This is a genomic window from Micromonospora sp. CPM1, from assembly GCF_023896895.1.
Lineage (GTDB): Bacteria > Actinomycetota > Actinomycetes > Mycobacteriales > Micromonosporaceae > Micromonospora > Micromonospora tulbaghiae.
In genome coordinates this window covers 171153-227271 of sequence record NZ_JAMHIU010000002.1, presented here as the reverse complement: position 1 = coordinate 227271, position 56119 = coordinate 171153, and the positions used below count along the sequence as shown (strand labels likewise).

The following is a 56119-nucleotide window of genomic DNA, read 5'->3' as shown; positions in this document are numbered from 1 at the left end:
TCGTCGGTGGAGACCACCACGAGCGCCTGGCAGGTGTCCACCGAGGCGGACCGGAGCGTCTCCTCCCGGCCCGCGTCGCCCACGATCAGCGGCACGCCCAGCCGGTGCGCCAGCGCGGCGCCGCGCGCGTCCGGGTTCTTGTCGATCGCCACCACCTCGACGCCGAAGTCGTGCAACTGGGCCATCACCCGGGTGCCGATGTTGCCCAGCCCGACCATCACCACGTGCCCCGAGCGGTCCGGCTGGACCCGGCCCGCGTGCAGGGCCAGCCGGGCGTTGACGATGCCGTCGACCACCGCGGCCGTGATCAGCGGGATCAGCGCCAGCCCGGCCAGGTTGAGCACCACCTGCATCACCTGGGCGGCGACCGGCTTGTTGACGTCCGGGTCCTGGCCGGTCAGCGTGGTGACCAGCGTCAGGTAGACCGCCTCGCTCCAGCTCACGTCGGCGGCCCGGGCGTTGAGCCAGCCCAGCGCCGCGATCACCCCGAGCAACACCAGCACCGCGATGCCGATCTTGCGGGTGGCGAAGTGGCGGACCGCGCGCAGCAGGACGGCGGCCGGCTGCCGGCGCCGCCGCGCCCGTACCAGCCGCCGCGCGGCGACCTCGGTGCCCGCCGGCCGCCCGGTCGCCTCGGCCAGCACCACGTCGGCCGCCGCCTCGTCGGCGGGCAGCACCCGGACCAGGTCCGGATCCGTGGTGACGGCCAGGCCGCAGACCACGTCCTGCGGGCGTACGTCGTCTCGGCGGGCCACGTAGAGCGTGCGCCCGGCGTGCCGGAAGTGGGTCGGCGCCACCTCGCCAAGCGCGGCGGCCACGAAGGCGGGCGCGGCCATCGAGGCGTCGGAGAGCACCGCCGAGTCGGGGAAGAGCTGCCGCAGCCCGTCCGCCAGGTTGGTGTTGAACATCCGCACCACCAGGCGCAGCCGCGACTCGACCTCCTGGGCGCACAGCGCGGCGTGCATGTTGCCCACGTCGTCCTGGTGCAGCAGCGCCAGCCCGGCCGCCCCGGCCAGCCCGGCCCGGCGGAACGCGGCCTCGTCCAGCCGCTCCGCCGTGACCACCCGTACCCCCGGCACGTCCCGCCCGTCGGGGCCCTCGGACCGGCGGCGGCCCGGCACCACGAGCGTGACCCGCACCTGGCCGTCGGCGCTGTCGGTGGCGAGCAGCGACCGGACCACCCAGTAGGCGAGCGGGTCGGAGCCGCAGACCACGTAGTGGGGGCGTTCGTCACCGTTCATCCGGAGCCGCCAGCCGGTCGCGCGGCGCGCGCGGTCGCGCAGTGGCTCGGCCATGTCCGGATCGTAGTCAGCCGCTCGCGATGTGCGCAGCCCCGGCGATCATGAACGCATGGCGGGGCCGGGTCCGGGTAGAGCACCGGCATGCAGACGTTCCTGCCGTATCCGGACTTCCTGGCCAGCGCACGCACGCTGGACCAGAAGCGGCTGGGCAAGCAGCGCGTGGAGGCGATCCAGGTGCTGCGCGGGCTGACCCGGCCGGACTACGGCTGGCGCAACCACCCCGCGGTGAAGATGTGGGCCGGGTACGAGGAGGCGCTGACCCGGTACGGGCTGGACATGTGCGCGGTGTGGTGCGAGCCGGGCCGGGCCGACACCTGCGCCGGCACGCTCGCCACCGATCTCGCGACTGCCTGCGGCATCTCGGTGATCCGCACCCAGGACGAGCTGGCCGCCGCCGGTGAGCTGCCGCCCTGGCTGGGCCGCGACGACCTGCACCGCAGCCACCGGTCGTCGCTGCTGCGCAAGGACCCGGTCCACTATGCGCCGCTGTTCGGCGACGTCTCCCCCGACCTGGAGTACGTCTGGCCGCCGTCGGACCGCCCGCGCCGTTGCCTGCCGTGAACGCCCCGCCGACGCGTACCCAGCGGGTTGCCGCCCCGACCGGCAGACTGTGAGCACCGCCGACTGGAGGATGCCCCGTGGGTCTGTCGCAAGTGGTAGGTCGCCTGATCGGCGTACGCGAGCACGTGGTGGACCCGGGCGGCGGTGGCGCGGACCGTGTGCCGCGACCGGTCGCGGCGCTCGTGGTCGGCGGCGGCATCGCCGGCATGTCGGCGGCTGTGGTGCTGGCCGAGCGCGGGGTGGCCGTGACGGTGCTGGAGGCCGCGCCGCACCTCGGCGGCCGGCTCGGCGCCTGGCCGGAGGAGTTGCCCGACGGCGTCCAGCGCAACGAGCACGGCTTCCACGCGTTCTTCCGGCAGTACTGGAACTGGCGGTCGATCCTGCGCCGGGTCGATCCGGAGCTGGGCTTCCTCAAGCCGATCCCGGGCTATCCGATCCTGTCCGAGCAGTGGCCGACCGAGGAGTTCGGCAAGCTGCCGCCCGCGCCCCCGGCCAACCTGCTGGCGCTGCTGCTGCGCAGCCCCAGCCTGCGCCTGGCGGACCTGCGGTCGATGGACCGGGACGCGGCGCTGCCGCTGCTCACCTACGACCCGGTACGCACCTACGAGGAGTTCGACGAGCGGACCGCCGACGAACTGCTCACCTCGCTACGGCTGCCGGACCGGGCGCGGGCCATGCTGTTCGAGGTCTTCTCGCACTCGTTCTTCAACCACGAGGCGGAGATGTCGGCCGCCGAGATGATCGCGCAGTTCCACTTCTACCTGCTCGGCAACCCGGAGGGGCTGGCCTTCGACTGCCCTGATCGGGACTACGGCACGGCGATCTGGGAGCCGCTGACCCGGTACGTGGAGAAGCACGGCGGCCGGGTGCTGACCGGCGCGGCGGCCGCCCGGCTGGACCGTACCCCGGACGGCTGGCAAGTCACCGGTGCCGACGGCGACGCCTGGGAGGCGCCGCACGTGGTGCTCGCGGTGGACCCGCCCGCGCTGGCCGCGCTCGTCGACGCCTCCCCCGGCCTGGCTGGGGCGGCGCCCGAGCTGGTGGCGCGGATGCCCGCGTTCGGCCGGCCCGGCCCGCCGTACGCGGTGGCGCGCTACTGGATGGACGGGGACGTCCGGGCCGACCGCGCGGTGTTCAGCGGCGTCTCCCGGCAGCCCACGCTGGACTCGGTGACGCTCTACCACCGGCTGGAGGACGAGCCCCGCCGCTGGGCCGAGCGGACCGGCGGCTCGGTGGTGGAGCTGCACGCGTACGCCTGCGAACCGGACGTGCCGGCCGACGAGCTGGCCGCCCGGATGCTGCGGGAGCTGACCGCGCTCTGGCCGGAGGTAGCCGGCCTGCGGGTACGCGAGCTGCGCGCCCGGGTCGAGGCGCAGGCCCCCGCGTTCACGCCCGGCAGCCACGCCTGGCGTCCCGGGGTGGAGACCGACGCGCCCGGCCTCTACCTGGCCGGGGACGGCATCCGCACCGAGTTCCCGAGCGCGCTGATGGAACGGTCGTCGGCCACCGGGATCATCGCCGCGAACCACATCCTGCGGGCCGAGGGGGCGGCGGCCGAGCCGGTCCGCTCGATCCGGCCGCGCGGGCTGCTGGCCGGGCGGGCCGCACCGAAACGGTCATAAGCGGCCAAAAACGCCTCTACGCTCGACTGATCCGGTGACACGGGAGGTCGGGCGGTGAGCACCGCGACGCGGGATCGGCGCGACGAGGAGCACGGGACGCCACGGGACGAACGGACCGCGGTGGTCACCGCGCTGCGGCTCGGCTGGTCGATGGCGGACGCCTACCACCACGCGCAGACCGCCGACCTGACCGGGGACGGGCACCGGCAGACGCCGGCGCCGCCGAAGCTGTCGAACCTGACCGAGCTGGCCGGCCGTCACCGGCTCGGCATGTACCTCGACGGCGTGGACGTCGCGCTGGCCCAGATCGCGCCGCTGACCCCGGCCGGCCGTACGGTGCCGTCCACCGCCGCCGCCCGTGGTGCCACCGGGGCCGACCGGGAACCGTTGCTGCGGGCGCTCGACGACCTCAACATCGACGTGCTGCGGTGGACCATGGCGACGAACCACCGGGTCGGGGTGGCGTACCGGCTCGGGCGCTCGCTCGCCGACACCGTCCGGCGCGGCGACGCCGACCAGCTCGGCGCGCGCTTCGGCGGCCGGCACCTCCAGATCAGCAGGTGGCTGGACGAGCTGGCGAGCGTGCTGCCGCCGTACTCGGCCGCCGTGGTGCGCCGCTCGCTCGCCGCCTGGGCCACCGCTGTCGGCCGGGCCACAGTGGGCGATCCGGGCGAGGCCGGGCTCGCCGAGCTGGCCCGCGAGCTGCGCAACCAGGGCGACCTGTGGCAGGACGTCCTGACCGGCGGCCTGCACCCGCGCGACCTGCTGGACGAGGAGAACTGGGCGGTGATCGCCCGCAACGTCGTCATCCGGGACCGGAAGCTGGTGGCGCAGGCGGCCCGGGGCATCTTCTGGCCGGTGCTGGCGCCCCTGCTCGTGGTGCTGCTCGCGGTCGTCGGGGTCAGTGCCGCCGCCGCGGCCGGCTCCCCCACCACCCGGGCGGCGGTGGCGCTCGTCGGCCTCGGCGCCGGGCTGACCGCGATCTGGCGGTCGATTTCCACACCCACGCTGTCGGTGGCGGCCGAGGTGAACCGCCCGCTGCTGGACAGCGAGCTGGTGGTGCAGATGACCGCCCGGATCGACAGGCCGCTCACCGCCGCCCGGCGGGCCGGGCGGGCCGGACGGCAGCGGCGGCCCGCCGACGACGGATCGAAATACGTTGCCCACGATTCCCGAATCGATCTACCGTGAGCGCGCAAGGTCAGCCACCGTTCCAGGAGCCGTCGATGTCGCTGCGATACGCCACCACGATGACGTCGTGGCTGCTCGGCGACGGCTGCCGGGAACACGGTCCCTGGCCCGGAGGGCACGACTGACGCGTCTCGCGTCCCCGTCGTCGCCGTACCGCCGATCGTGAAGGGAGAGCCCGGTGGACGCCGTCCTCGTCATCAACGCCGACCTCGGCCCGCTGCACCGGGTCACCGTCAAGCACGCGATCCGGATGCTCTGCCGCCGGGTCGCCGAGATCCACGAGGCCGAGCCCGACCGGGTGATCGGCGTCTTCCCGCTGCCGCGGGTGGTCCGCCTCGTCCGGTACGTGGTGACCCGCTGGCGGTTCAGCGCCGGCCCGGCCTGGTCCCGGGCCGGGGTGCTGGCGCGCGACAGGCGGAAGTGCGCGTACTGCGACGGCGCGGCCAGCACCATCGACCACATCCTGCCCCGCTCGCGCGGCGGCCGGAACACCTGGGGGAACACCACCGCCGCCTGCTACGCGTGCAACCAGCGCAAGGGCGACCGGACCCCGGCCGAGGCGGGCATGCCGCTGCGGCGGGAACCGGTGACGCCGAGCTGGGCCGCGCTGGCGCGGTGACCGACGGCCGGCGGGCACAGGGGGCGGTGTCGGGGGTACGCCCGGCGCCGCGCCCGCCGGTCCCACCATGCCCTAGGTGCCGAGACGCCGGACCAGCCCGTCGAGCAGGAGGTCCAGCCCGCCACCGAACTCGTCCTCCGGTGCGACCGCACCGGCCGCCCGTGCGGTCTCGGCGAGCAGGGGGAACTCGTCGCGGGGCAACGCCGCGATGACGGCCGTGCCGGGGCCGGCCAGCGCGCCGAGGTGTTCCATCTGGATCGCGCCGATCACGTAGCCGAGCAGGGCGCGGAACGCGATCACCCGCCCGGTGCCGGTGAAGCCGGCCCGGGTCAGCACCGCGAGCACCGCTTCGCCCCAGCGCAGGATCGCCGGTGAGCGGTGCCGGTGTGCGGGCAGCAGCGGGACGGCGGCCGGATGGGTGCCGACCGCCCGGCGTACCCGGCCGGACAGCTCCCGGATGCCGTCCGGCCACGGGACGTCGAGCGGCGGGCGGGTGTCCACCCGGTCGAGGACCCGCTCGACGACGAGCGCCTCCAGTTCGTCGCGGTCGGCGACGTAGCGGTAGAGGCCCATCGTGCTGGTGCCGAGCTGCGCGCCGACCGCGCGCATGGTGAGGCCGGCGAGGCCGTCCCGGTCGAGCACCGCGAGCGCCGCGTCGGCGAGCTGGGCGTGGGTCAGGGAACGGGGACGGGGCATGGCCTTGACAGCGTACAAGATACGCCTACGGTTGTAGGAGTACGTCGTACGCCTACAACGGGAGCGCGCATGGACGTCGTCACCCCTCGCCACCTCACCAGCGTGACCGGCGCCCAGGTCGCCCTGCCGGACCCGGACCGCCTGGTCCACCTCCAGTTCCGCCGCTTCGCCGGCTGCCCGGTCTGCAACCTCCACCTGCGCTCGATCGTCCGCCGGCACGCCGAGATCGAGGCGGCCGGCGTACGCGAGGTGGTGCTCTTCCACTCCCCCGCCGACGAGTTGCGCGAGCACGTCGCCGACCTGCCGTTCGCCGTGGTGGCCGACCCGGACCGGCGGCTCTACCGGGAGTTCGGGGTGGAGTCGGCGCGACGGTCGCTGCTCGACCCGCGCGCCTGGCTGCCGATCCTGCGTGCCGTGGTGACCGGCACCTGGCACGTCCTGCGCGGCCGGGAGCGACTGCCGTCCCGCACGCCGCACGGCGGCCGGCTCGGGCTGCCGGCCGACTTCCTGATCGCGCCCGACGGGCGGGTGCTCGCCGCGAAGCACGGCGAACACGCCTCCGACCAGTGGTCGGTGGACGAACTGCTGACCCAGGTCAGCGGGAGCCGGTCGGCACGCTGACCGCCGGATCGCCGGGGTGTTCCCGCAGGAACGCCTCGGCCCGGGGCGCGTCCCGGAGGATCTGCCAGCAGGCGAGCGCGAACCCCACCCCGGTGACGCCGAACAGGACGAACCAGATCGGCGCCAGGCTGAGCAGCAACTGGCCGAGGTTCATCGTCACCAGACCGCCGAACAACGGCACGAATCTCCGCTGCCGGATCAACTGCTCGGCGGTGGTGCGCAGCCACGGCAGGTCGTCCGGGGAGTCCACCACGCCGCGCCGGACGGCCCGGACCAGTTCGCGGCGACGGCGGAAGCTCACCGCCCAGAGCCGCGACTCGCGGTCGGCCCGATAGCTACCGCTGCGGACCATGCGGACCAGCGCGACGATTTCCAGCCCCAGACCCAGCACCGCGAGAACCAGGCCGGTCACCTCCACCCAGTCGGGCGGGTCGCCGCGTTCCAGCCAGCTACTCGGGAACGCACCGTCCGCCATCAGCCCGACCAGCAGCGACGCCAGCGCGAACGTCAACACCGTGCCGACCAGCAGCAGCCGGACACGGCGGCGTCCTCGCTTGATCTTCCGACGTTCCGAATCACCGTCCACGATGGCCCCCGTCCGACGGCCGGAACGTACCCATCGGGGGACGCCGGGCAAACGGCGGTCAGCGCGTGGCGGGCGGGATCCAGCCGAAGCGCGGCGGCCGGCGCTCGTTGATCGCCGCCACCCCCTCGCGGGCCTCGCCGCTGTCCCGCACCTGGGCGTGCCACCAGGCCAGCCGGTCGGCGTCGGCACGCCCGTCGACGATCTCCTTGGCGGCCGTCACGGTGAGCCGGGAGCGCTCGGCGACGGTGGCGGTCAGCGCCGCCACCCGCCCGGCCAGCTCCCCGGCCGGCAGCACCTCGTCGACCAGGCCGATCCGCAGCGCCCGGTCGGCGTCCACCAGCTCGCTGGTGAACAGCAGGTGCTTCGCCGCGGACGGGCCGACCAGCGCGGCCAGCCGCCGGGTGGTCGGCGCCGGGTAGACCAGGCCGAGCCGGGCCGGGGGTACGCCGAACCGGGCGTCCGCAGCGGCCAGCCGCAGGTCGCAGGCGACGGCGAGCTGGCAGCCGCCGCCCACGCAGGCGCCCTCGATCGCGGCGACCGTGGGGCGGCCGAACGCGGCCAGCCGCTCCTCGGCGGCCACCGCGATGCTGCCGTCACCGGCCGCCAGCAGCTCGTCCAGGTCGCCCAGGTCCGCGCCGGCGCAGAACGTGCCGCCCGAGCCGGTCAGCACCAGCACACGTACCGCCGGGTCGGCCTCCAGGCCGTCGAGCAGCACCGGGAGCTGCCGCCACATGGCCGGGGTCATGGCGTTGCGCCGGGCCGGGTTGTGGATGACGACAGTGGCCACCGGGCCGTCCAGGGTGACGGTCAGTTCCGCGTCGGACATGGGTCCGACCGTAACGGGCGGGGCCCGGCGACCACCCACGTGGGGTGGCCGCCGGGCCCCGGGGTCGGGCGGTCAGGTCAGGAGACGTTGAGCGCGGTGTCGTCGACCACGAACGAGGTCTGCAGCGAGCTGTCCTCGGTGCCGGTGAACTTCAGCGTGACGGTCTGCCCGGCGTACGCCGCCAGGTTGAACGACTTCTGGCTGTAGCCGCTGGCCTTGTTCAGGTTCGAGTAGGTCGCCAGCGTGGCCAGCACCGAGCCGGACGAGTTGAGCACCTGCACGTTCAGCTTGTCGTACTGGACGCTGGTGGTGCTCTCGGCCGAGTCGATGTGCAGCCAGAACGAGAGGGAGTACGCGGAGCAGCCGCTCGGCAGGCTCACCGACTGCGACAGCGTGTCGGTGCGGGTGCTGCCGTAGCCGTTGAGCCACGCGTTCCACGTACCGGTGCGGGTCGGCTGGCCCTGCGAGCCGTACTGGCCGATGACGCCGGAGGTGGTGGCCCAGACCGTGTTGCCGGACTCGAAGCCGGGGTTGCCGAGCTTCTGGCCGGCGCCGGTGCAGCCGCCGCCGACGCTGCTCACGGTGAGCGAGTACGTGGCGGTCTTCGTGCCCGACGCCGCGCTGCCGGTGACGGTCACCGAGTAGGTGCCGGCCGGGGTGCTGGAGCTGGTGGAGACGGTGAGCGTGGACGAGCCGCCCGAGGTCACCGAGGTGGGGCTGAACGACGCGGTGGCGCCGGTCGGCAGGCCGGACGCGGAGAACGTCACGGTCTGCGCGGTGCCGCTGGTGGTGGACGTGGCGACGGTGGCGGAGGCCGATCCACCCGCGGTGACCGACCCGGAGGTCGGCGAGAGCGAGACGGAGAAGTCGTTGCCGGTCGAGCTGCAGGGCGCGTCGTTGCCGGCCACGTACACCGCGGTCCACGCGGCCTGGACGGTCTTGTACTCGGTGGAGCAGTTGCCGTACAGGTCGGTCGCGGCCCGCAGGGTGTACGCGCGGGCGGTGTTGGCCGGGTTGCTGGTGTTGACGTACGAGGTGTTCGAGGTGAAGTACACGTCGAGCGCCCGGTACCAGATCTTCTCCGCCTTGGCGCGGCCGATGCCGGTCACCGCGGGAGCCGAGCCGCAGACCGGCGAGGTGCCGTACGCGGTGGCGCCGGTGCCCTCGGCGAGGTTGAAGAAGAAGTGGTTGCCGACACCGGAGGAGTAGTGCACGTCCTTGTTCTTCGTGCTGGTGGACCAGCAGGAGTCGGACGAGCCGTCCAGCGACGGGTTGTACATGTAGCGCAGCGGCGTACCGTTGCCGTTGATGTTGATCTTCTCGCCGACCTGGTAGTCGCCCGGGTCGCTCGGCGCGGCGGCGTAGAACTCCACCATGTTGCCGAAGATGTCGCTGGTGGACTCGTTGAGGCCACCGGACTCACCGGAGTAGACCAGCCCGGCCAACGCCTCGGTGACGCCGTGGCTCATCTCGTGCCCGGCCACGTCCAGCGAGACCAGCGGGCGGGAGTTGCCCGAGCCGTCGCCGTAGGTCATCTGGGAGCCGTCCCAGAACGCGTTGACGTAGTTGTTGCCGTAGTGCACCCGGCTCGGCACGCCCTGGCCGTTGCCGAAGATGCCGTTGCGGCCGTGCACGTTCTTGAAGTAGTCGAACGTCTTGGCGGCGCCGAAGTGGGCGTCCACCGCGGCCGACTGCCGGTTCGAGGTGGCGCCGTTGCCCCACGCGTTGTCCGCGTCGGTGAACGTGGTGCAGGTGGAGGTCCCGTTGTTCATGTCGCAGGTACGGCCGTTGCCGCGTACCGGGTCGATCATCTGGTACGTGCTGCCGGAGAGCGTCGTGTCGATGGTGACCGAGCCGGTGTAGATGCCCTGGCCGGTGCCGGCCACCGTCTCGATCTCGTCGTACGAGCCGATCACCTTGCCGGTGGTGGCGTCGGTGATGACGTGCAGCTTCGACGGCGTCTGCTTGTCCGCCTTCCAGCCCGTCGCGACGGTCTCCCAGGCAAGGCGGCCCTTGCCGCTGCTGGCGTCGACGAACAGCTCCGGCGCGCCGACCGAGGTGAGCGAACCGGAGAACGTCTTGCGGGCGCTGGCCTTGGCCGCGTCCGCGCCGACCTTCGCGGTGGTGCTCAGGGTCAGCGGGGCGGAGAGGCTGACCGACGCGCTGGTCAGGGTGCCGTTCGGGGCGGTGTGGATGACGAAGTCACCGCCGTACACGCGGAGACCCTGGTAGGTGCGGCTGTACCGGGTGTGCGCGGCCCCGGAGGGGTCGACCTTGGTGCGGACGGCCTGATAGGCCTCACCGCCGGCGCCCTGGACGACGCCGGGGTTGGCGCGCAGCAGGCTCGCGGCCTTGGCTGCGGCCGAGGTCTCGGGGCTGGGGGCGGTTGGCGCTGCCGCTTGCGCCGAGGTGGTGACGCAGGCCAGCACGCCGCTGGTGAGCAGCGCTGCGCTGACGGCGGCGACGGATCTTTTCACGGGCCCTCCTGGAAGGCGAAGTTGTGACGGGGGTAGTCACTGATGTAGATATAGCGATACATCGAAGAACGTGAAAGAGGCTGGCGAGATCCCGCCGGAGACATTGACCGAACGGATGAGGAGGACCGGTGGGCCGGAACCGGGTGGTCCCGTCGCGCGTCCGATCGGGTATGAGAGCTGCCTCCGCCGCGGCGGCCGTCGCCGCCCTTCTCCTCCCGCTCGCCGGCTGCGCCCGCGCCGACGCGCCACCCGTCATCACGGACGGGCCCTCGCCGCTGCCCGCCACCGAGGTCGTGCTCGTGAAGTCGGGCGGCATCGCCGGGGTGAAGGACACCGTCACCGTGCGGCCGGACGGTCACTGGACGAGGACCGACCGGACCGGCGCCTCCCAGGAGGGCCGGCTCGCCGAGACGGACCTCGCCCGGCTGCGACAGCTCGCCACCGACCCCCGGCTGGCCACCGAGGCCACCGAGACCAAGGGCCCGGACAACTGCGCCGACGGGTTCACCTACCGGCTCACCGTCGGCCCCGCCGAGAGCGGGTACGTGGACTGCGGGCCCGCCGCCCGTCCGCCGGCCGTCACCGCCGAGGTGGTCGAGCTGCTCACCCGCGCCACCGGCTGACCCGGCTTTCAAACCCGCTGCCGCTGTGACATCGGCCTATGGCCGGTGGACGGCGACAGAGCCAGCATGGAAGGCATGACTCGCGCACTCATCGCCCTGACCAGTCACTCCGAGCTGGGCCGTACCGGCCGCTCGACCGGCTACTACGTCGGCGAGGCCGCCGAGCCGTGGGAGGTGTTCCGCGCCGCCGGGTACGACGTCGACCTGGCGTCGGTGGCCGGCGGTGAACCGCCCGTCGACGGGCGGGACGAGAACGACACCACCCAGAACGACTTCCTCGCCACCGCTGGCGTCACCGACACCCCGAAGGCCGCCGACGTCGACCCGGAGCGGTACGACGTGATCCTCTTCGCCGGCGGCCACGGCACCATGTGGGACTTCCCCGACGACCCCGACCTGGCCCGGATCGCCCGCTCGGTCTACGAGCGCGGCGGCGTGGTGGCCGCCGTCTGCCACGGCCCGTCGGCGCTGGTGAACCTCACCCTCACCGACGGCTCCCGGTTGATCGCCGGCAAGCGGGTGGCCGGGTTCACCAACAGCGAGGAGGCGGCCGTCGGCCTCACCGACGAGGTGCCGTTCCTGCTCGCCGACAAGCTCACCGAGGCGGGCGCGCAGCACGTGCCGGCGCCTGACTTCACCGAGCACGTGGTCGTCGACGGGCGCCTGGTCACCGGCCAGAACCCGCAGTCCGCCCGCGCCGTCGCCGACGCCGTGGTGAAGCTGATCCCCTGAGCGCCGGTCAGAACCGGTAGTCGTCGGGCAGGCCGGTGGCCCGCAGCTCGGGCGGCAGGTGGGCGACGTCGTTGAGCGCGACGAGCGTCGGCGGGCCGCCCGAGCTGTAGCGGATCACGGTGAGCCCGCAGTTCTGCTGGTTGAGCCCGATCCACCGGTGCGGCGGCGCCTCCAGCGCGTTCAGCACCAGCCAGGCGACCAGGAAGTTGTGGGTGACGACCAGCTCGCGTACGTCACCCTCCGCGGGGGCGGCGGCGAACCGGGCCACCGCCTCCGCTGTCACGCGCGGCCCGTCGCGCCGCTCCCGCTCGGTGAAGCCGGCCAGGAACGCCGCGTACGACTCCGGCAGGCCGGCCGGGTCGGTGTCGTGCGGCATGTGGTCGCCGGCCCGGTCGTCCTCGCGTACCGGAACACCGGGCAGCGACGCCGCGACCAGGGCGGCGGTCTCCGCGGCCCGGCGGGCCGGCCCATGGTGTACGGCGGTGAGCCCGGCCCCGCGCAGCCGCTCGCCCAGCAGCGTCGCCTGCCGCCGGCCCCGCTCGGACAGGCCGGTGTCCGCCTCCTCCTCCGGCCGGTCCTGCTCGCCGTGACGGACCAGGTAGAGCAGGCGGCTGGGCATCGGCACCTCCACGGTCGGGGACCGCGAGACTAGCCCGCCGCCGCGCGGTTCACCGGCCCTGGTGCATCTGGCCGATCCGGATGCGGTTGCCGAACGGGTCGCGGATGCCGAAGTCGATCCCGTACGGCCGGTCGGTCGGCTCGTCGGTCACCTCGACGCCCTTCGCGACCAGATCCGCGTACGTCTTGTGCGCGTCGTCGGTGGTGAAGAACAGGAAACCGCCGGCAGCGCCCTTGGTGAGCAGCTCCCGGACCTGCTCGGCCGTCTTCGGGTCCAGCGCGGGAGGGCCCGGCTTCTCCAGCAGGATCTCCCGGCCCGGGTCGCCCGGCACGTTCACGGTGAGCCAGCGCATGAAGCCGAGGTCCTGGTCGGTGCTGACCTCCAGGCCGAGCTTGCCCACGTAGAAGTCGAGCGCCTCGTCCTGGTCGAGCACGTAGATCTGGGAGCGGGAAGTCGAAGTCATCGTCATGCCCACGACGCTAGAGCAGCGTCCCGACCTGCTGCTTATCCAAAAGTGCGCAGTCCCGACCGGGTCACCGCGCCGGCGGCGGCCGGCTGAGGGGAAGCGGCCGGCTTGCCGGCGGTGGCGCTCGGGCGCATCCAGGCCTTGGTGAAACAGCTCGGGACGTCGGCTGGCGCGGCCTTGCGGCGCCGGTAGGCCGACGGCGACTCACCGACGATGCCGTGAAACGTCCGGCTGAACGTGCCCAGACTGCCGAAGCCCACCAGATGGCAGATCTCGGTGACCGGTTCGTCGGTGCGCACCAGCAGGTACATGGCGCGTTCCACCCGGCGGCGTTGCAGGTAGCGGTGCGGTGTCTCGCCGAAGGTGGCCCGGAAGGTACGGATGAAGTGCGCCTCCGAGACGTGCGCGATCCGGGCCAGCGCGGGGATGTCCAGCGGCTGCGCGTACGCCCGGTCCATCGCGTCCCGGGCACGCAGCATCGCCCGGTTGGACTCCTCGACCGCGCGACTCATCGCAGGTCAGCCTACTGCGCGGTCCGCACCTCGACCGCCTACGGCTCGTCCACGAGGTTCTTGGTCATGATGTGCTCGCGGCGCACGCCGTCGGGCATCAGGCCGCCGACCTCGCCCGTGTCCCGGAAGCCGGTGCGCAGGTAGAGGGCCCACGCGTTCGGGTTGCCCTCCGCCACGGCGAGCCGCAGCGTCCGCGCGCCCACCAGCCGGGCCCACTGCTCGACCGCCCGGACGAGGTGGTCGCCCACGCCCCGGCCGCGTCCCCCGGGTGCCACGTACATCGAGATCAGCTCGACGACCCCGTCGTGCTCGGTCGGCATCCCGCTCGCCATCCCGACCGGTTGCCCGTCGAGCAGCACCACGACGTTGTACGACCCGGGGACGGCCAGCCGCCCGCGCCAGCGTTCCTCGCGGTCACCGTCGCCCTGCCAGTCCGCCAGGCGGGCGCCGAAGGCGTACCCGGCCTCGGCGAGCGCGGCGAGCCGCAGCTCCCGCCACACCTTCCAGTCGTCCTCGCCGAGGACGCGTGTCTCGATCATGCAGAGAGGGTTCCGCAGGCACCCCGAGCGGACAATCGATATCCGGCGACGGCGAGTCGGTGGCCGGACCTGCACAACCCCCCGGCGGCCCGAACCCGGTGCCTGCTCTCCGGCCCGGCTGCTCGTCAGATCCCGGCGTCCTCTCTAACCTGAAGCCGGCAGGGCTAAGCCACGTCGACGAGGGCACGGACAGCGCCTAGCGGGGAGAAGACATCGTGGAACGCGTGACGGGCATCGGCGGCGTCTTCTTCCGCGCCCACGACCCCGACCGGATCAACCGCTGGTACGCCACCCATCTCGGTGTCGAACTGGCACCGGAGTCCTACGACGTGTCCTCCTGGTGGCAGAAGCCCGGTCCTACCGTCCTGGCGGCCATGCCGGCGGACTCCGAGCACTTCGGCGGTCCCGAGCACTCCTGGTCGCTCAACTTCCGCGTCGTCGACCTGGACGCGATGGTCGACCAACTGCGCGATGCGGGCATCGACGTCGAGGTGGACCCCGAGGAGTATCCGAACGGCAGGTTCGCGAACCTCAGAGATCCAGAGGGCAACATGGCCAGCTCTGGCAGCCCGCGGGGGCCGACGCCAGTGGGCCCGCCTGACCCCTCGCGCGTGCACCGTCAGGTGGCTGCAGACGGAGCCGGGCGTCCCGCGGCATCGGACCGGAACGCCTTGTGGAATTGGAGCCCCCGGCCGGGATCGAACCGGCGACATCTCGCTTACAAGTTCTGGGCGCCGCCGTCCGGCCGCGTTCGTCTCTGACGTCGGGCGCTGATCCGTCGCAAGCCGGCTTCGGCTCCCACTGTTCGGTCCTGTTGCTGTCACCGTTGCTGTCGACAGCAACAGGGCCGACTGCTTCGGTGTGAAGGAATGATCGGTCGCTGATGAGCTGGGTGGGTAGTGGCGTTGGGCTGTCCAAACGATCCACCAGCGTCCGCAAAGGTCCAGCCTTGCTCATACGCGTCGTCACCCAGTTAGTCACTCACGAGCCAGCGATGGTCGTAGCCGATCGCCTCCCAGCACTGCCGGACCCACCGCCGTTTGTTCGGCGAGGCTGTGCGCCACATGTAGGCAATGCCCTCGTGGATGCGCTCGCGGCGCGTCGGATCGAGCCAGGCAGGAAGGTTGTGGCAAAGATCGGCGAGCGTATGCACCTGTTCTTGACGGCGGCTGTCCAGCACGGCCGGATCCCCATCCGATGCTGCCAGGTAGCGAATCATCAGCAGGGATTCCGTCAGCAGGTGCGCGACGGCGGCTTCGGCCGCCTCCTGGTCGTCGTGCGGCGCAAGCGTCAACTCGTCCTCCTTCGTCCGGCGTCAGCAGTAGAGCGACCTCTGCCATCCTGATGCCGTCGACGCGCCCACCGGGGATGGGGCTGCCGCCCGGCTTGCCACGTCAAGCGGCCCTTGACGCACGTACGGACGCTGCCGGAACGGGCTGAGTCGGCTTTCGTGTCACGGACCTTGCCCCGGGCGGACACCGCCACAGCGGCGCAGTTGGCCTGACCTCGACCGGTACGGACCTGGCTCCTGGGATCGGAGCTGGCCACCGGCGGGCACCCCTCCCCCTCCCAGGTGAGCAGTTGACCTGACCGTGAGCGGCTGCGGAGCCGGCTCCTGAGCGACCGGGCATGCCCTCGGCGGACACCGCCCCCATGCTTGGGGCTTGCCGCGCGGACCCGGAGCTACCCGTCTGCGGCGGCCCATGGGCCCCCCGCTCTCCGCGCCAGCCGCCGGGCTTGTTGCGTGGCCGGAGTCGGAGCGCCAGCGGAGCGACGGACGCGCGCCCAGGCGGCGGCGCGTGCGGCCCGTTCAGGGCCGCCAACCTCGACGCGATGCGTCAGGCGCTCGGCAAGCTCGACGGGCGGCTGTCGTGACCGCCGTTGCTGTCAGCGTTGCTGTCATCCGGCCAGATCGCAGCGGCTGCCGCCGCGAAATGCCTTGTGGAATTGGAGCCCCCGGCCGGGATCGAACCGGCGACATCTCGCTTACAAGGCGAGTGCTCTGGCCAGCTGAGCTACAGGGGCGCGTGCGTCGGGCTCAGCATAGCGACTGGGCCCCGGAAATCCCGCCTCGCAGGGCTCCCGAGCACGGAAAACGTCGGTATCCCGACCGGTGCGGCCGATGGATCATCGCCCGGCCGCGCTCACGGGTGGGGAGATTGATGCCTCGCAGTGCCTTCCTGACCGTTATGCGTATGCCGTCCGTCCCATCCGACGCGCCACGTCTTGGCACGATCGCGAAAGCCGTTTACCGTGCAGTGACGCGGACGACACTCCGGCCGGCCTCGGCTGCCTGAGCGACGACCCCGTTGGCCGGTGCCTTGGGCACCGGTCGCTCCTTCACTCGGATCGTCCGGCACGTTCCTGCCGGTGAAAGGAAGCGCTCCATCATGGCTACGGTCACCTACTCGAAGGCGTCCCGGATCTATCCGGGCACCGAGCGCCCCGCCGTCAACCAGCTCGACCTCCAGATCGGTGACGGGGAGTTCCTCGTCCTGGTCGGCCCGTCCGGCTGCGGCAAGTCCACCAGCCTCCGGATGCTCGCCGGCCTGGAGGACGTCGACGACGGCGCCATCTACATCGACGACCGGGACGTCACCCACCTCCCGCCGAAGGCCCGCGACATCGCGATGGTCTTCCAGAACTACGCCCTCTACCCGCACATGACGGTGTACGAGAACATGGCGTTCGCGCTCAAGCTGCGCAAGACCTCGAAGTCGGAGATCGACCGGCGGGTCAAGGAGGCGGCCGGGCTGCTCCAGCTGGAGGAGTTCCTCAGCCGCAAGCCGAAGGCGCTCTCCGGCGGTCAGCGCCAGCGTGTCGCCATGGGCCGCGCGATCGTCCGCGAGCCGCAGGTCTTCCTCATGGACGAGCCGCTGTCGAACCTCGACGCCAAGCTGCGCGTCCAGACCCGTACCCAGATCGCCTCGCTGCAGGCGAAGCTGGGCGTCACCACCGTCTACGTCACCCACGACCAGGTCGAGGCCATGACCATGGGTCACCGGGTGGCGGTCATGCTCGACGGCGTGCTCCAGCAGGTGGACACCCCGCGGGCGCTCTACGACACCCCTTCCAACGTCTTCGTCGCCGGCTTCATGGGCTCCCCCGCCATGAACATCAAGACGGTGAAGCTGACCGAGCAGGGCGGCGCGTTCGCCGAGATGATCGTGCCGCTGACCCGCGAGCAGGTCCAGGCGGCCAGCGCCGAGGGCGGCGACGGCAAGGTCACCGTCGGCTTCCGGCCGGAGGACTGCGACCTGGTCAGCCCGTCCGAGGGCGGCATGCCGGTCGTGGTCGAGCTGGTCGAGGACCTCGGCTCCGACGCCAACGTCTACGGCCACGCCGCGCTGGAGGGCCACAACGAGCGGTTCGTGGTCCGCACCGACCGCCGCAGCATGCCGAACATGGGTGACACCGTGTTCGTCAAGCCGCGTACCGGCCGCAGCCACGTCTTCCACGCCACCACCGGCCAGCGGATCTGACGTACGTACGCGAGAAGGGGCGGCCCGCCACGGCGGACCGCCCCTTCTTCGTACTCTCGATCAGACCTCGACGGACCGGCGGCGGGCGACCTCGGCCAGCGTGACCGCGGCGGCGACGCTGGCGTTGAGCGACTCCACGTCGGAGACCATCGGGATGCTGACGGTCAGGTCGCAGGTCTCCCCCACCAGGCGGGACAGCCCGCGCCCCTCGGAGCCGACCACCACGACGAGCGGGCCGACGGCGGCCTCCAGGTCGTACAGGTCGGTCTGCCCGTCGGCGTCGAGGCCGACCACGACGAAGCCGGCGTCCTTGCAGGCCTTGAGCGACCGGGTCAGGTTGGTGACCTGGGCGACGGGCACGCGCGCGGCCGCGCCGGCGCTGGTCCGCCAGGCGGTCGCGGTGATCCCGGCGGCACGCCGTTCGGGTACGAAGACACCCTGCGCGCCGAACGCGGCGGCCGACCGGATGACCGCGCCGAGGTTACGCGGGTCGGTGACGCCGTCCAGCGCGACGAGCAGCGGGGCGGCCTGCTCCAGCGCGGCGGCGACCAGGTCGTCGAACGGCTCGTAGGCGAACGGCGGCACCTGGAGGCCGACGCCCTGGTGCAGCACGCCGCCGGTCATCCGGTCCAGCTCGGCGCGGCTGACCTCCAGGATCGCGATGCCGCGGTCGGCGGCGGTGCGGACGATCTCCTTGACCCGGTCGTCGATGTCGATGCCCTGCGCGGTGTAGAGCGCGGTCGCGGGCACCTGGGTGCGCAACGACTCCAGCACCGGGTTGCGCCCGACCAGCAGTTCCGGGCTGTCCTTCGCCGGGTTGGCCTTGCGGCCCGGCGCGACCCGGGGACCGCCCCGGCCGCCGGCCGGCTTGCCGCCCCGGCCCTTGGTCGTGGGCGTGCCTCGGCCACCGCCCTTGCCCCAGGTGGTGTCCTTGGTGCCGGGCTGGCCGATCTTGGGCGCGCGGCCCTCCTCGGCGGCGGCGCGGCGCTCCTTGTCCTGCTTCCAGGCGGTGCGCTGGGGCAGCTTCTCGGTGCCCGAGTACGCCTTGTGCCACGGCCGCTCGTCGGCGGGCAGCGTGCGGCCCCGCCCGGCGAGCGAGTCCTTGTTCTTGCCACCGGTGCCCTTGGGGGCGCCCGCCTTCGGCGTCAGTCGCCGGCCACGGCGCTGCGAGTTGCCGGCCATCAGTCCTGCTCTCCAATAGTCCAACGCGGGCCCTGGGGGGTGTCCTCGACGACCACGCCTGCCTGCTTGAGCTGGTCGCGTACGGCGTCGGCGGCAGCCCAGTCCTTGCGGCCGCGGGCCTGCGCGCGCTGCTCCAGGGCCAGCGCGATCAGGGAGTCCACCACGCCGCGCAGGTCGTCCGTGCGGCCGCCGCCGGTCCACGCCGGGTCCAGGGGGTCGACGCCGAGGATATCCAGCATCGCCCGGGTGGCGGCCAGCGTCGTGCGGACGGTCACATCGTCGCCGGCGGTGAGCGCGGTGTTGCCGTCGCGGACCACCTCGTGCAGCGCCGCCAGCGCCGCCGACGTGTTGAGGTCGTCGTCCATCGCGGCCACGAAACCGGCCGGCAGGTCGCCGGGCCGGCCCGGGCCGACCCGCTCGGTCGCCCGCTGCACGAAGCCCTCGATCCGCCGGTACGCCACGGCGGCCTCGCGCAACGCGTCCTCGGAGTAGTCGATGCGGGACCGGTAGTGCGCGGCCACGTAGTAGTAACGCAGCTCCACCGGGCGGACCCCGAGCGAGGCCACGTAGTCGAGGTCGAGCGTGTTGCCGAGCGACTTGCCCATCTTCGTGCCGCCGATGCCGAGCAGACCGTGGTGCACCCAGTAGCGGGCGAACGGCAGGTCGGCGGCCTGCGACTGGGCGATCTCGTTCTCGTGGTGCGGGAACGTCAGGTCGAGCCCGCCGCCGTGGATGTCGAACTCGGGGCCCAGGTAGCGCCAGCACATGGCCGAGCACTCGATGTGCCAGCCGGGCCGGCCGCGGCCCCACGGCGACGGCCAGTAGGCGTCGGCCGGCTCGCCCGGCTTGGCGCCCTTCCAGAGCGCGAAGTCACGCGGGTCACGCTTGCCGCGGTCGGGGGCGTCGCCGGCGGGTTGCATGTCCGCCGGGGACTGGCCGGACAGCGAACCGTACGCGGGCCAGGAGGCCACGTCGAAGTAGACGTCGCCGGAGCCGTCGGTGGCCGGGTAGGCGTGGCCGGTCTCGATCAGCCGGGCGATCAGCTCGTGCATCTCCGGGATGTGCCCGGTGGCCCGCGGCTCGTACGTGGGCGGGAGCACGTTGAGCGCCCGGTAGGAGGCGGTGAGGATCTGCTCGTTCGCGTACGCGATCGACCAGAACGGCCGGTCCTGCTCCATCGCCTTGGCCAGGACCTTGTCGTCGATGTCGGTCAGGTTGCGGATGAACGTGACCTCGAAGCCCTTGCTCACCAGCCAGCGGCGCAGCACGTCGTAGTTGACGCCGGAGCGAAGGTGGCCGATGTGCGGCGGGGCCTGGAGCGTGAGACCACACAGGTAGACCCCCACCTTGCCGGCTTCCCGCGGGACGAAGTCCCGCACCGATCGGGTGGCGGTGTCATACAGGCGTAGCGTCACCTCACAAGGGTAGCCGTCCGCACATTTCCGGGTTGGCCGGAGCCGGGTCGTACGCTGCGTGCTGTGGACACGGCGGCGCGCACGGGAGAGACGGCACAGACCCTGGACCGGGGTCTGCGGCTGCTGCACCTGGTCGCGGACGCGCCGGGCGGGCTGACGGTCACCGAGGCGGCGCACCGGCTGGGCATCGGCCGGGCGGCCGTCTACCGGCTGGTCGGCGCGCTGACCGGCCACGGGATGCTCCGGCGCGACGGCGAGGGCCGCCTGCGGATCGGCGTGGGCGTGCTGCACCTGGCCCGCCGTGCCCAGCCGCTGCTGGCCGAGGGGGCGCTGCCCGCGCTGCGCCGGCTCGCCGAGGGCACCGGGGCGACCGCCCACCTGACAGTGGTCGAGGGCGGTGAGGGGGTCGCGCTCGCGGTGGTCGAGCCGAGCTGGACGTCGTTCCACGTGGCGTACCGGACCGGCACCCGGCATCCGCTGGAGCGGGGCGCCGCCGGCCGGGCGGTGCTGGCCGGGCGGGCCGGTGATCCGGGGCCGGTGAGCACCAGCGGCGAGCTTCAGTCAGGCGCGTACGGGGTGGCCGCGCCGGTGCTCGGTGTGCCCGGCCTGGAGGGCAGCGTCGGGGTGGTGTCGCTGACCCCGCTCGACGTGGCCGACGTCGGCGCCCAGGTCACCGCCGCCGCCGAGGCGGTCGCCGCCGCGCTCTCCTGATCCCCCGCATGCCCTCACGCCAGCTCGGCGAAGTGGCCACATCAGCGCACCCAGGCCAATCCCTCCACACTCCCTCACGCCAGCTCGCCGGAACGGCTGTATCAAGGCGGACGGATGCCGCCACCTCCCCGAGGTGGAGTGGATCATGCAAAGGCCGATGGCCTTAGCACATGGACAGGGCCGGGTGGGGGTTGTCCACAGGGTGCGGTGGGCGGCGCGGCTGCGGCTGTCCACAGGGGTACCGATCTCGACCCGCACGCCGCCACGCTCGTCACATGCCACCTCATCCTCATCGACCACCGGAGTTGGCCTGGCAGGTCTTCCGGGGCTCGGAAGCGATCCGGCGCGGGCTGTTGTCCCGGCATCACCTGCGCGGCTCGTCCTGGATCCGGCTCCGGCAGGACGTCTACGCCGACGCGCGGCTCGACCGCGACCACGCGCTGGCCTGCCGCGCGGCGCTGCTACGCATGCCACCCGGCGCGGCGATCGCCGGTCCTTCGGCCGCCTACCTGCACGGGGTCGAGCACGCCGCCGACTTCACCGACGACGTGCACGTCCTGCTTCCGGCCACGGTCCGGGCCGACTCCCAGCCGGGGGTCCGGGTGCACCACGCCCCGATGTCGAGCACCCGCAGCGGCCTCCTGGTCCCCGTGGGCAGCGCCGCACCCGCGCGAACCAGCTCACCCGTCGGCACGAGGTCGCCCGTCGGCACGAGCCCATCCGCAGGCGCCAGGTCGACCGGCGCGGCGCCGCCGTCGGCGGACCGCCGTCCGGGCACACCGGGCCGGACCAGGTCACCGAATCCGGCCGACTCCCGCAGCCGGCCCGGCCCGCCCGGCCCGGCCGACCCGCAGGACGCAGCCGCCGCATCGAACCCGTTCGCAGAGTCGTCCCCCGGCGCGGTGATGATCCTGGCCGGGCCTCCGCCCCGCACCGAGCCGGCCGCCTGCGCCTGGGAGACGGCGGTCTGGGCCGATCCGGTGGAGGCGGTCGGCATCATCGACGGGCTGCTGCGTACCGGTTCGGTGAAGCGGTCGGCGCTGGCGAGCGAGGCCGCCCGGAACGCCTGTCGCCCTGGCGGTCGGCGGGCGGCGTGGGTGTTCGGCCTGACCGACGGGCTGGCCCAGTCCCCGCCCGAGTCCCACCTGCGGGTCCGTCTCGTCCTCGCCGGCCTGCCCCGCCCGGTGGCCCAATATCCGGTGCGGGTGTCGACCGGCCTGATCCTGCACCCCGACCTGGCCTGGCCGGAGTTCCGGGTCGCCGTCGAGTACGACGGTCAGTGGCACTCCGACGCGGACCGGATGCATCTCGACCGGCGGCGGCTCAACCAGCTCGTCGCGGCCGGCTGGCTGGTGCTGCACGTGACCGGCCGCCGTCTGCGCAAGGAGTTCCCGGTCCTGGTCCGGGAGATCCGCGCCGCACTGGTGGCCCGGGGATGGCGGCCGTGACACGGGCCGGAACGCCGAGGTGGCGGCGTCCGGGAACTCCGGACACCGCCACCTCGGGGAAACAGTCGTTACGGTCGCACGTTCGGCTTGACCGGGGTCTTCACGGCGGCGTAGGCGTCGACGATGCCGTAGCCGTAGAAGCCGTTGAAGTTCAGCGAGCCCGCGCAGTACGCGTCGAACTCGGCGTCCCGGCCCTCGTTGGTGTAGCTCTGCAGCCGCGGCTCCGGGCAGGCGTGCTCGGCCGCCGTCCGGTAGAGGTGCTGCTCGACCAGGTTCGGCGCCATGCCGTAGCCGTTGCGGCCCTCCTTCTTGCCGTGCTTGCTGACGATCAGCGCCGCCACGCCCGAGACGTGCGGGGACGCCATCGAGGTGCCCTGGAGGTAGGTGTAGTAGCCACACTCACCCTTGGCGGTGCACTGCTTGAACACCGAGTTCTCGAAGCCGGCGACGATGTCGCCGTTCTCGTCGACCGACCCCTCCTCCTGGAGCACCTTCTTCGGGTACGTGGAGAGGATCATGTTGGCGTCGGTGCGGTACGTGTCGGTGCCGAAGCCGTCCCGGAACCAGCCACCCGGCGCCGCCACCGAGATCTGCTCGGTGCCGTAGTTCGAGTAGTCCGACTTCTTGCCGGACGGGCCGACCGCCGACACGCCGATCACGTGCGGCCCTTCGACCGGCAGGTCCCAGCAGGTCGCGTTGTCGATCGGCCGCGGGTACGGGTCCGCGCCGTAGTCCGGGCTGCTCACGTCGGTGCGCGGCGCGCCCAGGTCCTCGTGGTTGTTGCCGAGCGAGCCGACGAGCGTGACGCCCTTGCGGTGGGCGAAGTTCAGCGCCCGCTTCATCGCCTCGATGACGGTGCGCTGCTCGGCCTGCGCCTCCGGCGAGTCGGCCGGGTTGGCGGTGCAGTTGTAGAGCCACGGGTCGACGTAGAAGGACATGTTGACCACGTCCAGCCCGGAGCGGCCCGCGTGCACCAGGGCGTTCACCACCGGGTTGAGGAAGAAGTAGCCGCTGTCCTGGCCACCCTTCAGCTCGACCAGGGATACGTTCGGGGCCACGCCGGAGAGGCCGAAGCCGTTCGCGGCGGCGCCGATGGTGCCGGCCACGTGCGTGCCGTGCCCGCCGTCGTCGGTGCCGACCGGGTCGAGGCAGCTCGCCACCTCGCACGGGCCGTCGACCTCGGGGATGTCCGGGGCGAAGTTGCGCGACAGCGCCCAGTTGAAGTTCGGCGCCAGGTCGGGCTGGCTGGCGTCGACACCGGTGTCCAGGATGCCGACCGTGACCCGGCGGTCGCCCGGCTCGATCTTGCGGGCCTTGTCGGCCCGGATCATGTCCAGACCCCAGAGCTTGTCGTCCAGCGGGTCCATCTTCTTGCCGTTGTTCCTGGCGGCCTTGCCCTTGGTCGCCGCGGCGGCCAGCAGGTGCTCCTGCTCGACCCGGTCCAGCTTCGGCTTGCGGCCGATCGCCTTCTCCTCGGCGGCGCCGACCAGCGCGCCGGCCGCGGTGGCCCGGCTGGCGAAGTCCGCCCGGTCGCTGGTGACCTGGAACAGGCCGACGTCGTCGGTGCGGGCGACGACCTTGCCACCGGCGGCGGTGATCGCGGCGACCGCCGCGTCGCCGGAGACACCGCTCTCGGCCAGCACGGTGAAGGTCCGGAACTCCGACGGCGCAGCGTTCGCCGGGATGCTCAGGCCGGTCACCGTGAGTGCCAGCGAGGCCGCAGCCGCGACCGCGCCGGCGGTGAAGCGCTTGCTCACCACATCAGATCCTCTCGTTGAGGGACGTGGTGTCATCCCACATCACGGGAGCGGGTTCCGCCAGATCGACGTCCGTTATCGGCGGCAACTAGGCATTCGCGTTCGTCAAGGTGGTGAGCACCGTGGACAGTCCGGCGAGGGTGGACACCTCGGCGTCCGGTTCGAGGCCCCGCGGGCGGGGCAGCCCGGCCCGGTTGAGCCAGACCGCGCGCAGTCCGGCCCGCTGGGCGGCGACCACGTCGTGCTCCGGCGAGTCACCCACGTGCACGATGCGCGCGGCGGGCAGCCCGGTCGCCGCCACCACCGCCGCATAGAACTCCGGCGCCGGCTTCTTGGGCAGGCCGCCCTCGTGCGCGTACAGCTCGAAGGCGAACTGCCCGGCGAGGCCGCAGCGTTCGGCACGGCTGTTGCCGTTCGTGGCGAAGCCCAGCACGTGGTGCGGGCGCAGCGCCGCCAGCGCGGGCAGCACGTCCGGGAAAGGGCGGCTCAGCGCGTACCGGCGGGCGAAGAACAGCGCCGCGAACTCGTCCAGGTCCGCCTCCAGCCCGGCCCGGGCCAGCGAACGGGTCAGTGCGGCCCGCCGGATCTCCTGCACCGGGGCGGCGCTGAGCGCGCCGAAGACCGCACCCCAGTCCCCCTCCAGGTCCGCGAGCACCACTCCGGCCGCCGCCGGGGTCCGCCGCCGCATCTCGTCGAGTACGGCGACGAGCGCGCCGGTGACCGCCGGGCGCAGGTCGACGAGTGTCTCGTCGGCGTCGAAGACGACGGCGCCGAGCGGCCCGCTCATCGGTCGCCGGCCAACACCGGTTCGGCCGGCGCAGACGCCGACGGTGTGCCCCGCAGTTCGTCCGCCCGGACCAGGGCGACACCGCCGAGGATGAGCACGCCGCCGGCCAACTGGATCAGGCTGGGCAGTTCGTCGAGGACCAGCCAGGCGATCAGCACCGCGAACATCACCTCGGTCAGCCCCACGAAGGAGGACAGCCGCGCCCCGAGCAGCCGGGTGCCCGCGACACCAGCCAGGTACGCGACCACGGCGGCGATCAGCGACAGCCCGGCGATCGGCACCAGCCAGCTCACCCGGTGCCCGCCGAAGGTGACGTCGGCGGTGCCGGCGGCGAGCGGCAGCGCTCCGATGCCGCCGAGCAGCAGCAGCGCCAGCGCGCCGACGGCCATGCCGCCGCTGGCCATCACCACCGAGGGCAGGCCCGCGTCGATCCGGCCGGCGATGACGAAGTATCCGGCCAGCCCGACGCCCGCGCCGAGCCCCCAGAGCACGCCCACCGGGTCGAGCCGCCCGGCGCCGGTGAGGTCGAGGACGAGCACCAGCCCGCACAGGGCGGTGACCGAACCGGCCACTGTGAGCAGCCGGGGGCGCTGCCCGTGGACCAGCCACATCCATCCGACCACGAGCACGATGCCGAGGTATTCCAGCAGGAGCGCCACGCCGACCGGGAGGTAGCGGACCGCGTTGAAGAAGCAGGCCTGCGCGGTGGCCACGCCGAGCAGCCCGAACAGCACGACGCTCACCGCGTTGCGGCGCAGCACCGCCCACCGGCCGCGTAGCGCCAGCACGGCGGGGACGGCGAGCACCAGCGCGGCGATGCCGACCCGGGCGATCACCACGGCGACAGCCGACCACTCGCCGGTGATCAGCGGCCGGGCGAAGGTGCCCGAGGTGGCGAACGTGATCGCGGAGAGCAGTGCCAGACCGAGCCCGGCGCCGGACCGTTCACGCATCGGGATCTCCTGGTCATGAGTGAAGGGAGGTTATGCTGATGACGCTAGGCGCAGCCTCGGACAGGAGTCAAGTTGCTTTTCGCTCATGACACCGAATGCGCGCTGGTCGCCGCCGCCGCGCTGGTGAACACCGCCGGCGACCCGGACGGGCTGCCCGACGTGGCCGCTCTGGACGCCTTCTTCACCACCCACGGGTGGAGCGGCCGGCACGAGCACACCGACGCCGAACTGCGCCAGGTCCGCGCGCTGCGGCCCCGGCTGCGCCGCATCTGGTACGCCGACACCGACGAGGTGGTGGCGATCGTCAACGGACTGCTGCGCGAGTCGCACGCCCTGCCGCAGCTCGTCCGGCACGACGACGAGCCGTACCACGTGCACGCCGTACCACGGGACGCACCGCTGGCGACCCGGATGGCGGTCGAGGCCGCGATGGCGATGGCCGACCTGGTCCGGATGGGCGAGCTGAGCCGGCTGCGGCACTGCGACCACCCCGACTGCGACAACGTGCTGGTCGACCTGTCCCGGAACCGGTCCCGCCGGTTCTGTGACGCCGGCTGCGGCAACCGGGCCGCGGTGAGCGCCTACCGTGCCCGCAGGGCCGCGGCGTCCCACTCCTGACGGGTCGCGGGCCAGGCGTCGCGGGTCAGCTCGTACTCGACCTCGCCGTGCTCCGTACCCGGGATCGGGTCGTCGAAGGCCAGGTGGAACGTGCGGACGTAGCGCAACCCCGCGCGGGCCATGACCGCGCGGGAGCGGTCGTTGACCGCCATCGTCTGGGCCCACACCCGGCGGACGCCGGCCGTGTCGAACGCGTGCCGCACCAGCGCCCGCGCGCCCTCGGTGGCCAGCCCGTGCCCCCAGGTCGCGCGGCGCAGCCGGTAGCCCAGCTCCGCCTCGGCGCCGTCGTCGGACGGGTCGAGCGAGTGCCAGCCGAGGAACTCGCCGGTGAACCGGTCGAGCGTCGCCCAGCGGCCGAGCCCGGGGTGCCGGGCGTACTGCGCGAGCACCCGGGGCAGCACCTCGTCCCGGTACGTCCCGGCCGGGGTCGGCACGCCGCCCGTCAGGAAGCGCATGACCTCCGGGTCGGCGTCCAGCGCCACCAGCCGGTCCACGTCGTCCGTCGTGAACCGGCGCAGCGTCAGCCGCGCGGTCTCCAGCAACACACCGCCGTCGTCACGCACGGTCGGATCATGCCGCGCCCACCGTGACGGGTCGAGGCAATTACCGGCGCCCGGTCAGGGGTGGGTCATCCGCAGCAGGTCCAGCGCCTCGTCCAGCTGGGTCTCGGTGAGCTTGCCCGAGTCGACGTGACCCCGCGAGATCACCACCTCGCGGATGGACACCTGCCTGGCCAGCGCCTCCTTGGCGATCGAGGCGGCCTCGTCGTACCCGAGGTGGCGGTTGAGCGGGGTGACGATCGACGGCGAGCCCTCCGCGTACGCCAGGCAGACCTCGGCGTCCGCGACCAGGCCGGCCACCAGCCGCTCGGCGAACAGCCGGCTGGACGCGGCGATCAGCTTGATCGACTCCAGCAGGTTGCGGCCCATCACCGGGAGCATCACGTTCAGCTCGAAGTCGCCCTGCGACCCGGCGAACGCCACCGCCGCGTCGTTGCCGATCACCTGGGCGCAGACCTGCCGCATCGCCTCGGCCACCACCGGGTTCACCTTGCCCGGCATGATCGACGACCCCGGCTGGAGGTCGGGGATGCGCAGCTCACGCAGCCCGGCACGCGGGCCGGAGCCCATCCAGCGCACGTCGTTGGCGATCTTGTAGAGACCGACCGCGACGGTACGGAGCTGCCCGGACGTCTCCACCAGCGCGTCCCGGGCGCCCTGCGCCTCGAAGTGGTTGCGTGCCTCGGTCAGCGGCAGGCCGGTCGACTCCCGCAGCTTCCCGATCACCCGGTCGGCGAAGCCCAGCGGCGTGTTGATGCCGGTGCCCACAGCGGTGCCGCCCAGCGGCAGCTCGGCCAGCCGGGGCAGCACCGACTCCAGCCGCTCGACGCCGTAACGCACCTGCGCGGCGTAGCCGCCGAACTCCTGCCCGAGCGTGACCGGCGTGGCGTCCATCAGGTGGGTACGCCCCGCCTTGACCACCGTCTCGAACTCGGCCGCCTTCTCCTCCAGTGCGCCCGCGAGCTGCTTCAGCGACGGGATCAGATCCTCCACCACGAACTGGGTGGCGGCCAGGTGGATCGAGGTGGGGAACACGTCGTTGCTGGACTGCGACGCGTTGACGTGGTCGTTCGGGTGCACGTCGCGGCCCAGCTCCCGGCCGGCCAGCGTCGCGATCACCTCGTTGGTGTTCATGTTGGACGACGTGCCGGAGCCGGTCTGGAACACGTCCACCGGGAACTGGTCGTCGTAGCCGCCCTCGGCCACGTGGGCGGCGGCGGTGGCGATCGCCTGCGCCACGTCCGCGTCGATCACCCCGAGCTCACCGTTGACCAGGGCCGCCGCCCCCTTGATCTGCGCCAGGGCCTTGATCTGGGCCGGTTCCAGCCCGCGCCCGGAGATCGGGAAGTTCTGCACCGCGCGCTGGGTCTGCGCCCGCCACAGTGCCTCGGCGGGCACCTCCACCTCGCCCATCGAGTCGCGTTCGATCCGGTAGCCGGTCGCCTCTGGAGTCGTCACGCGTTCCATCCTGCCGCGCATCCGGGCGGTGTGCAGGGAAAGTGGCGTGGCCCTCAGCCCAGCTCGGCGAGCAGCCTCTCGGTCTCCCGCCGGTCCGGCGACTCGACCTGGCGGAACAGCGCCAGCGCCCGCGCGGCGTACCGGCGGGCCTGGTCGAGGTCGGTGTGCCGCAGGCACCGGGCCAGGCCGTCCAGGGCCCGGGCCTGCTCGTAGCGCAGGCTCAGTCGCGTGGCGTCGTCCAGCACCCGGCGGTGCAGGTCGATCGCGGCGTCGACGTCGCCCAGATCGTGCAGGGCGCGGGCGAGGAGGTTACGGGAGGCGCACTGCCCGATCCGGTCCCCCGCGTCGGTCATCGCGAGCAGAGCGGCCCGGTGCTGGTCGGCGGCCTCGGCCGGGCCGCCCGCCTCACGCTCCATCATGCCGATCTCGTTGAGGATCTCCCCCTCCCCGAACCGGTTCGCGGTGCTCCGCTTCAGGTGCAGCGCCGCCCGGAGCAGCCGGCGGGCCGGCCCGGTGTGGCCCAGGCGGTGCCGGATCATGCCGAGGTGGCCGACCGCGTTCGAGGTGTGCCGCGGATCCCCGGCCTCCCGCCCCAGGACGATGTGCCGGCGGGCCGCCCGGAGGGCCAGGTCGTACCGGCCACGGAACAGCTCGGCGACGGACAGCATGTTGAACAGGCTGGATATGGTGGCCGCGTCGTCCGGGTAGCGGCTGATCCGTAGCGCCTCGTCGACGTACCTGACGCAGCGCTCCGCGTCGTCGGTCCCGAAGCACACCGCGGCGAGGTTGGAGAGCGCCTGGACCTGCTCCCGGCGCAGGCCGAGCCGGCGGTACCTGTCGACGCCCGCCTCCAGGAACCGGATCGCCTCCGGAAAGTCCCCCAGCCGGAACTTCGCCGAGGCGAGGTAGTTCATGGTGATGGCCACTGCTTCCTCGTCCCCCGACCCCGTGGCGGCGCGCAGCGCCACCTCATGCGTCTCGACCAGTTCGTCGAGGTGGCCACCGACGAAATTGGACCACCAGCACGCCCGGGTCAGCTGCCAGCAGTACGCCGGGAGGCCCTCCGACTCGGCCAGGTGCACCAGTCCGACGAGAGCCGCCCGGTTCTCGTCGAACCAGGACTGACCCGGCCCGTCCTGGACCGGCAGCAGGTCGGGACGCCGCGGCGGCGGGAAGGCGACCTGGCTCAGCGCGCCCTGCTTCGTCTCGGCGACGATCGCCAGGCCGACCGCCACCTGAAGGTGATGGTCGAGCAGGTGGGCCACCGCCGTCCGGCGCTCGTCCGGACGGTCGGTCTCGGCCAGCAACCGGCGGGCGTACTCCCGGAGCAGGTCGTGGAGGCGGTACCGGCCCGGCGCGGTCTCCTCGGCCAGGTGCACGTCCACCAGTTCGTCCAGCAGGTCCTGGGCCTCGGGCAGTGGCACGTCGGCGAGCGCCGCCGCCACCCGGTTGTCGAACCGTACGCCGGGGTGGAGCCCGAGCAGCCGGAACAGCCGCCGGGCCGGCGCCGAGACCTGCGCGTACGAGAGCGTGAAGGCGTGCCCGACGGAGCGTTCGCCGACCGCCAGCTCGGCCAGTGAGTCCTGCGCCTCGGCCAGCCGCCGCGCCAGGTCGGCGACCCGCCAGTGCGGGCGGTGCGCGAGCCGGGAACCGGCCAGCCGGATGGCGAGCGGCAGGTGACCGCACCGCCGGGCCACCTCGGCGGCGGCCGCCGGCTCGGCGCCGACCCGGTCGGCGCCGACGATCCGGCCGAGCAGTTCGACGGCCTCGTCCGGGTCCAGGACGGGCAGCGAGTGTGGACGCCCCTCGTCGAGGCCGGCCAGCCGGCGACGGCTGGTCACCAGCACGAGATTGTCCGGACCGCTGGGCAGCAGCGCCGCGGCCTGGGCGGCGCTCGCCGCGTTGTCGAGCACCACCACGGCCCGCCGGTCGGCCAGCTCGGAGCGCCACATCGCCAGCCGGTCCTCGGCGTCGACCGGCACCCGCTCGGCGGGCACGCCGAGCTGTCGCAGCAGGGTGGCCGCGGCCGCCGCGGGGGTCAGTGGGCTGCGCTCGCTGTAGCCGTGCAGGTCGATGAAGAGTTCCGCGTCGGGGAACCGCTCGCGCAACGCGGTCGCGACCTGAACGGCGAGGGTGGTCTTGCCGCTGCCGGCCATGCCGTCGATCAGGTACAGCCGCGTCCCCTCCTCGACGATGTCCTTGACCAGCCGCGCCATGGTCTGCTGACGACCGGTGAAGTCCCGGATGGCCCGGGGCAGCGTGCGTACGGGCGCCGCGGGGCGCGGACCGGCCGCCTCGTCACCGGCCAGTACGCGCTGGTGCAGTTCCTGCAACGCCGTGCCGGGCTCGATGCCCAGTTCCTCGGCGTAGATCCGGCGGCCGTCCCGGTAGACGGCCAGTGCGTCCGCCTGCCGGCCGACCGCCGCGAGGGCCAGCATCAGCTGCCCCCGCAGCCGTTCCCGCAGCGGGTTGTTCTCGACCGCCTCGGTGAGCTCGTCGACCAGTTCGGTCCCCCGGCTCAGCCGCAGCTCGACGTCGACGCAGTCCTCCAGTACCGCGAGCCGTTGCTCGTCGAGCGCCTGGGCCCGCAGCCGCACCAGCCGGGCCGGGATGCCGGCGAGCGCCGGACCGCGCCACAGCGCCAGGGCGGACCGGTAGTGGCGGCGGGCCTCGGCCGGCCGGCCGGCGGCCGCCTCGGCGCGGGCCGTCTCCACGGCACGGGCGAACATGTCGGCGTCGAGGTCGTCCGGCTCGATCCGGATGCCGTAGCCCGCCGGGTCGGTGACGATCGTGTCGGCCGGCAGCCCGAGCGCCGCGAACCGCTGCCGCAGTCGCGAGACGCAGATCTGGAGCTGGGTCCGCGCGGTCGCCGGGGGACGGTCCTCCCAGACGGCGTCGACCAGATCCTCCACCGGCACCACGCGGCCGGGGCGCAGCAACAGCATGGCGAGTACGGTGCGATCCCGGCCCGCGGTGACGGTGGCTTCGCCGCCACCGACCCGCAAGGGCCCCAAGATCCCGAATCGCATCCGCGCCCCCGCCTGCCGCCATGCAACTTCCAGCAGCGTAGCCCGGCGGTCACCGAGCGGCGCGACGAGGCGATAGCGATCCGATAGCGACGGCACCCAGACTCGACACGGGTTGTCGGTGACGGCATCCGACGGGGGCGGTGCGCCTGCCCGGCCACTCGGCCGGGCAGGCGCACCGATGTCGATGCACGACGGACACACCGAGGGGCGCCCGGGACATTCCCGGGCGCCCCTCGCGTACGTCTGACGTCAGCGCCGGCCGACGGTGAGCACCGGCTTGGTGACCTCGGCGAAGAAGTCGTTGCCCTTGTCGTCGACGACGATGAAGGCCGGGAAGTCCTCCACCTCGATCTTCCAGACCGCCTCCATGCCCAGCTCGGCGTATTCGAGCACCTCGACGTGCTTGATGCAGTCCTGCGCCAGGCGGGCGGCCGGGCCGCCGATCGAGCCGAGGTAGAAGCCGCCGTGCGCCTGGCAGGAGCGGGTGACCTGGGCGGACCGGTTGCCCTTGGCCAGCATCACCATCGAGCCGCCGGCCGCCTGGAACTTCTCCACGTACGCGTCCATCCGGCCGGCGGTGGTGGGGCCGAACGAGCCGGAGGCGTAGCCCTCGGGGGTCTTGGCCGGGCCGGCGTAGTAGACCGCGTGGTCACGCAGGTATTGCGGCATCGGCTCGCCCGCGTCCAGCCGCTCGGCGATCTTCGCGTGCGCGATGTCCCGGGCGACGACGAGCGGGCCGGTCAGGGACAGCCGGGTCTTCACCGGGTACTTCGACAGCTCGGCCCGGATCTCGTCCATCGGCCGGTTCAGGTCGACCCGGACGACCTCCTCGGTCTCCAGCGTCTCGTCGGTCACGTCGGGCAGGAACCGCGCCGGGTCGGTTTCGAGTCGCTCCAGCCAGACGCCCGACGGGGTGATCTTCGCCACCGCCTGCCGGTCGGCCGAGCAGGAGACCGCGATCGCCACCGGGCAGGAGGCGCCGTGCCGGGGCAGCCGGACCACCCGTACGTCGTGGCAGAAGTAGCGCCCGCCGAACTGCGCGCCGATGCCGAAGTTGCGGGTCAGCTCCAGCACCTCGGCCTCCAGCTCCAGGTCACGGAAGCCGTGCGCGCTCATCGAGCCCTCGGTGGGCAGCGCGTCAAGGTACTTCGCGGAGGCGTACTTCGCGGTCTTGAGCGCGTACTCGGCGGAGGTGCCGCCGATGACGATCGCCAGGTGGTAGGGCGGGCAGGCCGCGGTGCCGATGAGCCGCAGCTTCTCCTCCAGGAACTGCATCATCCGCGTGGGGTTCAGCAGCGCCTTGGTCTCCTGGTAGAGGTAGGACTTGTTGGCCGAGCCGCCGCCCTTGGCCATGAACAGGAACTTGTACGCGTCGGCGTGGCCGTCCGGGTCCTCGGCGTACAGCTCCACCTGGGCGGGCAGGTTGCTGCCGGTGTTCCGCTCGTCCCACATGGTCAGCGGGGCGAGCTGGGAGTAGCGCAGGTTGAGCCGGGTGTACGCCTGGTAGACGCCGCGCGAGATCGCCTCGGCGTCGGTGCCGTCGGTGAGCACGTGCCGGCCGCGCTTGCCCATCACGATCGCGGTGCCGGTGTCCTGGCACATCGGCAGCACGCCGCCGGCCGCGATGTTGGCGTTGCGCAGCAGGTCGAGCGCGACGAAGCGGTCGTTCGGCGAGGCCGCCGGGTCGTCGATGATCGAGCGGAGCTGAGCCAGGTGGGCCGGGCGCAGGAAGTGGGCGATGTCGTGCATCGCCTCGGCCGTCAGCGCGGTCAGCGCGCCCGGATCCACGGTGAGGAACCGGCGGCCTCCGGGGCCGTTGACGACGTCCACGCCCTCGTCGGTGACCAGGCGGTATTCGGTCTGGTCGGGACCGGTCGGCAGCAGGGGTGCGTACGAGAAGGCGGCGGCACTGCTCATGACCGAAAAGCCTAGGGCAGAGCTGTCGATCGGTGGCACCCGCAGGTGGGTCGTGGGACGACGCTCTCACCCGCTGTCACTTGCCGCCCGCGCAGAGTTCGTTCTTCGGCCCGCAACTTCCCTGGTCGCTCGGCGGGCGCCAGCTGCCTCCCGGGTCCGGCGCCACCGGCGCGCCGTCCTGGTCCGGCCCCGGCGCCTCGCCCGCGCCGGCGCCCCAGCGGACGTACCCGATCTCCCGCCCCTCGCCGATGATCATGCCGTTCGGGCCGACCGCCAGCGCGTTCGCCGAGGTGCGCAGCTCGACCAGCACCCGGCCCTCCCGCGGCTCGACAGCGATCAGCCGGGACGGCTTCTCCTCGCTGATCACCGCCGCGTACGGGGTGAGCGCCGCACCGCTCCTGCCGCCCGCCGGCCGGGTCCAGCGGGTCCGGTCGGCCGACAGCTCCCGACCGAGCAGCGAGCCCTTGTCGGCGCTGCGCACCACTGTGTAGCGGTCGTCCACGGCGAGCAGCTTCTCGCCGTCCGCGCCGACCTGGAGCAGCCGGCCGTCGTACCCGTCGAGCACCGTCTCCCGGCCGTCCGGGGCGACCCCGATGATCACGTTGCGTCCGCCCTGCGGATCCTCCCGTTGCACGCAACCGGCGTAGTCGGCGGTGCGCAGGTTGATCCCGGTACGCCGCCACACCTGCTGACCGGTGGCCGGGTCCACGGCGGTCACCGCGTAGTAGCAGCTCCCGTCGCGGGAGGTGGCCGCGATCCGCAGCAGCCGGCCGCCGACCACTGCGAGCCGCTCCTCCCGGCCGGGCTGGACGTTCTGGAGCACCCGGCCGGTGGCGGTGTCCACCACGTGCACCCGGCCGTCGACCGGGAAGCCGAGCAGCGGCGGTACGGACTCCGGCCCGGCCACCCCGCCGTCGATCCGGGTGGCGCCGAGCCGCCGGGTGCCGAGCAGTTCCGGGTTGTCGGCGAGCACGCCGCTGTGCACGCCGGGCAGGAACGCGCTCCACAGCGGAGCGGTGCCGCGCGGCTCCCAGGCGCGCAGCGTGCAGTCGGTGGCCTGCACGCAGTACGCGTCCAGCAGCAGGTTCCGGTACGTCCAGACGGCGATCGCGCGGTCGTCGCGACGGCGGGTCACGCCGCTGACCGGGTCGAGCACCTCGTACCCCTTGTCGAGCAGCCGGCCCACGGCGACGACCGACTCCCGGCCGCTGCCCGCGACCGCCGACCAGTCGGCCTTGCGCTCCCACAGCCGGCCGCCGTCGGCCAGGTTGCGCGCCTCGATACGGGTGCGCTGCTCCACGATCACGGTGTCGCCGGCGATGGTGACGCTGCGCGGCGTGCCGCCGACACGCTGCTGCCAGACCACGTCCGGCTCGGAGATCGGCTTGCTGCGGTCGACCCAGTCCCAGAGCGCCGGGAACGGGTTCCAGACGCCGGTCGCGGCGAGGACGACCACGGTGACGAGCCCGAGCAGCAACCAGCCGCGTACCCCTAGGCCCTTCACACCGCACACGGTAGCGACGATCACCGGTCCCCCGGGCCGCGTGCGGGGCGTGTCGCGGCCCTTCTTGGGTGGCCCGGGGTGTTAAGAGCCGCCGCGGGCGGCGGAGCGGACGAGCGGCAGCGTCCGGTACGGGATCTGCTCGGCCAGCGCGATGATGGTGGAGGCGCGCCGGATGCCCTCCGAGGCGACGATCTGGTCGATGACCCGCTGGAGGTCGGTGTTGGACCGGGCGACGATCCGGCAGAGCAGGTCGCTGGACCCGGTGATGGTGTGCGCCTCCAGCACCTCGGGGATCGCGGCGAGGTGCGCGGTGACCTGGTCGTGGCCGTGCCGCTGGCTGATCTCCAGGGTGACGAAGCTGGTCACCCCGAAGCCGATCGCGGCGGGGGTGATGTCCGGCCCGAAGCCGGTGACGACGCCCCGGCCGACGAGCTTGTCGAGCCGGGCCTGGACCGTGCCGCGGGCGACGCCGAGCCGCCGGGAGCACTCCAGCACACCGATCCGGGGCTCTTCGGCGAGCAGTTCGATCAAGCGGGCGTCCAGCTCGTCGAGCTGTACATCCTGACCAGTGTTCATGGTGTCCAACCGTACCGAATGCACAACCTGACCAGGAATAACCTCAACTGTTGCCCAACTCACCGTGGCCCGTAGATCCTCGCCGGAAGAGCACATCCACGGCGGCCCGCGAGGCCGGCCGGTACGCGAGGGAGGCCACCATGACCCAGGCGATCGACCGACCCCAGTCGACCGAGGAGGTCGACGTCGACGCTCTCGTCGGCGCAGTCGACCACGACATCACCCGCGACCCGTTCCCGGTCAAGGGCATGGACCACGTCCACTTCCTGGTGGGCAACGCCAAGCAGGCCGCGCACTACTACTCCACCGCGTTCGGCATGACCTGCGTGGCGTACCGGGGGCCGGAGCAGGGCTACCGGGACCACGCGCAGTACGTGCTGACCAGCGGTTCGGCCCGCTTCGTGCTGACCGGCGCGGTACGCCCGGACGCCGACGGCGCCGAGCACGTGGCGAAGCACAGCGACGGCGTCTCCGACATCGCGCTGGAGGTGCCGGACGTGGACGCCGCGTACGCGCACGCCGTGGCGCAGGGCGCGACCGGCCTGGTCGAGCCGCACGACGTCAGCGACGAGCACGGCACCGTCCGGATGGCGTCCATCGCCGCGTACGGCGACACCCGGCACAGCCTGGTCGACCGGTCCCGCTACACCGGCCCGTTCCTGCCCGGGTTCGTGGCCCGCGGCCCGATCGTGGACCGGCAGCCGATGATCGACGCCGGCATCCAGCCGAAGCGGTTCTTCCAGGCGGTCGACCACGTGGTCGGCAACGTGGAGCTGGGCCGGATGGACGAGTGGGTCGAGTTCTACAAGCGCGTCATGGGCTTCTCGAACATGGCGGAGTTCATCGGCGACGACATCGCCACCGACTACTCGGCGCTGATGAGCAAGGTCGTCGCGAACGGCACCCGCAAGGTGAAGTTCCCGCTCAACGAGCCGGCCGTGGCCCGCAAGAAGTCGCAGATCGACGAGTACCTGGAGTTCTACCAGGGCCCCGGCGCCCAGCACATCGCCGTGGCCACGAACGACATCCTGGCCAGCGTGGACGCCATGCGCGCCGCGGGCGTCGAGTTCCTGGACACCCCGGACTCGTACTACGAGGACCCGGAGCTGCGCGCCCGCATCGGCAACGTCCGGGTGCCGATCGAGGAGCTTCAGTCCCGCAAGATCCTGGTCGACCGGGACGAGGACGGCTACCTGCTCCAGATCTTCACCAAGCCGGTGCAGGACCGCCCCACCGTCTTCTTCGAGCTGATCGAGCGGCACGGCTCGCTCGGCTTCGGCAAGGGCAACTTCAAGGCCCTGTTCGAGGCGATCGAGCGCGAGCAGGAGAAGCGCGGGAACCTGTAACACTGTCCGCGTGACCCAGCCTCCTCCGAACCCGACGCCGCCGCCCGCCGGACATCCACCCGCGGGCGGCGGCTTCGCGCCGCCCGGCGGACCGGCGGTGCCCGCACAACACGTGCCTCCGGGGTACGCCGGCCCGCCCGGCTACCCGCCGCCCGGTTACCCCCCACCCGGGTACGCCCCGGCGCCCGTCCCGCCCCCGGTGGCGCCGAACGGGCAGCCGCTGGCGGGCTTCGGCGACCGGCTGCTCGCCTACCTGATCGACACCGCCGTCGCCATGGCGGTGATGATGGCCCTGTTCGTGCCGGTCTTCTTCCTCGTCTTCTTCCGCATGATCGACGAGATGGAGCAGGCCGGCCCGAACGGCCCCGACCCGGTCGACGTCTGGACCAGCGTGTTCCTGCCGCTGCTCGCCGCCGAGCTCGGGGTCCTGCTGCTGATGCTCGCCTTCTACTGGGTCTACCACGTCGAGTACGCCCGCCGGACCGGGCAGACGCTCGGCAAGAAGGTGATGAAGCTGCGGATCGTCCCGATGCAGCCGGACGCCGCGCTGACCCGGGGCATGCTCGGCAAGCGCTGGCTCGTCGAGTTCGCCGGCGGCATGTTCGTGCCGTTCCTCAACTACCTCGACGGTTTCTGGCAACTGTGGGACAAGCCCTGGCAGCAGTGCCTCCACGACAAGTTCGCCGGAACCGTCGTCGTTAAGGTTGGCCCGTGAGCGCGAGGAGTGAGCCGGGCCTGCGAGCCCCGCAGTCGGGAACTAGGACGGCATCGTGAGTTTGGAACCCGGCTGGTACGTCGACCCCGCCGACACGGAGACCCGCAGGTGGTGGGACGGCGAGGGCTGGATCGGCGCGCCGATCCCGGTCGACGTCACCCCGCCCGACGGCCCGCCGCCCCCCGAGCCCGAGCCCGCGCCGGCCACCCCGACGCCCGCCGCCGACAGGCCGGCCTCCGGTCCGGGCGGCCGCCCCGACGCGCCCCCGACGCCCGGCACCCCCGGCCGGCCGGGCCCGTGGCCGGGCCAGCCGGGTCAGTCCGGCCAGGCCGGGCCGTGGCCGGGGCAGCCGGGACAGCCGAACCCCTGGCCGGGCCAGCCCGGCCAGCCCGGCCAGCCGGGCATGCAGGGGCCGCCGCCGGGCTGGCCGTACCCGCACTGGCCCGGCGCGCAGCCGGTCCCGCGCCCGCACGGACTGCCGCTGGCCTCGTACGGGGCCCGGCTGGTCGCGCGCCTGATCGACCTGGGCATCGTGTTCCTGCTCAACGCCGTGGTCAACGGCTGGTTCGTCTGGCGTTACGTCGAGGCGGTCTCCCCGTACCTGCGTGAATCGGTGCGCCGGGCGCTCAACGGCGACACGTCCACCGAGGGGCTGCCCCAGATCGACGACCAGGCCGGCGGCCTTCAGATCGCCATCCTCGTGATCGCCACCGCGCTCTGGTACGCGTACGAGGTGCCGTCGATGGCGGCGCGCGGTCAGACCTTCGGCAAGCGGCTGATGGGCGTACGCGCGCTGCCGATCGAGGCGGACCAGCCGCTCGGCTTCGGCCGGGCCACCCGGCGCTGGAGCACGCTCGGCCTGCCGACGCTGCTCTGGTACTGCTGCGGGCTGGGCCTGCTGCTCCAGCTCATCGACGCGGTATCGCCCCTGTTCGACCACCCGCTGCGCCAGGCCCTGCACGACAAGCGGGCGCAGACGGTGGTGGTCCAGCTCCCCCGCAAGCGTGACACCAGTACCGCCCCGCCCGAGAGCGCCGACACCCCGGGAGACACCCCATGACCGAGACCGGACGCCACCAGCCCGCGCTGCGGCTCACCCGCGCCGACCTGGACGCGCTGCCGAACTACGTGCCCGGCCGCAGCCCGGCCGACCTGGCCCGCGAGCTGGGCCTGGCCGAGGCGATCAAGCTGGCCAGCAACGAGGTGCCGTACGGCCCGCTGCCGGGCGTGGTGGAGGCGGTCGCCGAGGCGGTGGCCGGTTCGCACCGCTACCCGGACATGGGCGTGGTGGCGCTGCGCCAGACGCTCGCCGAGCGGTACGGCGTGGACGCCGACCGGATCGCCACCGGCTGCGGTTCGGTGGCGCTGGCCGAGCACCTGGTGCGCGCCACCTGCCTGCCCGGTGACGAGCTGCTCTACTCGTGGCGCTCCTTCGAGGCGTACCCGATCATCGCGGCGACCAGCGGCGCGACGAGCGTGCGGGTGCCGAACGACGCCGGCCACGGCCACGACCTCGACGCGATGGCGGCGGCGGTGACCGACCGGACCCGGATGGTCCTGGTCTGCAACCCGAACAACCCCACCGGTACGGCGGTGCGCCGGGCCGAGCTGGACCGCTTCCTCGACGCGGTGCCGGACGACGTGCTCGTGGTGATCGACGAGGCGTACCGGGAGTTCGTCACCGACCCCGACGTGCCGGACGGCCTGACCTACCTGGACCGGCCGAACGTGGCGGTGCTGCGCACGCTGTCCAAGGCGTGGGGCCTGGCCGGCCTGCGGATCGGCTGGCTGGTCGCGGCGCCGGAGGTGGCCGCCGCCGTCCGCAAGGTGGTCACGCCGTTCTCCACCAGCATGGCCGCCCAGGCCGGCGCGCTGGCCGCGCTGGCGCAGGCCGACGAGGTGGAGCGGCGGTGCGCGCTGGTCGTGGCCGAGCGGGACCGGGTCACCGAGGCGCTGCGCAAGTTCGTGCCGGACGTGCCGGACAGCCAGGCCAACTTCGTCTGGCTGCCGCTGGGCGAGCGGGCGGTGGAGTTCGGCCGGGCGTGCGAGGCGCGCGGCGTGATCGTCCGGCCGTTCCCGGGCGACGGGGTACGGGTCACCATCGGCACCCCGGCCGAGAACGACGCGTTCCTGGCCGCCGCCGAGGCCGCGCTGGCCTGACCGGGCACGCCCGGCACCGGTCCGTCAACCCCCTACGGACCGGCGCCGGGCGTCTTCGTCCGACCGATCAGACAAGAGAACTATAGGGACTTTTGTCCGTTTTGTGGCTTGACCCGCCGGATCAGGTCACGGCGAGCAGCACCGGCTCGGCCATCAGGAAGTAGCCCTGGTCGTCGTCCTCCGGAACGGCACTCTCCCGCAGCCGCTCCACCGCGACGTAGCCGTCCACCGCGTACGCCCGGCCCGGCCGCCAGCCGATCCCGTCCCGCCCCAGGTCGAGCACGAAACTGGACCGGGTCGCACCGGTGAGCGGGTCGACGGTGACCAGTTCCCGCCGGTCGGTCAGCAGGTGCACCCGCCCCGGCTCGGTCGCGAGCACCAGGGCCGGATGGATGTCCGCCCGGCGCCACAGCTCCTCGCCGGTACGCGCCGAGCGCCCGACCACCACCGGACCGGACGTGTCCACCGCCCGCTCCCCGTCCAGCACCGTGTCCGGGTGGTCCAGGCCCGGCGCGGCGGCCGGCTCGCCCGGGTCGGTCACCAGCCAGCCCCGGCTGCCCGCGCCGTCCGGCCCGGCGGTACGCAGCCCGCGGCAACCGGAGTGCCCGTGCGGGCAGCCCACCGGCGTGACGACGAGTTGCTCCGGCGCGTCCGGCGGCCGCCAGCGGGTCCGCACCGTGCCGGTCGCCGCGTCCCGCAGCTCGACCGCGGCCGGGCCGTCGCAGCGGTCCACGCCGACCAGCTCACCGCTGGCGGTCGTGCCCACGTCGGACCGGCAGTCCCGGGCCACGTCGGCGCGCCAGAGCCGGCGGCCGTCGGCGAGGTCGTACCCGCCGAGCCAACCCGGACCGGTCGCGAGCAGCACGGTCCGCCCCTCGGCCGTCCGCGCCACGTGCAGGCCGGCCGGATCCCAGACGGTGGCGGCGAAGGTGCGTCGCGGCTCCGGCACCGACCCCGGATGCGGGCCGTCGGCCCGCCAGGCCACCCGGCCGGTACGCGCGTCGAGCGCCACCAGCCTCCCGTCGGACCAGCGGCTGACCACCGTGGTCCCCTCGGCGAGCACTCCGACCAGCGTCGCCGGCCAGCGACGGAAGGACCAGAACGGGGTGACCCGGTGCCGCCCGGTGACCGGCTGGTCCGCGTACACCTGACGGGTGCCCGCGTAGACGCGGAGCCGGCCGTCCACGACGAGCGGCGCCACCGGCAGCCGCGCGAGCACCCCGGCGGTCGGCGCGGGCGCCGCCGGGTAGGGCTTCCGGGCTGCGGTGTCGACCTCGGCGGGCGCCAGCACCCGGACGACCACGGCGACCGACGCCGCGACGGCGAGCACCGCCACCAGCGCCACCACGACCCGCCGCCTCGGGGCCTTCGCCATCCGTCACCTCCGCCCCGGCACCCTACCGGCCGGGTGCGTGCCGGGTACGGGGAGCGGCCGGGTCGGCTCAGGCGGCCTCGGTGGATCGGGCGGGACCGGCGGCCAGGGCCAGGTCGGCCAGGTCACGCCGGAGCGCGCTCTCGACCGCGCGGGCGGCCAGACCGCCGAGGATCAGGGCCAGCACCCGCCCGTACGCCCGGGTCGGCACCGCCTCCTGCTCGACGGTGACCTCGGTGCAGCCGCGCCGCCGGCGCTCGACGGTGCGCAGCGTCCAGGTGATCCGGTAATCCGCGCCCGCGCCGCGCGAGCCGAGCACGAGGCGGCCGGGCGCGACCGCCTCGATCACCTCGAACTCCTCCGGTTCGGTGCCGCCGTCCGGCCGGGCACGGGTCTCCCGCCACACGGTGCCCGGTCCGAACAACCCGCCGGCGCCGAGGACCTCGACCGCGTCCACCGCCGAGAGCCAGTCGGCACGGGCCGGGAGGTCGGTGAGCAGCCGCCAGAGGTCGGCGTCCTGCGCTTCGATGAATGCGGAAACCGTCACCGTCGACATGGCACCTCCCGTGTCGTACACGGTACGGGCCGTGACCGGAAACGGGGAGCCTCCCGGTGACATTTCCATCACCGGTGCCCCGGCCGGGGCACCGGTGTGGTTCGCGAGCGGTCAGCCGCCGAACGAGCCGCCCCGCAGCGCGGTGACGAACGCGGCCCAGCCCGGCGGGCTCACCGCGAGCGCCGGACCGTCCGGGTCCTTAGAGTCGCGTACGCCCACCACGCCGTGCGCGGCGACCACGTTCGTCGCCACCTCGACGCAGAGGCCCTGATCGTTCGAGCGGCTGCTGGTGCGCCAGACGGCACCGGTCAACTCGGTCATGCTCGGTCCTTCCTGTTTCGGCTTCCGCGGGTACGCCCCCCGACCCGGCACCACCCGCGGCTCCGGTTCGACCGGGAGCCGCCGTCCGGGGCGTACGTGATCCGAGCGATCAACGCCGAAGGAACCGGCCCCGGTCGCACATCGGGTGCGACCGGGGCCGGTTCGGAAGGTCGGAATTCAGCGGGCCGGGAGGATCGTCCCGGTGACCTCGCCCAGCGCGACAGTGGTGCCGTCCGGTCCGGGCGCGGTGGCGGTGATCGTCACCGTGTCGCCGTCCTCCAGGAACGTCCGCTCGCTGCCGTCGGCGAACTTGACCGGCTCGGACCCGCCCCAGGTCAGCTCCAGGAACGATCCGACCTGACCGCGCTCCGGACCGGAGACGGTGCCGGAGGCGTAGAGGTCGCCGGTACGCAGCGACGCGCCGTTGACGGTGAGGTGCGCGAGCTGCTGGGCCGGGGTCCAGTACATGCCGGCGAACGGCGGCTCGGCCACCCGCTCGCCGTTCCACTCGACCGACAGCGTCAGGTCCAGCCCGACGTGCGGGGTGTCGCGCAGGTAGTCCTGCACCGGCGGGTCCTGGTCCGGTGCGGGCACGAACGCGTCGGCCAGCGCCTCCAGCGGGGTCACCCAGGCCGAGACGGAGGTGGCGAACGACTTGCCGAGGAACGGTCCGAGCGGCTGGTACTCCCACGCCTGGATGTCCCGGGCCGACCAGTCGTTGACGAGCACCACGCCGAAGACGTGGTCGGCGAAGTCGGCCACCGGCACCCGCTCGCCGAGCCGGCTCGGCACGCCCACCACGAAGCCCACCTCGGCCTCGATGTCCAGCCGGACCGAGGCGCCGGTGGTGGGGCCCTGCGCGCTGGCCCGCTGGCCGGTCGGGCGGATCACCGGGGTGCCGGAGACGACCACCGTGCCGGCCCGGCCGTGGTAGCCGATCGGCACGTGCTTCCAGTTCGGCAGCAGCGGCGGCTGCCCGGGCCGGAAGATCTGCCCGACGTTCGAGGCGTGGTGCTCGGAGGAGTAGAAGTCGACGTAGTCGGCCACCTCGAACGGCAGCGCCATCTCGACCTCACGCAGCGGCACGAGCAGCGGTTCGACAGCCGCCCGGTGCTCCGGCTCGGTGAGCAGCTCGACGACCCGCTGCCGGACCGCCGTCCACTGCGGGCGGCCGAGCGCCATGAAGGCGTTGAGCGCCGGCTCACCGAGCGCGCCGCCGGCCAGCACCAGACCGGCCGCCTCCGCACCCGCGAGGTCCAGCGCGAAGTCACCGATGCGGACGCCGACGCGCGGCTCGCCCTCGCCGTGCCGGAACACGCCGTACGGCAGGTTCGTCACCCCGTACGGCGACCCCGCCGCCCCTGGTACCCAGGTCATGCCGTGCCGGCCGGGCATGCCCTCACGGCCCTCGCTCCGCTCGGTGCGTTCGCTCATGCCGTACCCGCCGGGCATGCCCTCACGGCCCTCGCTCCGCTCGGTGCGTTCGCTCATGCCTCGTAGCCTCCGTTCACCAGCCCCAGCCGGATCAGATCGGTCAGTGGTTCGGCGATGCTGCACGAGCCGTACCCGACCCAGAGCGGGCGCTCGGCGTCGCGGTGTGCCCGGGCCGGCTCGACCACGCGTACCGGGTCGGTGGCGGCGAGCAGCTCGGCCACGCCGTCCACCTCGGTGCCCCCGACGGCGGCCAGCGTGGCGCCCAGCACGTTGACGAAACCGTGGTGGTTGAAGCCGGTCTCCGGGTCGCGGTGCCGGATCGCGTGGTGCAGCCCGGCGGTGAGCTTGAACGGCAGCTTACGGTCCCGGCACGCGCAGATCACCGCGGCCAGCTCGGCCGGGGTGGGGAACAGCTCGGCGGCGAGCCCGCCGGTACGGAACTTGGCCGCCACCGGCAGCCCGCCGGCGCGCGCCTCGGCGAGCGTGTCGAGCGCGCCCATCAGCCCGAAGGTCAGCGGGATCTCCGCGTACACGGCCGCGCCGTCGAGCCGGTCGGCGAGCGTGAGCAGCTCGGACAGCCCGGGTTGCGGGTCCTCGCCGCGCTTGGCCACCGGCGCCTCGATCTGCCGGGCGGTCACCCCGTCGGGCGCGAGCGCTTCCAGCGCCTGCGGGAGCTGGTCCAGGCCGGTGTCGCCGATCAGCCCGATCACCAGGCCCTCAGCCGGGTCCACCAGGCCGTTCAGCGACCCGCGCTGGATCTCCGAGGCGGGCAGCAGCAGTGGGCCGACCATGTCGGCGTACCAGGCCGTGCGGTGGGTGCGGTGCGCGGTCACCGCGTCGGGCAGCGCGGCGTTGCCGGGCGGGAAGACCGCGGCGTCGTCCACCAGGCCGGAGAGGAGGCGGGGCACCTGCGTTGACACGAGACAAGAATGTACGGGACGCTACGAGGAACGGACAACAGCGTCCGATTATCGGACGCCACCGGCCGGAGAACGGGACATATCGGGAGGCGAGATGCCGTACTACCGCAGCGTCGGCGACGTGCCGCGCAAGCGCCACACCCAGTTCCGCCAGCCCGACGGCACGCTCTACGCGGAGGAACTGGTCGGCCAGGAGGGCTTCTCCTCCGACTCGTCGCTGCTCTACCACCGGCACGCGCCGACCGCGATCCTCGCCGCCGAGGAGTACGCCCCGCCCACCGTCACCCGCGTGCCGAACCTGCCGCTCAAGCCGCGCCACCTGCGCACGCACAAGCTCGACGGCACCGGCGCCGACCCGGTGCTCGGCCGGCAGTACCTGCTCGCCAACGACGACGTACGCATCGCGTACGTGCTCGCCGACCGGCCGTCGCCGCTGTTCCGCGACGCCACCGGCGACCACTGCCTCTACCTGGAGGCCGGGTCGATGCGGGTCGAGTCGCCATTCGGCGTGCTCGACGCGGTGGCCGGCGACTACGTCGTCATCCCCACCTCGACCATCCACCGCCTGGTGCCCACCGGCGACGAGCCGACCCGGCTGCTCGCCGTCGAGGCGTCCGGCCACATCGGGCCGCCCAAGCGCTACCTCTCCGTACGCGGGCAGTTCCTGGAGCACGCGCCCTACTGCGAGCGCGACGTCCGGGGACCGGACACCCCGCTGCTGGTCGACGGCGAAGAGGTCGAGGTCCTGGTGCGGCACCGTCGCGGTTGGACGAGGTACGTCTACGCGAACCACCCGTTCGACGTGGTCGGCTGGGACGGGCACATGTACCCGTGGGCGTTCTCCATCCACGACTTCGAGCCGATCACCGGGCGGATCCACCAGCCGCCGCCGGTCCACCAGACGTTCCAGGGCCCGAACTTCGTGATCTGCTCGTTCGTGCCGCGCAAGGTGGACTACCACCCGGCCGCCATCCCGGTGCCGTACAACCACCACAACGTCGACTCCGACGAGATGCTGTTCTACACCGGCGGCAACTACGAGGCGCGGCGTGGCTCCGGGATCGAGCAGGGCTCGATCTCGCTGCACCCGTCCGGCTTCACCCACGGCCCGCAGCCGGGCGCGGCCGAGCGGTCGATCGGTGCGGAGTTCTTCGACGAGCTGGCGGTCATGGTGGACACGTTCCGCCCGCTCGACCTCTGCGACGCGGCCGCCGCCTGCGAGGACGACGGCTACGCCTGGACCTGGGCGCGCAAGCCCTGACGTACGCGAAAGGGGCCGCGCCCGGCACGGACGCGGCCCCTTCGCACGCGGTCGTCAGAACGTGGACGCGTCGATGACGAAGCGGTAGCGCACGTCGGAGGCGAGCACCCGCTCGTACGCCTCGTTGATCTTCTCGGCCGGGATCACCTCGATCTCGGCGCCCAGCCCGTGCTCGGCGCAGAAGTCGAGCATCTCCTGGGTCTCCGCGATGCCGCCGATGTTCGAGCCGGCGAACGACCGCCGGGCCGGGATCAGCGAGAACGCGTGCACCGACAGCGGCTTCTCCGGCGCGCCCACGTTGACGAGCGTCCCGTCCACCGCCAGCAGCCGCAGGTACGCGTCCATGTCGAGCGTCGCGCTGACCGTGTTGATGATCAGGTCGAACGAGCCGGCCAGCGTGGTGAACGTGTCCTCGTCGGAGGTCGCGTAGTAGTGGTCGGCGCCGAGCCGCAGCCCGTCCTCCCGCTTCTTCAGCGACTGGGACAGCACAGTCACCTCGGCGCCCATCGCGTGGGCCAGCTTTACCGCCATGTGGCCGAGACCGCCCATGCCGATCACCGCGACCCGGCGGCCCGGCCCGGCGTTCCAGTGCCGCAGCGGTGAGTACGTGGTGATGCCGGCGCAGAGCAGCGGCGCGGCGGCGTCCAGCTCGATGCCGTCCGGGATGCGCAGCACGAAGTCCTCGCTGACCACGATGGCCTGCGAGTAGCCGCCCTGGGTCGGCTCGCCGTCCCGCCCCACCCCGCCGTACGTGCCGGTGCTGCCCTTCAGGCAGTACTGCTCCAGCCCCTTGCGGCAGTTGTCGCACTCCCGGCAGGAGTCGACCAGGCAGCCGACGCCGACCCGGTCGCCGACGGCGAACTTCGTGACCGCGGAGCCGACCTCGCGCACCACGCCCGCGATCTCGTGACCCACCACGATCGGGTAGCGCGCCGGGCCCCACTCGCTGCGCGCGGTGTGGATGTCGGAGTGGCAGATGCCGGAGAACCTGATGTCGATGAGAACGTCGTCCGGCCCGAGATCGCGCCGCTCGATGGTGGTCGGAGCGAGCGGTTCGGTCGCGGACGTCGCCGCGTAGGCGTTGACGGTGAGCACTGATTCCCGCTTCCTTCAGCCGGTGTTTCCGGTCCTCCTACCCTCTCACCGGCGAGCGAACGCGGTGAATCCGGCCACCACCGACGCGGTGATCGCCCCGACCAGCGGCCACGGGCCGCCGACCAGCGCGTACGCCAGCAGCAGCACCACAGCGGCGGCGGCCGCGTAGACCGGCACGACCAGGCCCCGCGACATCGCCTCCCGCAGGCCCGGCCGCCACGTCGCCGGGCGCCGCAGCAGCACCGCCACCCCGGCCACCGCCAGCACCGCGAACAGCCGGGACGCGCCCGGCGAGGCCGGGGCCAGCGCGGCTACCAGCACGCTCCCGAACAGGGACAGCCCGGCCACCGACAGCAGGAGGCGCCGGATGCCGTCGTCCACGGTCCGGACCGGGTCGGGACGGGCCACCGGCAGGTCGGCCATCGCGGTCAGGTGTTCCAGCGTCTCGGCGTACCGGCGCCGTTCCAGCCGGGCCACGCCCACGTCCTGCCCCGCCTCGCCCAGCTCCGGGTCCAGCCGCAGCGCCTCCCGGTAGGCCCGCTCGGCCAGGTCGAACAGTTGCAGCCGCACCGCGACCAGGCCGAGCACCAGGTGCGCCTCCGGCTCGTCCGGCGACAGCTCCACCCCGCGCCACGCCGCGTCCAGCGCCGCCTGCCCGTTGCGCGACGCGGAGAGCAGGGCGGCGGCACTGCGTTGCGCGTACGCGTCGCCCGGCGCGCGCGCCAGGATCTCGTCGGCGGTCGCGGCGGCGGGCTTCCAGCGTTCGAGGTCGAGCAGCGCGAACCCGCGCGCCACGAGCGCCGGCACGACCTCCCCGGCGGTGGGCGTCTCCGCGCCGGCCGCCTCCTGGGCGGGCGTCTCGTCGGCAGCGGCAGCAGGCGGCACGGCGCCGGGCACGTCGCGGGTGGACGTCTCCGCGGCGAGCGTCCCGAAGGCGGGCGGCTCAGAGGCGGGCGACTCACGCTCGGACGTGCCACCGGCGGCGACCACGGCGGTCTCGGCGGCGGCGAGCGCCTCGGCCGGCCGGTCGGCGGCCAGGTGCATCCGGGCCAGCATGGTCAACGCGGGCAGGTGCGCCGGCTCGGCCGCGATCAGCGCGGTGAGTTCGCCGATCCCCTCGTCGTAGCGCCCCAGCTCGGCGAGCAGGTGGGCGCGTTGCAGGTAGCCGTCGGCGGCGGACTGGTCGGGAGCGGCGTCACTCGGCATCCCGGCGAGCGTATCCGCCCGGCCCCACCGCTCGCCGAGGGTGCCCGGCGTCAGGCACTCCGGCAGGACGCGCCCGCCCGGCCGCCGCACGTCCCCAGGCTGCACCACCGGCGCAGTCCGCTCTCGTCCAGGAACAGCCACCCGCACCGCCGGTCCGGGCAGACCCGCACCGTGAACCGGGCCGGATCGGCGAGCAGCTGCGCGCCGCTGAACGCGGCGGCGTGCACCGGCAGCCGCAAGCCGGCCGCCAGGTCCGGCCACCAGCGGCCGCGTCCGTCGGCCTCACGCCGGAAGACGAGCGTACGGGCGGCGGCCTCGGCGGCCCGCGCGACAGTCTCGAAGGCCGGGCCGTCGTCCGGGTCGACCAGACCGGCGTAGAGCGCGGCGCGGAGCGTACGGGCCTCGCCGAGCACCGCCTCCGCCGCTTTCGGGTCACGGCGGGCGAGGTGCAGCAGGCGGTTCGTCGAGACCTCGTCCACCAGCCCGACGTGACCGGCCCAGACGGCGAGGGTCCGGTAGCCGCGCAGCCACTCGGCGCCGGGCAACGGAGGCTCGTGCCCCCAGCCGGCGAACGTGTTGCAGAAGTCCAGGGCCGGGTGGCCGCCCACGCTCCACGGCAGGCTCTCCTCGCCGACCCGGATCTCGTGCATCGGCCGGCCGGCCCGGTCCAGCCGGTCGTCGCCCGCGAGCACCCGCCGCTGCACCTCCCGGAGCCGGGGCCCCGGCTCGACACCGAAGTCGGCCACGAGCAGGTCCCGGGTGGTGCGGTAGAGGCGCAGCGCGTCGGCCCGCCGGTCACCCCGGTACAGCGCGGTCATCAGGACCGCCACGAGGTGTTCCCGGGTCGGGTGCCGGGCGGCCAGCGGCATCAGGTCGGTGATCGCCCGCGCGTGCTGCCCCAGCGCGAGCTGCGCCTCGGCCCGCAGTTCCACGGCGACCAGGCGCAGCTCCTCGACCGTGCCGTGCAGCCGGTCCCGCAACTCGTCGTCCGCCGCGTCGGCGAGCAACGGCCCGCGCCAGAGGGCGAGCCCTCGGTCGAGCGAGCGCACCCGCTCGGCGGGATCGGCGGCTCTCCCGGCCGCCCGGACCAGGTCGGCGAACTCGTCGACGTCGACCCGGTGCCCGTCCTCCTCGACCACGTAGCCCTCGCCCCGGGTGCTGATCCGCACCCCGTACGGGTTGAGCGAGCCCCGCAGCCGCCCGATGTACGTCTGCACCGCGCTCCGGGCCGTGGCCGGCGGCCGGCCGTTCCAGAGCAGGTCGATGAGGCGGTCGGTCGGCACCACCCGGCCCACGTCGAGCAGCAGCACCCCGAGCAGGCAACGCTCCTGGCGCCGGCTGCCGACCTCGACCGGCCGGCCGTCGTGGCGGGCCTCGAACGGCCCGAGCAGGCGGAACTCCATACCGAACAGGACGATCCGGCCCGGGCCGGGGGTTGTCGCCCCGCGGTGATCGCGTGGTGAGGACCCCGCCCGGCCGGGTCCACCCACTCGACGGCGGCCGCCCGGCGCGGTGAGCCGGTGGTGATCCGCCCCGGTGATGCTCGCGGTCCGGACCAGCGACGGATGGAGTGGAACATGCGGTTCAGGATGAGTATCGCGGTGGCGAGCGTCGTGGCGGCGGTGGTCGCGGCCCTGCCCGGCTCGGCGTCCGCCGCGCCGGAGCGGCATCTCGCCCCGGGTGCCTGGGAGCCGGCGCCCCAGGCCGCGTTCGAGATGCCCGCCGGCGCGCGATGCGAGTTCGCGGTACGGGTCGAGCCGATCGTGGACGAGGTGCGGAAGCTGACGATCGAGACCTACCCGGACGGCACGCCGAAGCGGGAGCTGTTCACCGGCGCACTGATCAACCGGGTGACGAACCTGGAGACCGGCGCCACGTCCACGGCGGACGCGAGCGGCACCTCCCTCGTCGTCTACCGCACCGACGGCTCGATGACCTGGTACGTGACGGGGCCGGTGCTGCTCGGCTTCCGGGAGAACGCCGGCACGCTGCCGAAGGGGCTGTGGATCGTCGACGGCCAGTTCCGGGTGGAGTTCTCCCCCACGTACGACAAGACCATCACGATGCTCCACGGCACGACCCATGACGTCTGCACCGACGTCGACTGATCCGCCGGACGCGGTGGCCGGCGTCGCCGGCCACCGCGTCAGCCGGCCGGCGCCTCGTAGACCAGGGCCACCGCGATCCCGGCCAGTCCCTCTCCGCGCCCGGTGAAGCCCAGGCCGTCGGTGGTGGCCGCGGAGACGGTCACCGGCGCGCCGACCGCCTCGGAGAGCACCCGCTGCGCCTCCTCGCGGCGCGGCCCGATCTTGGGGCGGTTGCCGACCACCTGCACCGACACGTTGCCGATCTGGAAGCCGGCCGCCCGTACCCGGCGCGCGCTCTCGGTCAGCAGCGCCACCCCGGACGCGCCCGCCCACTCCGGCTGGTCCACCCCGAAGTTCGCGCCCAGGTCACCGAGACCGGCGGCGGAGAGCAGGGCGTTGCAGGCGGCGTGCGCCGCCACGTCGGCGTCGGAGTGACCGGCCAGGCCGTCCTGGTCCGGCCAGTGCAGGCCCGCGACCCAGCAGGGCCGCCCGGCCGCGAACGCGTGCACGTCGGTGCCGACAGCCACCCGAGGAACGATCATGACCAGAGGGTACGCATACGCCGGGAGAGATCTTGGTAGCAAGGGGCCCCTATGGGGGCCGTTTCGTACCAAGATCTCGAAGCCGCCGAGCGGCGCGCGTCAGGCGCCTGTGGCCAGCAGGTGTTCGGCCAGGGCCAGGTCGAACGGGCGGGTGATCTTCAGGGCCATCTCGGAGCCGGGTACGCAGGTCACCGCGCCCCCCTGCTTCTCGACCAGCCCGGCGTCGTCGGTCAGCGCGTCACCCGCCGACCGGTGGGCGGCGACCAGCACCGACCGGCGGAAGCCCTGCGGCGTCTGCACCGCGCGCAGCGCTGACCTGTCGACGGTGCCGAGCACCCGCTCGGTCGCGTCGACCTCCTTGATCGTGTCGACCACCGGCAGCACCGGGATCACCGCGTCGTGCCCGTCGCGGACCGCCGCGGCCACCGACTCGACCAGGTGGGGCGGGGTGAGCGCGCGGGCCGCGTCGTGCACCAGGACGATCTCCGGACCGGCTGGTACGGCTGCGAGGGCCGCCGCCACCGACTCCTGGCGTTCGGCGCCACCGGGCACCACTGTCACCGGAGCGACGGGGGCGAGCAGCGCGCGTACCGCCTCGACCTCGGTCGCCGGCGCGGCCACCACGATCGTGTGCACGGAGGGGGCGGCGGCGATCCGGCGGACCGCGTGCACCAGCAGCGGCTCGCCGGCGAGCAACCGGAGTGCCTTCGGGGCGCCGGGTCCGAGGCGTACCCCGGCACCGGCCGCAGGAACGAGGACCGCGACGTCACCGCGCGGATTGAGCTGCGCGGTCACGTCGCGGTCCTCGGATTCGTTCGCTGCGGGGTGGGTAGAGGCAGAGGCGTGGATCAGGCCTCGGTCAGCACCTTGTCGAGCAGCGTCTCGGCCTCGTCCTTGGTGCTCTTCTCCGCCAGCGCGACCTCGCCGACGAGGATGTCACGAGCCTTGGCGAGCATCCGCTTCTCGCCCGCCGACAGGCCCCGCTCCCGCTCCCGGCGCCACAGGTCGCGGACGACCTCGGCCACCTTCAGCGGGTTACCGGAGGCCAGCTTCTCCAGATTCGCCTTGTAACGCCGCGACCAGTTGGTCGGCTCCTCGGTGTGCGGTGCACGGAGCACGTCGAAGACCTTGCCCAGGCCCTCTTCGCCAACCACTTCGCGCACACCCACGATCTCGGCGTTCTCGGCGGGCACCCGGACCGTCAGGTCACCCTGTGCGACCCTCAGGACGAGGTATTCCCTGGGCTCGCCCTTGATGACCCGAGTCTCGATTGCCTCGATGAGTGCGGCCCCGTGGTGGGGGTAAACAACGGTCTCGCCGACACTGAAAACCATAGGTTCGAAACCCCTTTCGCTGTGTCTAGGGTAACACGCTCAGGCACCGATGTCTCACCGCTGTCCTGACCGTTGGCGCAGCTCAGGGGCCCTGTGAGAGGTATTTCTTCAGCTTGACAGGCGGTCAAACCGATGCTTTCGACACGCTCCGTGAGGAACACGTGACAACCCGGTAACGGGTGACGGGAGCGTCCAGATCTAGGGCAATGCGCTCCTTCCATGGTAGCTCCGCAACTCGGTCCGCGCCCAGGTGTGGCGTTACGGCGGCCGGTGCGGGACGCTGGTGAGGGACGTGACGTCCGCTCACCGAGACGTTCCTGGGGGTCCGATGGGCGTGCCTGACGCTGACGGCCAGGGGCCGCCGGACGGGCTGCCCGGCCTGCCCCCGGAGTGGGGCCGGGTGGTCGTACCGGACGACGCCTCGGCGCTCGCCGAGGAGGCCCGGCAGGTCCGCCGGGAGCTGCGCCGCGCGCGGCAGGGCCCCGGCCGGCGTACCGGGCCGGCCCGACTCGGGCTGCCCGCGCTGATCCTGCTCGTGTCGGTGCTGGTCACGCTCGCCGGGCTGGCCGCCGTCACCTGGCCACGTGCCGGCACGCGGTCCGGCGCGCCGACGGTGCTCCCCCGCTCCACCACCGCGCCGCAACCGGTCGGCCCGCTGCCCGCGCTGGACCTGGTCGGCGCGGACGACACGCCGGTACCGCTGCGCAGCCTGCTGCCCTCCATGATCATCCTGGTCGACGCCTGCGTCTGCGCCGAGCAGGTCGGCACCGCGGCACGCGCCGCCCCGCCCGGCGTCACGGTGGTCACCGTGACCGAGGGCCGCAGCGCCGGACCGGCGAGCGCCCCCGGGGTACGCCCGCTCGGCGACCCGGCCGGCGGGCTGCGCTCCTACCTGCACCTGTCGCCCCACCCCGGCACCGCCGCCGCGCTGCTCGTGGACCGGCAGGGCTCACTGGTCCGGGTGGTGCCGGAACTGGGCCCGCTGTCGGACTACGGCGCCGACCTGGCCCGGCTGGGCGGCTGAGCCGCCGAGGGCGAGGACGCGAGCGGGCGGCCGAGCCGCCGACGCGGGGCGCGCCACAGCGGTCAGTAGAGCGCTTCGAGCCGGGCGTCCAGTTCGGCCCGGCCGCGTACAGCGGTGAACCGCACCAGCACCGGTGCGCCCGTGCCACCCAGCAAGGGCAGCTCCAGTCGCCCGCCGCACCGGAGGAACCGACGCGCGTCGCCGGACCCGGCACCGGAGAGCTGCACGGCGACCGCCCCGTCCCCGGAGCAGCTCACCGTCAGCCGGTAGTCATCGCCCCGCGAGGGATTCACCTGGCGTACGACGGGCGGCCCGTCCGGCGTCAACGCGGACGTCTCCCGCCACACCACGTGCGACACCTGGAGCACATGCGAGGTGCCGTCGTCCTCGACCCGGATCACCACCGACCGGTCCGGTGCCGTGGCCGGCGCACGGAGTGCCCGGGCCGTCGGGTCGCGCCCCGGTCGTGCCGGCCAGGCGTCGCCTGTCGACGGGTCGACCCGCCAGGTGCGGGCGATCGGTTCCGCACTCGGGGGCGGCACCGGCACTGCCGTGACCGCACCCGGCTCCGGTGCCGCCGACCGCCACCAGGCCGCGCCGGCCGCCAGCGCCAGAACGGTCAGGACGGCCAGCAGCACCCGCCCGTCCCGCTCCTCGGAGGCCATGACGGCAGCGTATCCGCGCGGCCCGGGCGGGGGCGAGCCGTCAACCCACCCGTTCCAGCAGCACCGCGTAGAGCGTCAGGCCCGGGCCGAACGCGAGCATCACCACCCAGCGCGGCGGTGACGGCTCCGTACGCCACAGCCGGTCCAGGATCAGCAGCACCGTCGGCGACGAGCAGTTTCCGTGCTCGGCGAGCGTCCCCCGGGACGCGGCGAGCCCGTCCGGCGGCAGCGCCAGCTCACGCTCAACCACGTTGAGGATCCGCGGCCCGCCCGGGTGCACCGCCCAGCCGTCCACGTCGGAGCGCTCACACCCGTGCCGGGCCAGCAGGTCGTCGACCAGATCCTGCACGTGCCGGGAGAGGACCTGCGGCACCTTCGGCGACAGCCCCATCCGGAACCCGGTGTCGGTGACGTCCCAGGTCATGTGGTCGGCGGTGGACGTGTCGGTGACCGAGGTGACCTCGCGCAGCGCGTACCCCCGGCCGCCGGGGACGACCACGGCGGCGACCGCGGCGTCCGAGAACAGCGCGTGGGAGACGATCTGCTGGGTGTCCACCCGGGCACCCGGCGGCTGGATGTGCAGGCTGGTCAGCTCCGCGCAGAGCAGCAGCGCGGGCCGACCCCGGGCGGTGACGAAGTCGCTCGCCGCGCCCAGCCCGGGCAGAGCCGCGTAGCAGCCCATGTGCCCGACGAACATGCGCTGGGTGCTCGGGGACATCCCGAGATCCCGGGCGAGCAGGATGTCCAGCCCCGGGGTGGCGTACCCGGTGCACGAGCAGACGATGAACAGCCCGACGTCGGCGGCGTCCAGGCCGGCGGCGGTGAGTGCCCGGCTGACCGCCTCCTTGCCCAGCGGCAGCGCCTCGACCTGGTAGCGGCGCATGCGGCGCTCGGTCGGCCACTCCGAGACGTCCTCCAGCAGCGGATTCACCGCCGCCTGCCGCCGGGTCACGCCCGAGTTCGCGAAGATCCGCTCGGCCAGCGCCCGGGTGTTCCCCTGGAAGTGCCCCGCGAAGAAGCCCGTCCACAGCTCGTCCTGCATCGCGGCCGGCGGTTGCGCCGTACCCAGACCCGCGATCACCGGTATGCCCACGTCCCCCACCCCTCGCCCTTCACTCACTCCTCGCGCCCACCCTGGTCACAGCGCCGCCTTCCGTTCGCGACTGCGGGGCTCGCAGACCCGGCTCACTCCTCGCGCTCACCGTGCCGCCTTTCGTTCGCGACTGCGGGGCTCGCAAACCCGGCTCACTCCTCGCGCTCACCGTGCCGCCTTTCGTTCGCGACTGCGGGGCTCGCAGACCCGGCTCACTCCTCGCGCTCACCAACGAGGGAGCGCGCTGTCCCGGTCCGGGTCGCCGCCGAGTGCGGCGATGCCGAGCCAGTCGGCGCACACGTCGGACGTGGCCGGATGCAGCGAGCCGCAGCGGGCGTCCCGGTAGAGCCGCTCCAGCGGATGCCCACGCCGGGTCGCCGACGTGCCCGCCGCCTCCAGCATCGAGGCCGCCACCTCCGCGGCGGTGGTGCCCGCCAGCAGCTTGGCCCGCCACACCCAGCGGTTCGTCTCCGCGTCGCCGGGCGCCTCGTCGACCCGGCGGGCCGCCTCGGCGACCACCAGTTCGGCGGCGGCGGTGGCCGCGTCGGCCCGGCCCAGGCGCGCCCGTACGGCGGGCAGGCCAGCGAGGTTGCGCGCGTTGAGGTGCTCGGCCGCGGCGTCGATGGCGGCCCGGGCCACGCCGACGTAGACCGCCGCGTAGCTCGCCACCAGCCAGTGCGGCATGAGCTGGGCGACGACCAGGGCCAGCCCTTCGACGCCGCCGAGCAGCCGGTCGGCCGGGACCGTCACGTCCAGGTGCACGTCGTGCGAGGAGGTGGCCCGCATGCCGAGCGAGTCCCAGGTGGGCTCGACCGTGATCCCGTCCCCGGCCGGCACCAGGAACTGCGACACCACCGACTGGTCGGCGGCGCTGCGGGCGGCCACCAGGTAGCCGTCCGGGTGGCCGGCGCCGGAGCAGAACGTCTTGCTGCCCTTGATGTGCCAGCCGCCCTCGACCGGCTCGTAGACGGTGCTGAGCTGGGACAGCCGGGCGCCGGCGCCGCGTTCGCTCATCGCGACCGCGTACCAGGCGCCGTCGGCCGCCGCGCGCAGCAGCCGGTCCCGCGCCGCGAGCGCCTCGTCCGGTACGCCGAGCGCCTCGGCCAGTTCCTCGGTGACCGCGCCCAGCGCGCCGGTGACCGAGGCGTGCATGTTGAACACCAGCGCGGTCGCGCCGTTGCCCCGGGCCAGTTCGGTGGCGACCGCGGCGTACTCCGCGAAGCTCGCACCCGTACCGCCCAGCTCGGGCGGCACCATCAGGCCGAACAGCCCGGCCGCCCGCAGATCCGCGAAGTCGTCCACAGGGAACGAGCCGTCCCGGTCGTGCTCGGCCGCGCGGGCGGCCAGTCGCGGCGCCAACCGGCGGGCCGCCTCCAGCGCGTGCACAGTCATGTCGCCCCCTCCTCGCGTCCTTTACCCCGGGCGGCCCCGGCTACCCGCCCCGGCGCCCCCAGCCCTGGTACAGCACCGCAGTCGACCGGGTCGGCACGATGCGGGGTTCGGTCCGGTCCGGACGGTCGGCGCCGCCGCGCACGCGGCGCAGCAGCCAGGCCAGCGTGCCGCCCAGCTGCGGGCGAACCCCGCGCACCGTCAGCGACAC

The 56119-nt window shown here is 73.3% G+C and carries 55 protein-coding genes and 1 tRNA gene (2 of these 56 only partly in view); 19 read left to right on the top strand and 37 right to left on the bottom strand.

The window, feature by feature from the left end; genetic code table 11:
• Positions 1 to 1295 carry the 5' portion of a TrkA family potassium uptake protein gene (locus M8C11_RS03585; protein WP_374666945.1) on the bottom strand. The gene continues 490 nt to the left of window position 1, outside the view, so only the first 1295 of its 1785 coding nucleotides appear in the window; it begins with the start codon at positions 1293 to 1295; the stop codon falls past the left edge of the window.
• Positions 1296 to 1382: 87 nt separating this feature from the next.
• On the opposite strand from M8C11_RS03585, the gene M8C11_RS03580 reads away from it, so the two are divergent.
• From M8C11_RS03580 to M8C11_RS03565, 4 genes are all read left to right on the top strand, one after another.
• Positions 1383 to 1862: an MSMEG_6728 family protein gene (locus tag M8C11_RS03580; RefSeq protein ID WP_121683858.1), complete on the top strand. Its 480-nt coding sequence runs from the start codon at positions 1383 to 1385 to the stop codon at positions 1860 to 1862.
• Positions 1863 to 1939: 77 nt separating this feature from the next.
• Positions 1940 to 3484: an FAD-dependent oxidoreductase gene (locus tag M8C11_RS03575; RefSeq protein WP_252448303.1), complete on the top strand. Its 1545-nt coding sequence runs from the start codon at positions 1940 to 1942 to the stop codon at positions 3482 to 3484.
• A 54-nt stretch (positions 3485 to 3538) separates the two neighbouring features.
• Positions 3539 to 4675: a hypothetical protein gene (locus M8C11_RS03570; RefSeq protein ID WP_252448302.1), complete on the top strand. Its 1137-nt coding sequence runs from the start codon at positions 3539 to 3541 to the stop codon at positions 4673 to 4675.
• Positions 4676 to 4853: 178 nt separating this feature from the next.
• The gene (locus tag M8C11_RS03565) at positions 4854 to 5294 is read left to right on the top strand and encodes an HNH endonuclease (RefSeq protein WP_120572855.1); all 441 of its coding nucleotides are present in this window, start codon (positions 4854 to 4856) and stop codon (positions 5292 to 5294) included.
• A 72-nt stretch (positions 5295 to 5366) separates the two neighbouring features.
• Here the strand turns inward: M8C11_RS03565 and M8C11_RS03560 are convergent, their stop codons facing one another.
• Positions 5367 to 5990 (bottom strand): TetR/AcrR family transcriptional regulator, encoded by a 624-nt coding sequence (locus M8C11_RS03560; protein WP_252448301.1) that lies wholly within the window; start codon positions 5988 to 5990, stop codon positions 5367 to 5369.
• A gap of 69 nt (positions 5991 to 6059) precedes the next feature.
• On the opposite strand from M8C11_RS03560, the gene M8C11_RS03555 reads away from it, so the two are divergent.
• Positions 6060 to 6611, top strand: coding sequence for a peroxiredoxin-like family protein (locus M8C11_RS03555; protein WP_252448299.1), 552 nt, complete (start codon positions 6060 to 6062; stop codon positions 6609 to 6611).
• Here the strand turns inward: M8C11_RS03555 and M8C11_RS03550 are convergent.
• The 3 genes from M8C11_RS03550 to M8C11_RS03540 form a co-directional block, all read right to left on the bottom strand.
• Positions 6586 to 7197, bottom strand: coding sequence for a hypothetical protein (locus M8C11_RS03550; RefSeq protein ID WP_252448297.1), 612 nt, complete (start codon positions 7195 to 7197; stop codon positions 6586 to 6588). The genes M8C11_RS03555 and M8C11_RS03550 overlap by 26 nt on opposite strands.
• A gap of 58 nt (positions 7198 to 7255) precedes the next feature.
• Positions 7256 to 8023: an enoyl-CoA hydratase/isomerase family protein gene (locus M8C11_RS03545; protein WP_252448296.1), complete on the bottom strand. Its 768-nt coding sequence runs from the start codon at positions 8021 to 8023 to the stop codon at positions 7256 to 7258.
• 77 nt (positions 8024 to 8100) lie between these two features.
• A complete protein-coding gene (locus M8C11_RS03540) occupies positions 8101 to 10500 on the bottom strand; it encodes a M4 family metallopeptidase (protein WP_252448294.1) in 2400 nt (799 codons plus the stop codon).
• Positions 10501 to 10670: 170 nt separating this feature from the next.
• On the opposite strand from M8C11_RS03540, the gene M8C11_RS03535 reads away from it, so the two are divergent.
• The gene (locus M8C11_RS03535) at positions 10671 to 11123 is read left to right on the top strand and encodes a hypothetical protein (protein ID WP_151011529.1); all 453 of its coding nucleotides are present in this window, start codon (positions 10671 to 10673) and stop codon (positions 11121 to 11123) included.
• A 75-nt stretch (positions 11124 to 11198) separates the two neighbouring features.
• Positions 11199 to 11855, top strand: coding sequence for a type 1 glutamine amidotransferase domain-containing protein (locus tag M8C11_RS03530; RefSeq protein WP_233585556.1), 657 nt, complete (start codon positions 11199 to 11201; stop codon positions 11853 to 11855).
• Between the two features lie 7 nt (positions 11856 to 11862).
• On the opposite strand, the gene M8C11_RS03525 is transcribed toward M8C11_RS03530, so the two are convergent.
• Genes M8C11_RS03525 through M8C11_RS03510 form a run of 4 tightly spaced genes read right to left on the bottom strand, consistent with a single transcriptional unit; the run spans position 11863 to position 13991 of the window.
• Positions 11863 to 12474 carry a histidine phosphatase family protein gene (locus tag M8C11_RS03525; RefSeq protein WP_252448292.1) on the bottom strand — a complete coding sequence of 204 codons (612 nt, stop codon included), beginning with the start codon at positions 12472 to 12474 and terminating at the stop codon, positions 11863 to 11865.
• Between the two features lie 49 nt (positions 12475 to 12523).
• Entirely contained in the window at positions 12524 to 12943 is a 420-nt protein-coding gene (locus M8C11_RS03520) for a VOC family protein (RefSeq protein WP_030502816.1), read from the bottom strand.
• A 35-nt stretch (positions 12944 to 12978) separates the two neighbouring features.
• Positions 12979 to 13452 (bottom strand): helix-turn-helix domain-containing protein, encoded by a 474-nt coding sequence (locus M8C11_RS03515; protein WP_252448291.1) that lies wholly within the window; start codon positions 13450 to 13452, stop codon positions 12979 to 12981.
• 38 nt (positions 13453 to 13490) lie between these two features.
• Positions 13491 to 13991 (bottom strand): GNAT family N-acetyltransferase, encoded by a 501-nt coding sequence (locus tag M8C11_RS03510; protein ID WP_252448290.1) that lies wholly within the window; start codon positions 13989 to 13991, stop codon positions 13491 to 13493.
• 215 nt (positions 13992 to 14206) lie between these two features.
• On the opposite strand from M8C11_RS03510, the gene M8C11_RS03505 reads away from it, so the two are divergent.
• Positions 14207 to 14752: a VOC family protein gene (locus tag M8C11_RS03505; protein WP_252448289.1), complete on the top strand. Its 546-nt coding sequence runs from the start codon at positions 14207 to 14209 to the stop codon at positions 14750 to 14752.
• 212 nt (positions 14753 to 14964) lie between these two features.
• On the opposite strand, the gene M8C11_RS03500 is transcribed toward M8C11_RS03505, so the two are convergent.
• Both M8C11_RS03500 and M8C11_RS03495 read right to left on the bottom strand, forming a co-directional pair.
• Positions 14965 to 15285 carry a hypothetical protein gene (locus tag M8C11_RS03500; RefSeq protein ID WP_252448288.1) on the bottom strand — a complete coding sequence of 107 codons (321 nt, stop codon included), beginning with the start codon at positions 15283 to 15285 and terminating at the stop codon, positions 14965 to 14967.
• A gap of 654 nt (positions 15286 to 15939) precedes the next feature.
• Positions 15940 to 16016: transfer RNA gene (locus M8C11_RS03495), tRNA-Thr, on the bottom strand.
• Between the two features lie 365 nt (positions 16017 to 16381).
• On the opposite strand from M8C11_RS03495, the gene M8C11_RS03490 reads away from it, so the two are divergent.
• Positions 16382 to 17473, top strand: a complete 1092-nt coding sequence (locus M8C11_RS03490; RefSeq protein ID WP_252448287.1) for an ABC transporter ATP-binding protein — start codon at positions 16382 to 16384, stop codon at positions 17471 to 17473.
• Between the two features lie 60 nt (positions 17474 to 17533).
• Here M8C11_RS03490 and rlmB read toward each other — a convergent pair whose 3' ends face one another.
• Together rlmB and cysS are read right to left on the bottom strand one after the other, a co-directional pair.
• Complete coding sequence (gene rlmB / locus M8C11_RS03485; RefSeq protein WP_120572843.1) at positions 17534 to 18655, bottom strand: 23S rRNA (guanosine(2251)-2'-O)-methyltransferase RlmB; 1122 nt, start codon at positions 18653 to 18655, stop codon at positions 17534 to 17536.
• Positions 18655 to 20070 carry a cysteine--tRNA ligase gene (gene cysS, locus M8C11_RS03480; protein ID WP_120572842.1) on the bottom strand — a complete coding sequence of 472 codons (1416 nt, stop codon included), beginning with the start codon at positions 20068 to 20070 and terminating at the stop codon, positions 18655 to 18657. The genes rlmB and cysS overlap by 1 nt, the downstream gene beginning before the upstream one ends.
• Positions 20071 to 20133: 63 nt before the next feature.
• Here cysS and M8C11_RS03475 point away from each other — a divergent pair, with 63 nt between their 5' ends.
• Both M8C11_RS03475 and M8C11_RS03470 read left to right on the top strand, forming a co-directional pair.
• A complete protein-coding gene (locus M8C11_RS03475; RefSeq protein WP_047891141.1) occupies positions 20134 to 20781 on the top strand; it encodes an IclR family transcriptional regulator in 648 nt (215 codons plus the stop codon).
• A gap of 275 nt (positions 20782 to 21056) precedes the next feature.
• Positions 21057 to 22229, top strand: a complete 1173-nt coding sequence (locus M8C11_RS03470; protein ID WP_252448286.1) for a hypothetical protein — start codon at positions 21057 to 21059, stop codon at positions 22227 to 22229.
• Between the two features lie 68 nt (positions 22230 to 22297).
• Here M8C11_RS03470 and M8C11_RS03465 read toward each other — a convergent pair whose 3' ends face one another.
• The 3 genes from M8C11_RS03465 to M8C11_RS03455 all read right to left on the bottom strand — a co-directional run bounded on the left by M8C11_RS03465 (position 22298) and on the right by M8C11_RS03455 (position 25726).
• On the bottom strand, positions 22298 to 23986 hold the full coding sequence (locus tag M8C11_RS03465) for a S8 family serine peptidase (protein ID WP_252448285.1): 1689 nt from the start codon (positions 23984 to 23986) through the stop codon (positions 22298 to 22300).
• An 88-nt stretch (positions 23987 to 24074) separates the two neighbouring features.
• Positions 24075 to 24773, bottom strand: coding sequence for an HAD family hydrolase (locus M8C11_RS03460; protein WP_121683876.1), 699 nt, complete (start codon positions 24771 to 24773; stop codon positions 24075 to 24077).
• The gene (locus M8C11_RS03455) at positions 24770 to 25726 is read right to left on the bottom strand and encodes a DMT family transporter (protein WP_091425602.1); all 957 of its coding nucleotides are present in this window, start codon (positions 25724 to 25726) and stop codon (positions 24770 to 24772) included. Before M8C11_RS03455 ends, M8C11_RS03460 begins: the two co-directional genes overlap by 4 nt.
• 72 nt (positions 25727 to 25798) lie before the next feature.
• On the opposite strand from M8C11_RS03455, the gene M8C11_RS03450 reads away from it, so the two are divergent.
• Positions 25799 to 26344, top strand: coding sequence for a CGNR zinc finger domain-containing protein (locus tag M8C11_RS03450; RefSeq protein WP_120572837.1), 546 nt, complete (start codon positions 25799 to 25801; stop codon positions 26342 to 26344).
• Here M8C11_RS03450 and M8C11_RS03445 read toward each other — a convergent pair.
• The 6 genes from M8C11_RS03445 to M8C11_RS03420 all read right to left on the bottom strand — a co-directional run bounded on the left by M8C11_RS03445 (position 26308) and on the right by M8C11_RS03420 (position 35388).
• Positions 26308 to 26907 carry a GNAT family N-acetyltransferase gene (locus tag M8C11_RS03445; RefSeq protein WP_252448284.1) on the bottom strand — a complete coding sequence of 200 codons (600 nt, stop codon included), beginning with the start codon at positions 26905 to 26907 and terminating at the stop codon, positions 26308 to 26310. The genes M8C11_RS03450 and M8C11_RS03445 overlap by 37 nt on opposite strands.
• 54 nt (positions 26908 to 26961) lie before the next feature.
• A complete protein-coding gene (locus tag M8C11_RS03440) occupies positions 26962 to 28362 on the bottom strand; it encodes a class II fumarate hydratase (RefSeq protein WP_374666925.1) in 1401 nt (466 codons plus the stop codon).
• 53 nt (positions 28363 to 28415) lie between these two features.
• Positions 28416 to 31391, bottom strand: coding sequence for an AfsR/SARP family transcriptional regulator (locus tag M8C11_RS03435; RefSeq protein WP_252448281.1), 2976 nt, complete (start codon positions 31389 to 31391; stop codon positions 28416 to 28418).
• A 249-nt stretch (positions 31392 to 31640) separates the two neighbouring features.
• Complete coding sequence (locus tag M8C11_RS03430) at positions 31641 to 33308, bottom strand: fumarate hydratase (protein ID WP_128136745.1); 1668 nt, start codon at positions 33306 to 33308, stop codon at positions 31641 to 31643.
• Between the two features lie 76 nt (positions 33309 to 33384).
• Positions 33385 to 34785, bottom strand: coding sequence for a PQQ-binding-like beta-propeller repeat protein (locus tag M8C11_RS03425; protein WP_256485212.1), 1401 nt, complete (start codon positions 34783 to 34785; stop codon positions 33385 to 33387).
• A 108-nt stretch (positions 34786 to 34893) separates the two neighbouring features.
• On the bottom strand, positions 34894 to 35388 hold the full coding sequence (locus M8C11_RS03420; RefSeq protein ID WP_252448279.1) for an Lrp/AsnC family transcriptional regulator: 495 nt from the start codon (positions 35386 to 35388) through the stop codon (positions 34894 to 34896).
• A gap of 140 nt (positions 35389 to 35528) precedes the next feature.
• On the opposite strand from M8C11_RS03420, the gene hppD reads away from it, so the two are divergent.
• From hppD to hisC, 4 genes are read left to right on the top strand one after another with little or no spacing between them, the layout of a single operon-like run.
• Entirely contained in the window at positions 35529 to 36734 is a 1206-nt protein-coding gene (gene hppD, locus M8C11_RS03415) for a 4-hydroxyphenylpyruvate dioxygenase (RefSeq protein WP_071097563.1), read from the top strand.
• 10 nt (positions 36735 to 36744) lie between these two features.
• Complete coding sequence (locus tag M8C11_RS03410) at positions 36745 to 37449, top strand: RDD family protein (protein WP_252448278.1); 705 nt, start codon at positions 36745 to 36747, stop codon at positions 37447 to 37449.
• 55 nt (positions 37450 to 37504) lie between these two features.
• Positions 37505 to 38509: an RDD family protein gene (locus M8C11_RS03405; RefSeq protein ID WP_252448277.1), complete on the top strand. Its 1005-nt coding sequence runs from the start codon at positions 37505 to 37507 to the stop codon at positions 38507 to 38509.
• Entirely contained in the window at positions 38506 to 39609 is a 1104-nt protein-coding gene (gene hisC / locus M8C11_RS03400; protein WP_121685904.1) for a histidinol-phosphate transaminase, read from the top strand. Before M8C11_RS03405 ends, hisC begins: the two co-directional genes overlap by 4 nt.
• A 121-nt stretch (positions 39610 to 39730) precedes the next feature.
• On the opposite strand, the gene M8C11_RS03395 is transcribed toward hisC, so the two are convergent.
• The 5 genes from M8C11_RS03395 to M8C11_RS03375 form a co-directional block, all read right to left on the bottom strand.
• Positions 39731 to 40984, bottom strand: coding sequence for a PQQ-binding-like beta-propeller repeat protein (locus tag M8C11_RS03395; protein ID WP_252448276.1), 1254 nt, complete (start codon positions 40982 to 40984; stop codon positions 39731 to 39733).
• Positions 40985 to 41051: 67 nt separating this feature from the next.
• Complete coding sequence (locus M8C11_RS03390; RefSeq protein WP_252448275.1) at positions 41052 to 41537, bottom strand: SRPBCC family protein; 486 nt, start codon at positions 41535 to 41537, stop codon at positions 41052 to 41054.
• 111 nt (positions 41538 to 41648) lie between these two features.
• Entirely contained in the window at positions 41649 to 41858 is a 210-nt protein-coding gene (locus M8C11_RS03385; RefSeq protein WP_120572827.1) for a DUF397 domain-containing protein, read from the bottom strand.
• Between the two features lie 177 nt (positions 41859 to 42035).
• Positions 42036 to 43235: a fumarylacetoacetase gene (gene fahA, locus M8C11_RS03380; RefSeq protein ID WP_252448451.1), complete on the bottom strand. Its 1200-nt coding sequence runs from the start codon at positions 43233 to 43235 to the stop codon at positions 42036 to 42038.
• A 110-nt stretch (positions 43236 to 43345) separates the two neighbouring features.
• Positions 43346 to 44212 (bottom strand): hypothetical protein, encoded by an 867-nt coding sequence (locus M8C11_RS03375; RefSeq protein ID WP_252448273.1) that lies wholly within the window; start codon positions 44210 to 44212, stop codon positions 43346 to 43348.
• Positions 44213 to 44306: 94 nt separating this feature from the next.
• Between M8C11_RS03375 and M8C11_RS03370 the strand changes: the two genes are divergently transcribed.
• Positions 44307 to 45473, top strand: a complete 1167-nt coding sequence (locus tag M8C11_RS03370) for a homogentisate 1,2-dioxygenase (protein ID WP_252448272.1) — start codon at positions 44307 to 44309, stop codon at positions 45471 to 45473.
• A gap of 54 nt (positions 45474 to 45527) precedes the next feature.
• Here the strand turns inward: M8C11_RS03370 and M8C11_RS03365 are convergent, their stop codons facing one another.
• From M8C11_RS03365 to M8C11_RS03355, 3 genes are read right to left on the bottom strand one after another with little or no spacing between them, the layout of a single operon-like run.
• Positions 45528 to 46568: an NAD(P)-dependent alcohol dehydrogenase gene (locus tag M8C11_RS03365; RefSeq protein WP_252448271.1), complete on the bottom strand. Its 1041-nt coding sequence runs from the start codon at positions 46566 to 46568 to the stop codon at positions 45528 to 45530.
• Between the two features lie 45 nt (positions 46569 to 46613).
• Positions 46614 to 47774: a tetratricopeptide repeat protein gene (locus M8C11_RS03360; protein WP_252448270.1), complete on the bottom strand. Its 1161-nt coding sequence runs from the start codon at positions 47772 to 47774 to the stop codon at positions 46614 to 46616.
• 50 nt (positions 47775 to 47824) lie between these two features.
• The gene (locus M8C11_RS03355) at positions 47825 to 49177 is read right to left on the bottom strand and encodes a BTAD domain-containing putative transcriptional regulator (RefSeq protein ID WP_252448269.1); all 1353 of its coding nucleotides are present in this window, start codon (positions 49175 to 49177) and stop codon (positions 47825 to 47827) included.
• Between the two features lie 174 nt (positions 49178 to 49351).
• On the opposite strand from M8C11_RS03355, the gene M8C11_RS03350 reads away from it, so the two are divergent.
• Entirely contained in the window at positions 49352 to 49882 is a 531-nt protein-coding gene (locus M8C11_RS03350) for a hypothetical protein (RefSeq protein ID WP_120574107.1), read from the top strand.
• Between the two features lie 38 nt (positions 49883 to 49920).
• Here M8C11_RS03350 and ispF read toward each other — a convergent pair whose 3' ends face one another.
• The 3 genes from ispF to M8C11_RS03335 all read right to left on the bottom strand — a co-directional run bounded on the left by ispF (position 49921) and on the right by M8C11_RS03335 (position 51737).
• Entirely contained in the window at positions 49921 to 50403 is a 483-nt protein-coding gene (gene ispF, locus M8C11_RS03345; RefSeq protein WP_104114853.1) for a 2-C-methyl-D-erythritol 2,4-cyclodiphosphate synthase, read from the bottom strand.
• Between the two features lie 99 nt (positions 50404 to 50502).
• Positions 50503 to 51198 (bottom strand): 2-C-methyl-D-erythritol 4-phosphate cytidylyltransferase, encoded by a 696-nt coding sequence (gene ispD / locus M8C11_RS03340; protein WP_252448268.1) that lies wholly within the window; start codon positions 51196 to 51198, stop codon positions 50503 to 50505.
• Between the two features lie 53 nt (positions 51199 to 51251).
• Positions 51252 to 51737: a CarD family transcriptional regulator gene (locus tag M8C11_RS03335; RefSeq protein ID WP_013288937.1), complete on the bottom strand. Its 486-nt coding sequence runs from the start codon at positions 51735 to 51737 to the stop codon at positions 51252 to 51254.
• Positions 51738 to 52065: 328 nt separating this feature from the next.
• Here M8C11_RS03335 and M8C11_RS03330 point away from each other — a divergent pair, with 328 nt between their 5' ends.
• The gene (locus M8C11_RS03330) at positions 52066 to 52761 is read left to right on the top strand and encodes a hypothetical protein (RefSeq protein ID WP_252448267.1); all 696 of its coding nucleotides are present in this window, start codon (positions 52066 to 52068) and stop codon (positions 52759 to 52761) included.
• Positions 52762 to 52823: 62 nt separating this feature from the next.
• Here M8C11_RS03330 and M8C11_RS03325 read toward each other — a convergent pair whose 3' ends face one another.
• The 4 genes from M8C11_RS03325 to M8C11_RS03310 all read right to left on the bottom strand — a co-directional run.
• On the bottom strand, positions 52824 to 53426 hold the full coding sequence (locus M8C11_RS03325; RefSeq protein WP_252448266.1) for a hypothetical protein: 603 nt from the start codon (positions 53424 to 53426) through the stop codon (positions 52824 to 52826).
• A gap of 40 nt (positions 53427 to 53466) precedes the next feature.
• Complete coding sequence (locus tag M8C11_RS03320) at positions 53467 to 54519, bottom strand: type III polyketide synthase (protein ID WP_121685905.1); 1053 nt, start codon at positions 54517 to 54519, stop codon at positions 53467 to 53469.
• 225 nt (positions 54520 to 54744) lie between these two features.
• On the bottom strand, positions 54745 to 55911 hold the full coding sequence (locus M8C11_RS03315; protein WP_121685894.1) for an acyl-CoA dehydrogenase family protein: 1167 nt from the start codon (positions 55909 to 55911) through the stop codon (positions 54745 to 54747).
• Positions 55912 to 55951: 40 nt separating this feature from the next.
• Positions 55952 to 56119, bottom strand: the 3' portion of a protein-coding gene (locus M8C11_RS03310) for a methyltransferase domain-containing protein (RefSeq protein ID WP_121686696.1). It continues 591 nt past the right edge of the window; 168 of the gene's 759 nt are visible here — the last part of the coding sequence; its start codon lies beyond the right edge, outside the window; it ends in the stop codon at positions 55952 to 55954.

Coding starts and splice junctions, on each gene's coding strand:
- M8C11_RS03580 (WP_121683858.1), top strand. CDS start 1,383: ATGCAGACGTTCCTGCCGTATCCGGACTTCCTGGCCAGCGCACGCACG.
- M8C11_RS03560 (WP_252448301.1), bottom strand. CDS start 5,990: ATGCCCCGTCCCCGTTCCCTGACCCACGCCCAGCTCGCCGACGCGGCG.
- M8C11_RS03555 (WP_252448299.1), top strand. CDS start 6,060: ATGGACGTCGTCACCCCTCGCCACCTCACCAGCGTGACCGGCGCCCAG.
- M8C11_RS03545 (WP_252448296.1), bottom strand. CDS start 8,023: ATGTCCGACGCGGAACTGACCGTCACCCTGGACGGCCCGGTGGCCACT.
- M8C11_RS03535 (WP_151011529.1), top strand. CDS start 10,671: ATGAGAGCTGCCTCCGCCGCGGCGGCCGTCGCCGCCCTTCTCCTCCCG.
- M8C11_RS03530 (WP_233585556.1), top strand. CDS start 11,199: ATGACTCGCGCACTCATCGCCCTGACCAGTCACTCCGAGCTGGGCCGT.
- M8C11_RS03525 (WP_252448292.1), bottom strand. CDS start 12,474: ATGCCCAGCCGCCTGCTCTACCTGGTCCGTCACGGCGAGCAGGACCGG.
- M8C11_RS03520 (WP_030502816.1), bottom strand. CDS start 12,943: ATGACGATGACTTCGACTTCCCGCTCCCAGATCTACGTGCTCGACCAG.
- M8C11_RS03515 (WP_252448291.1), bottom strand. CDS start 13,452: ATGAGTCGCGCGGTCGAGGAGTCCAACCGGGCGATGCTGCGTGCCCGG.
- M8C11_RS03510 (WP_252448290.1), bottom strand. CDS start 13,991: ATGATCGAGACACGCGTCCTCGGCGAGGACGACTGGAAGGTGTGGCGG.
- M8C11_RS03490 (WP_252448287.1), top strand. CDS start 16,382: ATGGCTACGGTCACCTACTCGAAGGCGTCCCGGATCTATCCGGGCACC.
- rlmB (WP_120572843.1), bottom strand. CDS start 18,655: ATGGCCGGCAACTCGCAGCGCCGTGGCCGGCGACTGACGCCGAAGGCG.
- M8C11_RS03470 (WP_252448286.1), top strand. CDS start 21,057: ATGCCACCTCATCCTCATCGACCACCGGAGTTGGCCTGGCAGGTCTTC.
- M8C11_RS03460 (WP_121683876.1), bottom strand. CDS start 24,773: ATGAGCGGGCCGCTCGGCGCCGTCGTCTTCGACGCCGACGAGACACTC.
- M8C11_RS03455 (WP_091425602.1), bottom strand. CDS start 25,726: ATGCGTGAACGGTCCGGCGCCGGGCTCGGTCTGGCACTGCTCTCCGCG.
- M8C11_RS03435 (WP_252448281.1), bottom strand. CDS start 31,391: ATGCGATTCGGGATCTTGGGGCCCTTGCGGGTCGGTGGCGGCGAAGCC.
- M8C11_RS03430 (WP_128136745.1), bottom strand. CDS start 33,308: ATGAGCAGTGCCGCCGCCTTCTCGTACGCACCCCTGCTGCCGACCGGT.
- M8C11_RS03420 (WP_252448279.1), bottom strand. CDS start 35,388: ATGAACACTGGTCAGGATGTACAGCTCGACGAGCTGGACGCCCGCTTG.
- hppD (WP_071097563.1), top strand. CDS start 35,529: ATGACCCAGGCGATCGACCGACCCCAGTCGACCGAGGAGGTCGACGTC.
- hisC (WP_121685904.1), top strand. CDS start 38,506: ATGACCGAGACCGGACGCCACCAGCCCGCGCTGCGGCTCACCCGCGCC.
- M8C11_RS03395 (WP_252448276.1), bottom strand. CDS start 40,984: ATGGCGAAGGCCCCGAGGCGGCGGGTCGTGGTGGCGCTGGTGGCGGTG.
- M8C11_RS03390 (WP_252448275.1), bottom strand. CDS start 41,537: ATGTCGACGGTGACGGTTTCCGCATTCATCGAAGCGCAGGACGCCGAC.
- M8C11_RS03385 (WP_120572827.1), bottom strand. CDS start 41,858: ATGACCGAGTTGACCGGTGCCGTCTGGCGCACCAGCAGCCGCTCGAAC.
- fahA (WP_252448451.1), bottom strand. CDS start 43,235: ATGACCTGGGTACCAGGGGCGGCGGGGTCGCCGTACGGGGTGACGAAC.
- M8C11_RS03370 (WP_252448272.1), top strand. CDS start 44,307: ATGCCGTACTACCGCAGCGTCGGCGACGTGCCGCGCAAGCGCCACACC.
- M8C11_RS03360 (WP_252448270.1), bottom strand. CDS start 47,774: ATGCCGAGTGACGCCGCTCCCGACCAGTCCGCCGCCGACGGCTACCTG.
- M8C11_RS03355 (WP_252448269.1), bottom strand. CDS start 49,177: ATGGAGTTCCGCCTGCTCGGGCCGTTCGAGGCCCGCCACGACGGCCGG.
- M8C11_RS03350 (WP_120574107.1), top strand. CDS start 49,352: ATGCGGTTCAGGATGAGTATCGCGGTGGCGAGCGTCGTGGCGGCGGTG.
- ispF (WP_104114853.1), bottom strand. CDS start 50,403: ATGATCGTTCCTCGGGTGGCTGTCGGCACCGACGTGCACGCGTTCGCG.
- M8C11_RS03335 (WP_013288937.1), bottom strand. CDS start 51,737: ATGGTTTTCAGTGTCGGCGAGACCGTTGTTTACCCCCACCACGGGGCC.
- M8C11_RS03330 (WP_252448267.1), top strand. CDS start 52,066: ATGGGCGTGCCTGACGCTGACGGCCAGGGGCCGCCGGACGGGCTGCCC.
- M8C11_RS03325 (WP_252448266.1), bottom strand. CDS start 53,426: ATGGCCTCCGAGGAGCGGGACGGGCGGGTGCTGCTGGCCGTCCTGACC.
- M8C11_RS03315 (WP_121685894.1), bottom strand. CDS start 55,911: ATGACTGTGCACGCGCTGGAGGCGGCCCGCCGGTTGGCGCCGCGACTG.